Raw genomic sequence first — 56798 nt, 5'->3', positions numbered from 1 at the left:
CCAGCGCCTGCTGGTGGCGGCGCTTGCCGTTGATCAGGACCAGCAATTGGTCGGGGCCCAGGCCGCGCAGGGTGGCGGGACGGATGATGTCGGTGCCGTCGCTGATGAAAGTGGTGCTGAAGTTGAACGACGGGTCCAGGTCCTGCAGCACCTTGCCCAGTTCCTGCATCCCGGTCGACTGCATGTCCTTCAGGTTGACCAGGCCTACCGGCACGGCGGTGTCGAGCGCGGTCTTGGCCTGGGTGCGCGAGCCCAGCACGATCACCTGGGCCGTCGGTTCGGCTTCCTGGGCCAGCGCGGGCGCGAAGGCCGCCATGATCGAGGAAGCCAGCAGCGCGCGTCGTAAGCTTTGTTTCTTCATTCTTGTTCGTCCCCTGTCTTTGTTACGCCGTCAATTGTGTCTATGTGTCATTTGTAACGACAGCTCATCATAACTGGATGTTATGCATTGGCAAGCTTTAGTTATGCTGCATGGAAAGGCATGGACGGCGTGCTACACCTGCAATTGTTCGCTTGACAAATAGGGGCGGAGCGGCCTGCGTCGCGCCAGCGACTGCAGGCGTGCTAAAGGAAGAAGCCGGGAACGGCGAAGCTGCCGCCACGGCGGGCTGGACGGCCCGTGGCGACGGTCGGGGGGGGGCGGGCGCCAGGCGCCCGTGGGACATCAGCGGCGCAGCAGCAGCATGCGCGCGTAGACCAGGCGCACGCCGAGGTGGATGAGGGCGCCGACCAGGGCGAAGACGCAGGCGGCGATCGTCGGCAGCACGGCGCCGAAGGTCCAGGTCATGCCGAGCACGAAGCCGAGCACGTATTCGGCGCGGTAGATCGGGTAGAACAGGGCGACCACGAACACCGACAGGGCCATCAGGTCTGTGGCGTCGTGCTGCCCGGCGGTGAACAGGGTGGCGAGCAGGGCGCCGAACAGCAGGGCGCCGATGAAGGCGCCCTTGATCCGCGGCGCGCTGGCCGGGTCGCCCGCGCGGCGGCGCTCGATGCGCCCGAGCAGGTACCAGGCAAGCAGGGGCAGGGTAAGGAGCCCCCACCAGTTCGACAGGGCGGGCATGCCGGGGTCGGCCAGCAGGTGGTGCGCGGGCACGCCGCCGTCGAGGTGCTGCCAGCCCAGCAGCAGGGCCATGATGGCGGTGATGACGATCGTCGCTGTCGTACGCATGCGGCCTCCCTGTTTGTGTGGGATCCATTTTCCTGATTATTGGTTCAGTTTCAAGGAAAACCGGGTATGCATGTGCGAGCGGACCTGATAGGTCTGCTAGTTCATCACCTGTGTCCGCGATGTCATGATTGCTTTTCTTATATCGTTCATGCGCCCCACGGGCAATGCGCTGCCAGGCGAGATGGCGAAGCGGCGTCATGTAAAGCCGGGCGCGTCCCTCCGTTTCTTCACCAGGAGCTCGCATGGCCAATCGCACCTATCTGTTCGCATGCAACCAGAAACCGACCGGCAAACCAGCGCCCGGCCGCATCATCATCGGCCTGTCAGAGTGGAATTACGACATTCCGCTGGCCTATCGCATTCTCGTCTCCGCCAATCCGGAAACCTGTTTTTCGTCGATCTGGACCGAGCCCGCGGATCCTTCCGTCGTGCCGCAACACATGGCCGTGGTAGGGGAGTCCGCGCCTGGTCTTGCGCGCCTGAAGGAGGTATTCACGCGCATCACGCTGCCGCAGGCCCAGCGCGTGATCAACGCATCGCTGGAATTCCTCGACCGCCCCGACCGCAAGCTGGGCTACTACTTTCTTGAGCCGGCCGAGCTGTTTGCCATGGACGACAATGAAGAGATTCCCGAGCTGAACCGGAAGCTGTGCGCTTCGCTGGCCGCGCTCGACGAGGAAATCGACGCTGCCGTCGCCGCGATCAATGCCGGCAGCGAAGAGGGCCTCCAGGTGTTTCGCGATTTTGGCTTCGGCAACTGGTCGACGGTGCTCTATTACGACATCGACGAACCGCGTCCGGCGAGCGCATGAAAAAAGATGCCGCGCGGGTCATGCGCACCGGAGGCCGCAGGGTAGGCAGACCCTGCCGGCGGCCTGGCGCCCGTTACCTGGCCGTACTGTAAAGCTGGCGAGCTCATTAGAAGCGTATGATCGTTTCAGAGGCTGTCAGGCTGAAGCCGGTTCGATCTATGCTCAAGGAGAACAACCATGCGTGTTTTCATATTGGCGGCGGCAAGTGCAGTGTGCCTGCTCGGATGTGCGACCCCACAGGACCGGGCACTGGCCCAGCAGGCGCAAGTGGAACGCATGATGGCCGACTACGGGCCCGCATGCGCGCAGGTGGGTTTTACGCCGGACACCGACCCCTGGCGGGAGTGCATTCTCCGCTCGGCCGGGCAGGACGGCCGTGCCCGCGGCGGCGTATCGACCTCGATTTTCGGCGGCGTGGGCAGTGGCGGGCGCGGCGGTATTGGCATCGGTATCGGCATCGGACGCTAGCGAACGCCGCGGGGAATAAGAAAAGAAAAAGGCCGGAACCTCTGCGGGTTCCGGCCCTTTTTGTTACCCGTTCAGGCTCCCCTGCGGGGCGCCTGAACGAAGCTCCCTTTACTGCATTACGCAGCCAGCAGCTGGCGCAGCACGAACGGCAGGATGCCGCCATGCTTGTAGTAGTCGACTTCGATCGGGGTGTCGATACGCAGCAGCACTTGCACTTCCTGGGTCTCGCCGTTTTCGCGGTGGATCACCAGGGTGGCCAGTTGTTGCGGCTTGATCTCGCCTTCCAGGCCCTTCAGGTCGTAGGTTTCCTTGCCGGTGATGCCCAGGGTCTCGACGCTGTCGTTGCCGATGAACTGCAGCGGCAGCACGCCCATGCCGACCAGGTTCGAGCGGTGGATACGCTCGAAGGAACGCACGATGACGGCCTTCACGCCCAGCAGCTGGGTGCCCTTGGCTGCCCAGTCGCGCGACGAGCCGGTGCCGTACTCTTCGCCGCCGAACACCATGGTCGGGGTGCCTTCGGCCACGTACTTCATGGCCGCGTCGTAGATCGACATCTGTTCGCCGGTCGGCTGGTGGATCGTGATGCCGCCTTCGACCGCGGAACCGTCGGCCTTCGGCGGGATCATCTTGTTCTTGATGCGCACGTTGGCGAAGGTGCCGCGCATCATGATCTCGTGGTTACCGCGGCGCGAGCCGTAGGAGTTGAAGTCGGCCTTCAGTACGCCGTGATCCTTCAGCCACTTGCCTGCAGGACCGTCTTCCTTGATCGAACCGGCCGGCGAGATGTGGTCGGTGGTGATCGAGTCGCCGAACACGCCCAGCGCGCGGGCGCCGGTGATGCCGGTGGCGGCCGCTTTCGGGGTCATCTCGAAGTCGGCGAAGAACGGCGGTTCGGCGATGTAGGTCGATTCCGGCCAGTTGTACACCTGGCCTTCGGTCGACGACACGCGCTCCCACAGTGCGCCCGGGTTGCCCTTCACGTCGGCGTAGTTCTTCTTGAACACTTCCGAGTTCATCGCGAAGCGCATCAGTTCGCCCACTTCCTGCGACGACGGCCAGATGTCGCCCAGGTAGACGTCGACACCGTTGGTGTCCTTGCCGACCGGCTCGGTCATCAGGTCGCGGGTCATGTTGCCGGCGATCGCGTAAGCGACCACCAGCGGCGGCGAGGCCAGGAAGTTCGAACGGATGTTCGGGTGGATACGCGCTTCGAAGTTACGGTTGCCCGACAGGACAGCCGAGGCGACGATGTCGTTCTGCACGATGGCCGCGTTCAGTTCCGGGGTCAGGTCGCCGGCGTTGCCGATGCAGGTGGTGCAGCCGTAGGCGGTCACGCCGAAGCCCAGCTTTTCCAGGTAAGGCAGCAGGCCGGCGGCGGTCAGGTACTCGGTCACGACGCGCGATCCCGGCGCCAGCGAGGACTTGATGTGCGGAGCGACGGTCAGGCCGCGCTCGACGGCTTTCTTGGCCAGCAGGCCGGCAGCCAGCAGCACGCTCGGGTTCGAGGTGTTGGTGCACGAGGTGATGGCGGCGATCAGGACGTCGCCGTTCTTCACGCGCACGCCGTTGGTGGTCTCGTAGACCTTCGACAGGTCTTCGGCCGACTTGTTGAAGCCGTTCTCGGTGGTCGGCTTGCTGAACAGTTCGGTGAAGGTGTTCTTCACGTGACCCAGCTCGATACGGTCCTGCGGACGCTTCGGGCCTGCCAGCGACGGGGTGACGGTCGACAGGTCGAGGGTCACGACGCGGGTGTAGTCGATTTCGCCTTCCTGCGGGACGCCGAACATGCCCTGCGCCTTGTAGTAGTTCTCGAAGGCAGCCAGTTCTTCTTCGGTACGGCCGGTGCCGCGGAAGTAGTCGACGGTGGCTTCGTCGACCGGGAAGAAGCCCATGGTCGCGCCGTATTCCGGGGCCATGTTGCCGATGGTGGCGCGGTCGGTGGTCGACAGCGAGCGGGTGCCTTCGCCGAAGAATTCGACGAACTTGCCGACGACTTTCTCTTTACGCAGCAGTTCGGTGATGGTCAGCACCAGGTCGGTCGCGGTGCAGCCTTCGCGCAGCTTGCCCTTCAGGTTGACGCCGATGACGTCCGGGGTCAGGAAGTAGACCGGCTGGCCCAGCATGCCCGCTTCCGCTTCGATGCCGCCCACGCCCCAGCCGACGACGCCGACGCCGTTGATCATGGTGGTGTGCGAGTCGGTGCCGACCAGGGTGTCCGGGTAGTAGGTGTCGCCATTCTTCATGACGCCACGCGCCAGGTATTCCAGGTTGACCTGGTGGACGATGCCGAAGCCCGGCGGCACGACGCCGAAGGTGTCGAATGCCTGCATGCCCCACTTCATGAACTGGTAGCGCTCGTTGTTGCGCTGGAATTCCAGTTTCATGTTCAGGTCCAGCGCGCCCGGCTCGCGGAAGTGGTCGATCGTGACCGAGTGGTCGACGACCAGGTCGACCGGCACCAGCGGCTCGATCTTCTTCGGATCTGCGCCGGTCTTGGCGGCGACGTTGCGCATCGCGGCCAGGTCGGCCAGCAGCGGCACGCCGGTGAAGTCCTGCAGCACGACGCGGGCGACGACGAACGGGATCTCGTCGGTGCGCTCGGCGGTCGCGCCCCAGTTCGCCAGCTGGCGAACGTGTTCTTCGGTGACCTTCTTGCCGTCGCAGTTACGCAGAACGGACTCGAGGACGATACGGATCGACACCGGCAGGCGCGACAGGTTCACGCCCAGGCTTTCGCCCAGCGCCGGCAGCGAATAGAACTGGCCGGACTGGCCGCCCGCGAGCGGGAAGTCCTTCAGCGTGTTCAGGGTGTTGCGAGACATAAGCTCTCCTTCAGTAGGGGTCTCTTGTTATTGCTTCACTAATACGTAATCAGCAACGGTAGGGTGACGCGCAGTGGTGGCGCTTCTGTGCGTCAGCTTTTCTTTTCGTCCAGCCCGGCCGTGACGAGCGGCTTGGCCTGGTCGGCGTTCTTGCATTCGTTGGCCAGCTGGCGGTTCAGCTTCGAGTCGAGCAGGATGCCCTTCGACGGGATGCCGATCCAGACCAGGCCGTAGTTCTTGTTCTCGAAACGCAGCGCGCCGGTGGTGGTGCCCACCCGCGCCAGGCGGTGCAGGCGCTTCTTCCAGCGCAGCGCGATGTTCGAGTCGTCCTTCTCGTTCGTGTAGATCGTGATCTTGTTGCCCAGCTCGCAGGCGTAGTCGGTGACCCGGGTGTCGGTGATGTCCGGTTCCGGTTCATCGATAGGAGAAGTAGCCGCAGCAGCAGCGGCTGCCGCCCCTGCTGCTGCCCCCGCGGCGGCCTTCTTCGCCTTCGAGGACTTGGTCTTGGCCTTGGACTTGAGGACGTCGGCCGCTTTCGGGTGGTTCTTTTCGGTTGCGGCCGATGCCGGCGCGGCGCACAGGCCGAAGGCCGCGAGCACGAAGGTACCGGCGGCGAGGAGGTGTTTGACTGGGGTGGCCATCAGTTGGATTCCGTTTGGTTGACGATTGCCGCCGCGGATTCGGGCAGCGCCAGGCCGGCCAGCTTCGCGCGCTGCAAAACGGTCCAATAATATCGGTAGCTGGCGCGGTCGTGCAAGCGCCCATGCTGAGCGATCGGTCCCCAGTTCACGGCCATCGCTTCCTGCAGGATGTTGGTGGCTTCGTTCACCTCCGACAGCCTCGGCGTGAACGCCTTCAGGATCGGCTTGATCTGGTCCGGATGGATGCTCCACATGCGCGTGAAACCGAATTCGGCGCCAGCGCGTTGTGCGTCGTTGGCCACAACCGCGCTGTCCTTGATTTCGGTCGTCACATTATGCGAGGCGACCTTGCCGTGCGCATGACATGCCGCAACCATCTCCAGCTTGGCGCGGACAACTAATGGATGCGAAAACTGTCCAGGCGTGCGCATCGCGCTCGCCGGTACCGCGCCGTAGTGGGCGGAGACGAAATCCATGATGCCGAAGGACAGGCATTCGACCTGGGGCAGGGCGGCGATGTCGTAGGCTTCGCGCAACGCCCCGTGGGTCTCGATCAGCACGTGCACCGGCAGCGCGGCGCGTCCGGCCGGCACCGCGGCGCGGTTGATGGTCTCCAGGGCGCGCCGCACGTCGGCCACGCCGTTCGGCTTGGGCAGGACCACGTAGGCCAGGCGGTTCGCGGCGGCGCCGACGATGGTGGCGACGTCGGTGTCGAAGAAGGGGCTGTCGATGTCGTGCAGGCGCACGCCGATGCGGTTGTGGCGGTTGTCCTCGCTGTTGAGCAGATCCGCGACGAGCTGGGCGTGCGCGGCCTCGTTGCCGGCGGCGGCGCCGTCCTCGCAATCGAAGGTGATGTCGAACAGGGGACCAAGCTCTTGTTGCAGGGTCATCGACTTGCGCATCAGCTTCTCGGAGCCGCAATAGTGGTCGCAGGCGGGAAGCAGGAGCGGCTGGCGTTTGCCCTGGAATAAAACCTCGGAAGGATGCATGTGTGTTTCGGTAGAGACGCTGGCGGGAAAAGAAGAAGCCGTCGTGCCCTTTTCAGGGGCACGACGGCTGCGGCGCACGGTCGGCTTGGCCGGTTCCATGGGCGCCGCGTCGTGGTTTAGGCCAGCAGGTGTGCCACGCCTTCACGCTCTTCGGTCAGTTCCTTCAGCGTGAGGTTGATGCGCTCTTGCGAGAACTGGTCGATCTCCAGGCCCTGGACGATCTTGTACTCGCCGTTCTCGGTGGTGACCGGGAAGCCGAACATCACGCCTTCCGGAATGCCGTACGAACCGTCCGACGGTACGCCCATGGTGGTCCACTTGCCATTGGTGCCCAGCACCCAGTCGCGCACGTGGTCGATCGCCGCGTTGGCGGCCGAAGCCGCCGACGATGCGCCGCGCGCGTCGATGATGGCGGCGCCGCGCTTGCCGACGGTCGGCAGGAAGGTGTCGCGGTTCCAGGCGTCGTCGTTGATCATGTCCTTGACCGACTGGCCGTCGACGGTGGCGAAGCGGTAGTCGGCGTACATGGTCGGCGAGTGGTTGCCCCAGACGACCATCTTCTCGATCGCGCCGACCGGCTTGCCGGCCTTGGCGGCCACTTGCGACAGGGCGCGGTTGTGGTCCAGGCGCAGCATGGCGGTGAAGTTCTTGGCCGGCAGGTTCGGGGCCGACTTCATGGCGATGTAGGCGTTGGTGTTGGCCGGGTTGCCGACGACCAGCACCTTGACGTTGCGCGAAGCGACGGCGTCCAGCGCCTTGCCCTGCACGGTGAAGATCTGGGCGTTCGCTTCCAGCAGGTCCTTGCGCTCCATGCCGGGGCCGCGCGGACGGGCGCCAACCAGCAGGGCGACGTCGGCGTCCTTGAAGGCGGTCATCGGGTCGCTATGGGCGGTCATGCCGGCCAGCAGCGGGAATGCGCAGTCGTCGATTTCCATCATGACGCCCTTGAGCGCCTTCTGTGCCTTCTCGTTGTCGATCTCGAGCAGCTGCAGGATGACCGGCTGGTCCTTGCCCAGCATGTCGCCGTTGGCAATGCGGAACAGCAGGGAATAGCCGATCTGGCCGGCTGCGCCGGTGACGGCAACGCGCATTGGGGTTTTAGCCATGATGAATCTCCAAAAGTGGGAATGAAAACGGTCGAAGCCGAGGATACGCCTGTTCGGGAAAACTGCAATGATACCAAAACCGCACCGCGTCCAATTGGGCTGCGGTGGCCGCGCGGCGCTTTCCGCCGGAGCGCGGCCAGCGGGGCGTATGGCGTCCGATCGACCGCGAGTGTAGTCCTCGGTAGTTCGACCTGTCAATTGATATCATATGTCTTATATAAGACACATGTCATTGCCATGCATACACTGGACGGGGCAGTGCTTTTGTGGTGAAATCGCGGTCTATGAATCCTGTCTCGTCCAACCCGCCCAGCGACGGCACGAGCGGCAACGGCTCGCCTTCGTTCCGCCCGCTGTACCAGCAAATCAAGGCGCTGATCACCCAGAGCCTGCAATCGGGCGAATGGAAGCCAGGCGAACTGATGCCCAGCGAAGTCGAACTGGCCGCCCGCTTCAAGGTCAGCCAAGGCACGGTGCGCAAGGCGATCGACGAGCTCGCGGCCGAGAACCTGGTCGTGCGCCGGCAAGGGAAGGGCACCTTCGTTGCCACCCATCACGAAGAGCGCGCCCACTTCCGCTTCCTCAAACTGATGCCCGACGAGGGCGTTCCCCACCATCCCGACAACCGCATCGTCGAGGTCAAGCGCATCCGTGCGCCGGCCGAGGTCGCCCGTTTGCTCGAGCTGAAGTCGGGCGACGCCGTCGTCTATATCAAGCGCGTCCAGTCCTTCGACGGCGCGCCGACGATCCTGGAGGAGTTATGGCTGCCGGGCCAGCTGTTCAAGGGTCTGACCGCGGAACGCCTGGTCGAGTACAAGGGTCCCATGTATGGTTTGTTCGAATCCGAGTTCGGCACGCGCATGATCCGCGCGACCGAGAAGATTCGTGCGGTCGGCGCCGACAGCGCGGCCGCGGAGTATTTGCAGGTGCTTGAAGGCACGCCGCTGCTGTGCGCGGAGCGTGTCTCGTTCACCTATGGCGACAAGGCGGTGGAGTTGCGGCGCGGGTTGTACTTGACGGCGAAGCATCATTACCAGAACGAGTTGTCGTAAGGCGGGATGGGTTGGCGTGATATGTCGATGCGTTCGTGGTAGTCGAGTCGGACGAACAGACCCGTAGGGTGGACGGCTTTGCCGTCCACGCGTCCAGGCGGAGCATGCTCCGTCGCGGCAGATCGTCAGTGCGTTGAGCGCGTGGACGGCGCAGCCGTCCACCCTGCGTCGCGATGCAAGCGCATGCGACAGGAGCGATGCCGGCGGTGCGAACAAGTAGGAATTTGCCAGGATCAGGTCGGTCCCGGCAGCAATCGCTTCATGCGATTAAAATATGTTGGTTTGGAGAAAGCGCCGAACAAAACCCTGTTCCTCGCGCTGCATCCTGATAATCGGGCTTCGGTTATTGGTGCGGATCAAAAAATCGGCGAAAATTAAGGGTTATTTAAATTTTGTCAGTTAAGGAGGTGTTGTATGTCCGAAGCCATAACAAAGCAGCAAAAGAGGGGACAGCCGATTCGTAATGTCAACATTACCGACATCACGATGAACTATCGCCAGCCGCCCTCGGCGATTGTGTCGATCCTGCACCGCATCAGCGGGTTCGCCATGTTCCTGATGCTGCCTTTCCTGCTCTACCTGCTGCAGGAAAGCCTGCGCTCGGAGATTTCCTTCGCCCACTTCGCCGGCGTGGTCGACAACGTCTTCGTGAAGATCATCCTGCTCGGCCTGTCCTGGGCCTACCTGCACCACTTCACCGCCGGCATCCGCCACCTGTTCATGGACAACCACATGGCCCTGGACAAGGACGCGGCGCAGAAGACCGCACGCTGGGTCTTGGTGATCAGCCTGGCCCTGACCCTGATCGTCGGCCTGAAACTGTTTGGAGTATTCTAATCATGGCAACCAAGAACAATATCGGCCCGCGCCGCCTCGTCGTCGGCGCACACTACGGCGTCAAGGACTGGCTGGCGCAGCGCGTCACCGCGATCGTGATGGTGGTCTACACCGTCATCCTGCTGGGCACCTTCCTGACCGCACAGAATTTCACCTACGAAGGCTGGGCGTCGCTGTTCTCGCGCCAGTGGTTCAAGCTCTTCACGGCTGTCACCTTCTTCGGCCTGTTCTACCACGTGTGGGTCGGCGTGCGTGACATCTGGATGGACTACGTCAAACCGGTCGGCATCCGCCTGACCCTGCAGATCGCCACCGTGCTCGTGCTGATTGCCTACGCCGTGTGGACTGTGCAAATTCTCTGGAGCGTGTAATCGTGGCAGCAATCAATACTGCAATCCCCACCCGCCACTTCGATGTGGTCATCGTTGGCGCCGGTGGTTCCGGCCTGCGCGCCGCACTGCAACTGACCGAAGCCGGCCTGAACGTCGCCGTGCTGTCGAAGGTGTTCCCGACCCGTTCGCACACCGTGGCGGCGCAGGGCGGCATCGGCGCTTCGCTGGGCAACATGAGCGAAGACGACTGGTACTGGCACATGTTCGACACCGTCAAGGGTTCGGACTACCTGGGGGACCAGGACGCCATCGAATTCATGTGCCGCGAAGCACCGAAGGTCGTCTACGAGCTGGAACACTTCGGCATGCCGTTCGACCGCAACCCGGACGGCACCATCTACCAGCGTCCGTTCGGCGGCCACACCGCCAACTTCGGCGAGAAGCCGGTGCAGCGCGCCTGCGCGGCCGCCGACCGTACCGGCCACGCGCTGCTGCACACCCTGTACCAGCGTAACGTCCGTTCGCGCACCCACTTCTTCGTCGAGTGGCAGGCCCTGGACCTGGTGCGCAACGCCGACGGCGACGTGCTGGGCGTGGTCGCCCTCGAAATGGAAACCGGCGACGTCATGATGCTGCAGGCAAAGACCACCATCTTCGCCACCGGCGGCGCCGGCCGTATCTTCGCCGCGTCGACCAACGCCTTCATCAACACCGGCGACGGCCTGGGCATGGCGGCGCGCGCCGGCATCCCGCTGCAGGACATGGAGTTCTGGCAGTTCCACCCGACCGGCGTGGCCGGCGCGGGCGTGCTGATCACGGAAGGCGTGCGTGGCGAGGGCGGCATCCTGATCAACTCGAACGGCGAACGCTTCATGGAGCGCTACGCGCCGACCCTGAAGGACCTGGCGCCGCGCGACTTCGTCTCGCGTTCGATGGACCAGGAGATCAAGGAAGGGCGCGGCGTCGGCCCGAACAAGGACCACGTCCTGCTCGACCTGCGCCACATCGGCGCCGACACCATCAAGAAGCGCCTGCCGTCGATCCTGGAAATCGGCCACAAGTTCGCCAACGTCGACGCGACCAAGGAACCGATCCCGGTCGTCCCGACCATCCACTACCAGATGGGCGGCATCCCGACCAACATCCACGGCCAGGTCGTCACCCCTGACGGCACCGGCGGCCAGAAGATCGTCAACGGCCTGTACGCGATCGGCGAATGCTCGTGCGTCTCGGTGCACGGCGCGAACCGCCTGGGCACCAACTCGCTGCTCGACCTGGTCGTCTTCGGCCGCGCCGCCGGCAACCACATCGTCGCCCAGAACCTGAAGGCGCAGGGCAACCGCGCGCTGCCGAAGGACTTCGCCGACTACGCGCTGGACCGTCTCAACAGCCTCGAGAACTCGACCGGCGGCGAGAAGGTGCAGGACGTCGCGAACGCCATCCGCTCGACCATGCAGAAGCACTGCGGCGTGTTCCGCACCCAGGCGCTGATGGACGAAGGTGTCAAGGAAATCATGAAGCTGGACGAGCGCCGCAAGCACGTGTCGTTCAAGGACAAGTCGAAGGTGTTCAACACCGCCCGCATCGAGGCGATCGAACTGGACAACCTGATCGAAGTGGCCAAGGCGACCATCGTCTCGGCCGCGGCGCGCAAGGAATCGCGCGGCGCCCACGCCCACAGCGACTACGAGCAGCGCGACGACGAAAACTGGATGAAGCACACGCTGTTCTTCTCGGAAGGCAACCGTCTCGACTACAAGCCGGTCGTGACCAAGCCGCTGACGGTCGATACCTTCAAACCGAAGCCACGTACGTTCTGATCCACGACACAAATATTGATGAGGACAGGGCACAGCCCCTGTCCCGACTGAATAGGCAAAAACAATGGCACGCACAGTCCACCTGAAGATCTACCGCTACGATCCGGACAAGGATACGAAGCCTTACATGCAAGACGTCACCGTCGAACTGAAAGACACCGACAAGATGCTGCTCGACGCACTGCAGCGCATCAAGGCCGACGTCGACGACTCGCTGGCCCTGCGCCGCTCCTGCCGCGAAGGCGTCTGCGGTTCGGACGCGATGAACATCAACGGCAAGAACGGCCTGGCCTGCACCACCAACCTGAACGAGCTGACCCAGCCGATCGTGCTGCGTCCGCTGCCGGGCCTGCCGGTGGTGCGCGACCTGATCGTCGACATGACCAACTTCTTCAAGCAGTACCACTCGATCAAGCCGTTCCTGATCAACGACTCGATCAAGCCGGAGAAGGAACGCCTGCAGTCGCCGGAAGAGCGCGAAGAGCTCGACGGCCTGTACGAGTGCATCCTGTGCGCCTGCTGCTCGACCTCCTGCCCGTCGTTCTGGTGGAACCCGGACAAGTTCGTCGGTCCGGCCGGCCTGCTGCAGGCCTACCGCTTCATCGCCGACTCGCGCGACGAAGCCACCAACGAGCGCCTGGACAACCTGGAAGACCCGTACCGCCTGTTCCGCTGCCACTCGATCATGAACTGCACCGACGTCTGCCCGAAGGGCCTGAACCCGAACAAGGCGATCGGCAAGATCAAGGAATTGCTGGTTCGCCGGGCGATCTAAGCAGCCGGTCGTCGCGGCCGGCGCCGTCTGGCCGGCCGTGGAGCGGTGGGTTCGAGAACCCACCATATCGCACCGCATGCGCACCACTATGCATGCAAACGGACAATCACGTCCGGAAAGCAGCAAGCAGGGCGAACAGTCAAGCGTCCGTCCCGCGGCGCAAAAATCGGATATCCTCCGCCTGATTGCGTCCAATGTATTGTCATAAATACAGTAGAAATACGGTACTGCCGAATGACGGCAGCCGGAGTATAGTGTTGACCCAACAAGGGACTCTAGTGTGGAAGCACAGCAAAACCCGCAGCACATCACGCATCAATCCGACCCCGCCAACCGTGCCCGCCTGCGCTGGCGTGCACGCCGGGGACTGCTCGAGAACGATCTGATCCTCACGCGCTTCCTGGATGCGCACGAAGAGGAGCTGACCGACGAAGAGGTCGATGCGCTGACCCGCTTGCTGGACCTGGCGGACAATCCGCTGATGGACCTGCTGCTGGGCCGCGCCGAGCCCGAAGGGGACGTCGACCTGCCGCATGTGCGCGCCCTGGTGGCGCGCCTGCGCGAAGCGTAAGCGAAACCCGGTTTCGTTTTATATTTTGTAGATCCACTCCCAAGAAGGAAGTGCCATGAATATCTCTGATACCAAAGCCACACTGTCGTTCTCGGACGGCAGCCCATCGGTCGACATGCCGATTTACAAAGGCTCGATCGGCCCGGACGTCATCGACATCCGCAAGCTGTACGGCCAGACCGGCAAATTCACCTATGACCCTGGCTTCATGTCGACTGCCTCGTGCAATTCGAGCATCACCTACATCGACGGTGACAAGGGCGAGCTGCTGTACCGCGGCTACCCGATCGAACAGCTGGCAGTGAACTGCGACTTCCTGGAAACCTGCTACCTGCTGCTGAACGGCGAACTGCCGAACGCCGAGCAGAAGGCCAAGTTCGAGAACACCGTGACCCGTCACACGATGATTCACGAGCAGATGAACTTCTTCTTCCGCGGCTTCCGTCGCGACGCGCACCCGATGTCGGTGCTGGTCGGCACCGTCGGCGCCCTGGCCTCGTTCTACCACGACTCGCTCGACATCAACGATCCGGAACAGCGCGAAATCTCCGCGATCCGCCTGATCGCCAAGATGCCGACCCTGGTCGCGATGGCCTACAAGTACTCGATCGGCCAGCCGTTCGTGTACCCGCGCAACGACCTGTCGTACAGCGCCAACTTCATGTACATGATGTTCGCCAACCCGTGCGAAGAGTACAAGGTCAACGACGTGCTGGTGCGCGCCCTGGACCGCATCCTGATCCTGCACGCCGACCACGAGCAGAACGCATCGACCTCGACCGTCCGCCTGGCCGGTTCGTCGGGCGCCAACCCGTTCGCCTGTATCGCCGCCGGCATCGCCTGCCTGTGGGGCCCTGCCCACGGCGGCGCGAACGAAGCCGCACTGACCATGCTGAAGGAAATCGGCTCGGTCGAGAACATCCCGGCCTTCATCGAGAAGGTCAAGGACAAGAACTCGGGCGTGAAGCTGATGGGCTTCGGTCACCGCGTCTACAAGAACTTTGACCCGCGCGCCAAGCTGATGCGCGAAACCTGCCACGAAGTGCTGAACGAACTGGGCCTGCAGGACGACCCGCTGTTCAAGCTGGCCATGGAACTGGAACGCATCGCCCTGGAAGACGAATACTTCGTGTCGCGCAAGCTGTACCCGAACGTCGACTTCTACTCGGGCATCGTGCAGTCGGCACTGGGCATCCCGGTCTCGCTGTTCACCGGTATCTTCGCAATGGCCCGTACGATCGGCTGGATTGCGCAGTGGAACGAAATGATCGCCGATCCGGAACAGAAGATCGGCCGTCCGCGCCAGCTGTTCGTCGGTTCGCCGGTGCGTGACGTGCCGGCCATGGATAAGCGTTAATTTCTCACGCTGCGTCATCAGGAAGCGGGCTGCGGCCCGCTTTTTTATTGTCGGGATGGCACGGGTGGTGTTGACGGAATGGGCAGGGGGGATATACTGGGCTCTTGTGCGCTGATCGACTCGCACGCGTTGTGGGAGGTGGGTTCGAGAACCCACCCTACGGGGACCGCGGTTCTGCCCACCGATCGATCGTGCATGCGTTGTACCGCGTGGGCTCAGGAGCCCACCCTACGAAAGCCGATAAGACCATGAACCTACTGAGCAATTGCCAGCATTGCGGTTCGCCCCTGAACGAGGGAGGTCTTTGCGTGCCCGTTCGTTACGCTCGTTCTTCCCGCGCGCCGTCCGAGCGCGCGATCATGGCCGCGCGCGCGGTGCAGCGCTTCGCGCGAAATCTCGCCTGGCTCTTCGGGGCTCGGCGAGGATAAACCCGGTCGGCGCCACGCCACCCGTCCTCCCGAGCCTCTCCCTCGCATCGACCTTCGCCCGCGTCATCGGGTGAGTTTCCCTTATCCGGCCGCCATGGATGCGGCCACACACACTGGAGTTAGAACATGAGACCGAACATCATCGTATCGTCGCTGGACATGGAGCGCCTGGAGGCGCTGATCGATTCGCTGCCGGCGGCCCAGGCCGACAATTGCGCGACCCTGCTGGAGGAACTGTCGCGCGCCGACATGGTGGAGCCGCAGGAGATTCCGCCCGACGTCGTCACCATGAATTCGCGCGTGCGCTTCGTGCTCGACGGCCAGGCCGAGGAGTTCGACATGCAGCTGGCCTATCCGAAGGACGTGAACGGCGCGGCCGACAAACTGTCGGTGCTGACCCCGGTCGGCAATGCGCTGCTGGGCCTGAAGGTGGGCGACAGCATCGAGTGGAAGCGTCCCGACGGCGGCGCTTTCCAGGTGCGCGTGCTCGACATAGTCTACCAGCCGGAACGCGCGGGCGAACTTCACCGCTGATCGGATGTCAGCGGCACTTGCCGCGGATCTTGGCCACGGCCACGAAGGGCAGGGCCAGCAGGCCGCCCAGGAAGAAGGTCGGCTGCCGCTTCAGTCCGTCAGGATGCAGGCAGTCGGGCACCTTGGCTTCCGAAAATTCGCGCCCGAATTCCTCGTAGGGCGTGCCGCTGATGGTGTCGCCCTCGGCCTGGCGCGGGTTCTCCCGGCCTTCGTCGAGCGTCGCCCTGACGGCCTTGCGGATCGCGTCGTCGTCGATGCGCGCGCGTAGCGGCGCCGTCGCCGAGCGTTCCAGTTTCTTCGGCGCGCTCAGTTCCGATTCGACCGGCACGGACGTTGGGGCAGGCTGCGCGGCCTGGACGGGGAGGGCGGCGATGGCAAGGCAGAGCAGGCAAACGACGGGTTGGCGCATGGTCGGCTGGATCGAAGTCACGTTGCCAAATGTACACGAACATTGGCCGAATTTGTCGCTTTGTACATTCGGTTACATACTGCTTGTACAATCGACACTTTCAGTTAACGGAACGTGTCCATGAAACGCCTGCTGCTCGCCTGCTGTCTGCTGTTCTCCGTGATGACCGCCCATGCGGACGCGAACCTGAAGCGCCGGGTCGATGCCTTCGTCGACCGCTGGCACGACGACGCGGCCAATGCGCGCATGAGCTACTTCGACAAGATCGCGAAGGACGGCATCTACATCGGCACCGACAAGACCGAGCGCTGGCGCCGCGACGAATTCAAGGCCTGGGCGCGTCCCTATTTCAAGCGCAAGTCGGCCTGGGCCTTCAAGGCTATCAAGCGCCACGTCTACGCCTCCGAAGATGGCGCCATGGTCTGGATCGACGAGCTGCTCGACACCCAGATGGGCGTCTGCCAGGCCAGCGGCGTCATGCGGCGCAAGGGCGACAGCTTCGAGATCGTGCACTACCAGCTGTCGATGGCGGTGCCGAACGAGGTGGGCGGGCAGGTGACCCGCCTGATCAAGGATTTCGAGGCCAAGGATGGCTGGAAAGGCAATAGCAACTAAGGCGCCTGTGGTATCGTGATGCCCCGGTAAACGTATCCTGTTTCCCCAAGTGAGCAACACCTATATCGGCCGTTTCGCGCCATCGCCCACCGGGCCGCTGCATGCGGGCTCGCTGGTGGCGGCGCTGGCCAGTTATCTCGACGCGCGCGTCCACCACGGCCAGTGGCTGGTGCGCATCGAGGACATCGACGAAGGCCGCAGCGTGCCCGGCGCCGACATGGCGATCCTGGCGCTGCTCGATTCGCTCGGCATGCATGCCGACGGCGAAGTGCTCTGGCAGAGCCGCCGCAAGCAGCGCTACCAGGACGCCGCCGAACGGCTCGGCGGCCACGCCTACCCTTGCGGCTGCAACCGCCGCGAGATCAACGATTCGCGCCTGGGCGTCGCGCCCGACGGCGCCGCGATCTACCCCGGCACCTGCCGCGCCGGCCTGCCCGAGGGCCGCGGCATGCGCAGCCTGCGCCTGCGGGTGCCCGATGCTGGACAGGACGCCATCACCTTCACCGACCGCTTCATGGGAACGCTCACCCAGCACCTGGCCCTGGAGACCGGCGACTTCGTCCTGAAGCGCGCCGACGGCTACTGGGCCTACCAGCTGGCGGTGGTGGTCGACGACGCCGAGCAGGGCGTGACCGACGTCGTGCGCGGCGCCGATTTGATCGACTCGACCGCGCGCCAGATCTACCTGCAGCGCCTGCTCGGGGTGCCGACGCCGCGCTACCTGCACGTGCCGGTGGTGCGCAACGCCGACGGCGAGAAGCTGTCGAAGCAGACCGGCGCGCTCGCCGTCCTGCCCGGCGACGAGGCGGCGGGGGTAGCCGCCCTGCTCGACGCCGCGCGCTTCCTCGGGCTGCCGCTCGAACGCCCCGATTCGCTCGCCGGCTTCTGGCGTGCCGCGATTCCCGCCTGGTCAGCCTTGCTGGCCGAGCGGGAGGGGCGCGCCCGGCCACCAGGCGCCTAGGCGCGGCGGCGGCGCGCCATCATTCCCAGGCTCGCCAGGCCCATCCCCAGCATGCCCCAGGTCGCCGGCTCCGGTATCGGCGCGGCGACCATGAAGCCGCGGATCTCGCCGCCCGGATACCGGTCCGTATGAATGTTGAGGTAGGCCTCGCTGGCGTTGATGGCGTCGATCAGCGCGGCGCTGGCCGACTGCGGCGTGCCGTTGTACGCGGCCAGGAAGGCCGGGTCGTAGACGCTGGCGTCGGACAGGTCGAAGGCGTGCGTGTACAGGCCGCCGCCGACGCCGAGCGGGAAGTCGACGAAGGGCAGCGCGACCGGCGACACGCCCGTGAACGACGCCGTCGTACAGCAGTGGATGTGGGCCGCGACGGTGTCGCCGAGCAGGTCGCGGAACGGCACTTTGGCGCGCAGGATGTTGCCGTCGAGTTCGAACGTGGCCACGCTCGAGCCGGGCGAACCATTCGGCGGGCTTTCGCCCGGGCCGCTGGCGGTTGCCTTGATGATGGTCTGGGCCTGCGCCAGGACCGGCGCGCAGGCCGCGGCCGCGGCCAGGGCAAGTATGGTCAAGCTGCGTTTCATGGTAGACCTCCTGATCAGGAAAGAATCCAACGCGCCACGACGTGACGCTGCACAAAAAACTAGCACGCTGGATGGAGGGGGACCACACCATACGGATGGGCTCTGGCTGCTGAACAATTGGCGCGGCCGGGAATGTTGCCCCGGCATTAAAACGTTCCAGGAATGGCGGGTACACGATTCATTTTTCGCGGCATCTGATGGAAAAACGAATCATGTTCCCGGCGCCTGGCCAATTCATTTCTTCTTCTGGATCGTGATGTCGCCGTCGGCTTCGAGGAAGGCCGTTTGCATGTCCTGGCGCGCGCAGTCCGCCGCGCGCAGGGCCTGTTCGAGGTCGGCCTCGGTGATGTGGCAGCGCCGCACGATCTTGTCGAAGAACTGGCCGTCGCGCCCGATCAGGACCGCGCTGCCGTCCAACACTTTCGCCATGGCGCGGCTGTTTGCCGACAGCATGGCGACGGCGGTGTTCAGCGCCAGCAGCGTGGCCGCGATGATCAGGCCGCCGCCGAGCGAATTGTCGCCGCCGGTCATCGAGTTCGACACCGCTTCCGACAGCAGCAGCATGACGATCAGGTCGAACGGCGTGAACTGCCCGACCGTGCGCCGGCCCGAGAGGCGCACCATCACCAGCAGCGCCAGGTAGACGACCGCCCCGCGCACGATGAACTCCCACCACGGCAAATCCATGTCGAACATACGGCCTCCGGCAATGACGAACTGATGGGCTCATTCTAATCAAGCCGGCAACAGGATGCCGCCCGTTTCGGCTGAGCCGGGGTTGGCGCTGGAGGCCTGCGGCAGCGCTCAGCCGTGGCGGTAGCTGCGCAGCCGGAAGACGGCTTTCCCGCCCATCCGCTCGCACAGGCCGCTCATCGTCTCGTCCGGGCCCAGCTGGACCGTGACCGCGCTGCCGTTCGCCTTGCCGGCGCAGGCGGCGTGGGCTTTTGCGGGAATCTCGGGCAAGGGAGGCGGTGCCGGCGGCGCGGGCAGCGCGGGAGGCGCGGGCACTGGCGGCAGCGGTGCGATCGCCGCCGTCATGTTGCCGGGGACGGGGACTGCGGGCGCGGGCGGCGGCGCTGGCGGGGCCGGTGGCGCCGGCGGGGCGACACAGGGGCCGCTGCCTGCCGGCCGGCAGTCGACGCGCACCGCCGCTTCGCCGGCGCCGGCGGCGCACAGCAGGGCAAGGAACAGGCTTGGGCCAAGTAAACGGATATGCATGGTGTTTCCTCCTTCGGTCCGGCGCGACCGGGTGTCGCGCCACACAGCCATGGTGCGCGCGAAATGTGGAGGAAAAATGGAGACCGCCTGTCCAAAGGGCGCCTGACAAAACCTTCAGAGCAAGGGATACGGCCATCCAGCGCGGCGACGAAGACAGTACGCCTGTACGGCGAGGAGCTGCAATGCAGCTATGGCGGTTTTGTCAGGCGCTCTGAAGCTCGAAGCGGTAGCCGACGCCGTAGACCGAGGCGATCGGATCGAGCCCCGGCGCGAGGGCATCGATCTTGCGCCGCAGGTTCTTGATGTGGCTGTCGATCGCGCGGTCATGGATGTCGAGCTTGTCCTGGCAGGCCAGTTCCAGCAGCTGCGCGCGCGAGAACACCTGGCCGGGGCGCCGCGCCAGCGCCGCCAGCAGGTCGAATTCGCTCGGCGTCAGGTCGAGCGGCGCGTCGCGCACGAGCGCGCGGCGGCTGGCGGCGTCGATGGCAAGGATCTGCTCCGGCCGCGGCGCCGGCGCCTGCGCCCGTGCGCGGCGCAGGATGGCCTGGATGCGCGCCACCAGTTCGCGCGGGCTGAACGGCTTGCACAGGTAGTCGTCGGCGCCCAGCTCCAGGCCCAGCAGGCGGTCGATTTCCTCGACCCTGGCCGTCACCATGATGACCGGCACCTCGGATTGCTCGCGCACGGCGCGGCACAGGGACAGGCCGTCGAGCCCGGGCAGCATCAGGTCGAGCACGACCAGGGCCGGGGTGTCGGCACGGATCGCGGCCAGCGCCAGCGCGCCGTCGCCGAACACGGTCGGGACGAAGCCGGCCGCGCGGACGTAGTCGGCCATGAGGTCGGCCAGCGCCGGTTCGTCCTCGACGATGTAGATGGCGGCGCTCATGGCGCCTCCAGCGCGAACGAGAGCGTGGCGCGCAGGCCGCCGAGGGGCGAATGCGCGAGCCGGAGGTTGCCGCCTTGCGCCTCGACCAGGCGCAGGCACAGCGCCAGTCCCAGTCCGGCGCCGCCGCCGGCGCGGCTGCGCGAGGCGTCGACGCGGTAGAAGCGCTCGCCGAGGCGCGCCAGCGCATCTTCCGGGACGCCGGGTGCGCTGTCGTCGAGGCACAGGTGCAGCCGGTACCCTTCGATGCGCGCCGACAGCGCGGCCCGGCCGCCGGCCGCCGTGTAGCGCAGGCTGTTTTCCAGCAGGTTGCGCAGTACCTGGCGCATCCGGTCCGGGTCGGCGGCAATCGTTGCGCGCGCCGGCGCGGGTTCGAGGTCGAGCGCCAGGCCGGCCGTGGCGAAACGCTCGCGGTAGGCCTGCGCTTCCTGGACCGCGAGCCGCCACAGATCGACCGGTTCGCGCCGCAGATCGAGCGCGCCGACGTCGGCGCGCGCCAGCGTGTACAGCTCGTCGATCAGGCGGTTCAGGGCCAGCACCTGGCGCAGCATCGCCTCGACGTGAGGCGGGTCGGCGCTGCGCACGCCGTCCTGGACCGCCTCGAGCTGGGCGCGCAGCACCGCCAGCGGCGTGCGCAGTTCGTGCGAGGTGTCGGCCACCCACTGGCGGCGCGCCGCCTCGGCGCTGGCCAGGCGGCTCGCGAGCATGTTGAAGTGGCCCGCCAGTTCGCCCAGCTCGTCGCTGCGGTCCTGGGGCAGGCGGGTCTCGAAACGGCCTTCGGCGAGCGCGCGGGCGCCGTCGGCCAGGCGCCCGATCGGACGCCGGAAGTGGGCCGCCAGGAAGGTGGCGGCAAGCGCGCTGAGGACCACGCCGGCGGCGGCGATCGGCCACAGGCTGGCGCGCAGCTGGTCCAGGAAGGCCGAGGCCAGCGCGTCGGTGGGACCCTCCGCCGGCGCCACGGCGAGGTAGCCGACCGTCTGGTCCTCCACCAGGATCGCGCGGCGCGCGAGCGGCACGGCGCCCGGCTGCAGGCCGGCGAGCCAGTCGCCTTGCGCGTCGAGCAGGGCGACGCGCTGGTCGAGGCTGTACGGGCTGCCGACGCCTGTGACGACGATGGGAGGCGGGGGCAGCGGCGGCAGCGGCGGGGCCGGGGGCGCGGGCGGCGCCGGCGCGGCAGGGGTGGCCGGGCTTGCCCGGGGAGGCTGCGGCACGCTGGAGGGCGCAGAAGGGAGCTCAGAAGGGAGCGCAGCGGGGGCGGGCGCAGCGGGAGCCGGCAACGGCGCGTGCACGCCCGTCTCGCGTTCCGCCTGCAGCCTGCGCAGTTCGCCCGCGATCCATCCGCGCTTGTCGGCCGACGGTACGAAGTCCCAGCCGCCGTGGCTGACGTAGCGCCGGGCCAGGTCGCCGTTGAGTTCCGCGAGCCGGTCGAGTTCGATCTCGGTCGCATAGGCGCCGAAGGTGTGCAGCACGTTCTGGCGCAGCAGGACCACGGCGCTGGCCGCCACGGCCAGGATGGCCAGCAGGACCGAGACAAACAGGCGTAGGCCGATCGAGATCTTCAAGGAGGCGCCGGGGCGGGTTGAAAGCATTCCATTCTAGGCGAAGGCGCGGCCCGGGTCATCAGGGGCGGAGGACAAAATGAAAAACGCCCTGCGCCGGGTGGCGAGGGCGTTGGCGAGGGTGTTGGCGAACCCCGGGGGCGAATGCGCTTAGAAGCGGACGTTCGCCGTCAGGCTGGCCGAGCGCGGCGTGCCCGGGTTGTAGCGGTAGCCGCTCTTGTTGATGCTGGCGACGTAGCGCTCATCCGCCAGGTTGTAGACGTTCAGGCGCAGGTCGACGTTGCGGTTGATGGCGTACGAGGCCATGGCGTCGAACACCCAGTACGACTCGGTATAGGCCGGGGTGCCGACCGCGCCGTCGGTGCCGCGCAGCAGCTTGTCGCTGAAGCGCGCGCCGCCGCCGATCTTCAGGCCCATCGGCAGCTGGTAGGAGGTCCACAGCGTGAACGACTGCTTCGGCGTGTAGGTGAGCTGGTTCTCGCCGTTCGCGGTGAGCAGGCGCCCGGCCTCGACGTTCGTGTCCAGGTAGAGGTAGCCGGCGCTGACCATCCAGTTGCGCGCCAGTTCGCCGGTGGCGCCCAGTTCCACGCCCTGCACGCGCTTCCTGCCCGACTGCGACCAGGTGAGGTCGACCGGATCCTGCTCGACCTCGTTCTTCACCTCGCTGCGAAACAGCGCGGCCGTCAGGCCCAGCTTGCCCCAGAACAGGTCGAGCTTGCCGCCGACCTCGGTGGTGAGCGTCTCCTGCGGATCGTAGATCGGGTTCTGGGCGCTGTTCGCGTTGCCCGACACCGTGAAATTCGAGCCCGGCGGCTGCTTCGAGCTGGCCGCCATCGCATAGACGCTGCTGTTGGCGGTCGGCTTGTACAGCACCGACAGCTTGCCGTTGACGACCGTGTCGCCGACCGTGAAATGGGTCGGCACCAGCACGTTGTTAGTCAGCGCGACCACCGTGTAGTCGCCGCTGTAGTGGTCGGCGCGCAGGCCGGCGTTGACGATCCACTGTTCGCCGAACTTGATGGTGTCGAAGGCGTACAGGCTCTGGGTGTCGATTTCGCCCTGGTTGTAGGCGCCGGTGCGGCGCGGCGCCAGGCCGGTGACTGGCACGCCCGCGTCCGGACGGTACAGGTTGGCCGCCGGCAGGGTGCCCAGGCCGGTGAGGCCATGGGTGACCTGCTTCTCGCTGGTGAACTCGATGCCGGTCACCAGGGTGTGGCGCAGGCTGCCGGTATCGAACTGCGAAGTCAGCGCGGTCTGGTTGGTCAGGATGCGGTTTTCCTGGTCCTTCACGGTGCGGGTATTGCGCACCAGGGTCCAGGTCGACGGATCGGCCGGGTTGACCAGGGTGAGGTTGGCGCCGCTGGCGAGGAAGGCCGACAGCAGGTAGTCCTGGCTGGTGCGGCCGTAACGCGAAATATTGTGCAGGCGCAAGCGCGGCGAGAAGTCGTGCTCGACGCGCACGGTGGCCATGTCGGCCTTGACCTTGTCGTAGTCGCTGTTCGAACCGTAGAAGTTCTTCGGGTCGACCGGCGCGGCGCCTGATAATTCCGGCTTGTTCGTGCGGTCGGGGCTGGTGTAGCCGGGCAGGCCCACGGTCGGCACGCCGCCGTCGGGGATGTTGTCCTGCTTGACGTGCAGGTAGTCGAGGATCACGCGGGTCGGTCCGTTCAGGCCGAAGGCGATGCTCGGCGCCACGGCCCAGCGCTTGTCGTTGACGACGTCGCGCGCCGGCCGGCCCGCATCCTGGGCCATCGCGTTCAGGCGCAGGGCGATGCCGCGCTCCTCGTCCAGCACGCGGTTGACGTCGGCCGTGACGCGCTTCTGCGAGGCGCTGCCGACGGTGGCGGAGGCGCTCGATACGTCGTCCAGGCGCGCCTTCTTGCTCACCAGGTTCACCGAGCCGGTCGGCGCGCCGCGGCCGTTGTCGGTGCCGGCCGGGCCCTTCACCACGTCGATCTGCTCGAGGTTGAAGACGTCGCGCGAGATCGAGCCGACGTCGCGCACGCCGTCGACAAAAATGCTGCCCGAGGTGTCGAAGCCGCGCATGAAGATGGCGTCGCCGGTGGTCGTGTTGCCGTTCTCGCCCAGGAAGAAGGCGCCCACGCCCGGGGTATTGCGCAGCGCCTCGGTCAGGGTGAGGGCGCCTTGCTGCTCGATCAGCTCCTTCCTGATCACCTGCACGGATTGCGCGGTGTCGACCAGCTTCTCGGTGTACTTCGGCGAGGACGGGCGCTCGGCGAGGAAGCCGCCCTCGCTCTTGCCGGCGACTTCGACCTTCGCCATCGGCACGGCGCCGGCAGCATCGTCGAAGGCCGGCGCGGTCGTCTCGGCGGCGCCCGCTGCAAGCGGCAGCAGCATGGTGGCGAGTGCGGCGCTCATCTGGACCTGGAGGCGGCTATGGGAGTGGCTGTGGGAGTGCTTTCGGCTGTTGATGGCTTGCATGGATCGTCTGTTTTTCTCTCTTGATTGTCATGAGGCCCGTCGTGCACGGGACCGGCTTGTCGAACTGAACAATATGGTAATGAACATCGACCGGAATGTAAACGATAATCGTTATCATTCGCATTCGTGATTCCGGGCGAAACGCCTGCCGGGTGAGCGCCGGCAGGCCCTTGTCACGGGCCGGTCACATGCGGAAGTTACATTTTTCGCATGATTGTCAACAGGAGCCAACCGTGCAGAAACATGTATCTTCCCGTCCTTTTTCCCGCCGCGCGATCCTGGCGCTGTCGCTCTCCTGCCTGGGCCTGCTGGCCGGCTGTGGGGGCGACCGCGACCTGGTCAACCCGGGCGCTTCCTGGCCGCCGGCGCCCACCGTGACCGCCCACCGCGGCGCCTCGGCCGTGCGGCCCGAGCACACGCTCGAGGCCTACCGCAAGGCCATCGAGGACGGCGCCGACGTGGTCGAGCCGGACCTGGTGGTCACGAAAGACGGAGTACTCGTGGCGCGCCACGAGAACGAGATTTCCGGCACCACCAACGTGGCCGACCGGCCCGAGTTCGCCACGCGCCGGACGGTCAAGACCATCGACGGCATTCCCGTGAGCGGCTGGTTCACCGAAGACTTCACGCTGGCCGAACTGAAGACCCTGCGCGCACGCGAACGCATTCCGGCCAACCGCCCGGCGAACGTCGCCTACAACGACCGGTTCGAGATCCCGACGCTGCAGGAAGTGATCGACCTGGTGCAGGCGGAGAGCAGGTCGCGCAACAAGGTGATCGGCCTCTACCCGGAAACCAAGCACCCGAGCTATTTCAAGGCGATCGGCCTGCCCCTGGAAAAGCGCCTGGTCGACCAGTTGGCGGCCGCCGGCTACCGGGGCAGGGATGCGGCGGTGTTCATCCAGTCGTTCGAGGTGGCGAACCTGAAGGAGCTGCGCGGCATGACGGCTATCCGCCTGGTGCAGTTGATCGACAACCCGGCCAACCCGCCGGCCGCGAACGGCACGCCGCGCAATGCGCCCTACGACTTCGTGCTGGCGCAGAACGGCCGCACCTATGCCGACCTGGTAACCGCCAGCGGCCTGAAGGAAGTGGCGACCTATGCCGACGTGGTGTCGCCCTACAAGGGCGTGATCATCCCGCGCAGCGCGGCGAACAACCTGGGCGCGCCGACGGCTTTCGTGGCCAACGCGCGCGCCGCCGGCCTGGCCGTGCACACCTGGACGCTGCGGCCCGAGAACCCCTTCCTGCCGGCGAACCTGCGCGCGTCGCCAACAGACTCGCCCAGCCAGCGCGGCAATGCCGTGGCCGAGATCCGCGCCTTCCTGGACGCCGGGATCGATGGTTTCTTTACCGACGACCCGGCGGTGGGGCGGGCGGCGGTGGATGGGTATGCGAAGCGGTGAGGAGCCCCGCTCTTGCAGCGCCTGCCGGTGCCTGGCGCCTGCGCGGCAATGCCACGGCCGCGCAGGTGTAGCCCCGTGAGTCAGCGGCCGGCCGGCACGCCGCTTGCTGCGACGCGCGGGCCCGGTTGCGCTGGCGCCGCAGCCGGTGCCGCTGCCGGCTGATTGAAGAACCCGAGCGGCGCGTACTGGATGGTGCTCCTGCCGGTCGAATCGGTAACGCGGACGATGATGTCGTAGTCTCCTTCCCGCGTGAAGCTGTGCTGGGCGCGCACCTCTCCGCCTCCGCGGTACGCGCGCACCGGGACCCGCTGCGGTCCCCGGCCATCGCCCCAGTCGATTGTCGCCGTATGACGGTCGCCAGGGTTGCGGTCGCGGAAGGACAGCGTGAGCTGGACCGGCCGGTTCAGGACCGGCTGGTCCAGGCCGGGCGACAGAAGCCGGACCGGCCCCAGCACCGGGGCATCGGTGCCCCCGCCGCCCCAGCGCAGCAGGACCGGGCCGGCGTTCGAATCGGCGACGATGTCGCCATTGGCGGCAATGCCCAGCGCGGAGGTCAGCACGAGCCCGGCGGGCGGATTCAGGAGCCGCGTGTTCAGGTCGACCGCGCCGGTGCCCGACCAGCGGTAGGCGCTTCTCTGCGCCTCGTTGCGCCAGGCGACGCCGACCGCGACGCCGGCGTCGTTGACGCCGTTCGCTTCGGACAGGTAGAAGGACGCGGGGTGCAGGTCGACCAGGCCGCGCGAGCGCGAGTACCGGAAGGCGCGGTAGCCGCCGCCCGGGTCGACGATGCGCCCGACCATCTCGCCTGCCGCGTTCAAGCCGACGGGTACCGTGTTCGGTCCCGGAGTCGCCAATCCTCGCCCGGGGCTCCACAGGAATGCGCGGTAGTTCGCGGTGGCGGAATCGAGCATCCCGGCGATGTCGCCGCGGTCGTTGATGTAGGTGGCGATCGCGCTGGCTCCGCCCAGGGTTCCCAGGACGCTTGGGCGATTCGCGCCGTCCCAGCGCACGGCCTGCGCGACGCCGGCAGCATCGATCGCGTAGCCGACGCTGACGTTGCGGTTATTGATGTCGATCGCATAGCTTTCGCCGTAGCCGGCGGGAAGGCCCAGCCTTGCCAGGCGGTTGGCCGCGGTCCAGCGTACCGCGCGCGCACTGCTGGCCGCGTCGCTGGCGTACGAGGCGCCAGCAATCTCGCCGTTGTTGTTGATGGCCGGGATGTAGCTGTCGGTCGCTGTACTGAACGACGGCAAACGGACCAGGCCGCGCGCGGGCGACCAGCGAAACGGCTGGAACGCCGCGGACAAGGGGTGCGCAGGGTCCAGGTAGCGCGCCAGGAAGGCCAGCTCGCCCCGGTCGTTCAGGGCGCCGAGCCGGGCCACGGTGCTGCCGGGCGCGATGGGGTGGACCAGGCGCTGGCCATCGAAGAAACCGACATGCACCCGGTTGCCCAGCCCGATATATTCGACGGCAACCTGGCCGCCCGCGTTGATCTGGGCTGTAAGGGTCTGGAACGGCACCAGGTTGACGATGCCGTAGACGTCCGGACGGGCCTGGAGCGCACCAGCGTCCTGGGCGCTGCCTGCCGCCGCTGCCGCCGTTGCCGCCGTTGCCGCGGCGGCCGGTTGGGTGTCGCCGGCGAAGCCTGCCAGGTGTGCGGCAAGCACCAGTCCGCTTGCCGCGCGAAGCGTCTTGCTCATCAAGATATGCATGTCTACCCCCGATATGGTGTTCACGCATGCGCCGTGCATGACGTTCGACCAATGTAGGTAGTCGCGGGAGGCGGGGGGCGAGTTGAATCAAACTGTGACGCAGGTATCGACTTAATAGCGACAAATCCGCGTCGCCGGCTTGGAGCGCCTAACAAAACCTCCATGGCTGCGTTGCATCGTCTCGCCGTACAGGCGTGCTGTCTGCGACGCTGCGCCGGGTGGCCGTATCCCTTGCCCTGAAGGTTGTCAGGTGCTCTTAATACACGTCGCGCCGGTAACGCCCTTCAAGCGCGAGCGTGTCGAGCGCATCGCTCCCGAGCGCTTCGATCAGCGCCTCGTGCACGCCCGTCGCCATGCCCTGCAGACTGCCGCACACGTAGATCGCCGCGCCGCGCTCGACCCAGGCGCGCAGTGCGTCGGCGCGTTCGCGCAGCAGGTGCTGGACGTAGCGCGGCCCCGCGCCGTCGCGCGAGAAGGCGAGGTCGAGGCGCGCCAGCTTGCCCTCTGACTGCCAAGCCTGCAGCTCCTCGCGGCACAGGAAATCGTGGGCGGCGTTGCGCTCGCCGAAGACCAGCCAGTTCTCGACGACGCCACTGTCGATGCGCGCTTTCAGGTGCGCGCGCAGGCCGGCAAGACCGGTGCCGTTGCCGACCAGGATCATCGGCCGCGTGGCGTTCTCGCCCAGGCGGAAGCGCGCGTGGCCGCGCACGCGCAGGGCGATCTCGTCGTCAAGGCCGGCGTCGAGGCACAGCCAGCCGGATGCGGCGCCGGCGCTGCCGTCGGCATGGCGCTGCAGGCGCACCAGCAAGTCGATCCGGCCTTCGCCCGGGATCGAGGCGATCGAGTATTCGCGCGGCAGATCCGGGTCGGTGGGTGCGCTGACCTGGACCAGGTCGCCCGCTTCCCAGGCGGGCAGGGCGGCGTCGAGCGGCCCCAGGCAGATGCGGTACAGGGGCGCGCCGGCGCTGCCCGGATTGAGCAGGGTGCGCTCAAGGATGCGCCACTTGCCATAGGCCGGCGCCTCCCAGTCGGGGGCGTCGCTGGTGCCGGCCAGGTGGCTGAGCTGGTGCTGCCAGCCGGCGATCGCATCGGCGTTGCCGCGGTCGACCTCGATGCGCTCGAACAGCGGCGTGGCGCCGCGCCCGCGCAGCCAGGCGTCGAGCGCGCGGCCGAAGCCGCAGTAATTCGTGTAGCTGCTGTCGCCCAGTGCCAGCACGCCGTAGTGCAGGCGCGACAGGTCGGCGTCGCCGGCCATGGTCACGCCGGCGAAGCGCGCCGCCGCGTCGGGGGCGTCGCCTTCGCCATAGGTGCTGGCGACGAACAGGACGCGGCTGGCGCCGGCGAGCAGCTCCGGCGTCAGCGCGGAGATGCACAGCGCGCGCGCATCGAGGCCGCCCGCGGCCAGGGTGGCGGCGGTCTGCACGGCCAGGTATTCGGCGTTGCCGGTCTGGCTCGCGTGCACCACCAGCCAGTCGGCGCCGCCTTGCTGCAGCGGACGGCGGGAACTGGCGCGGGCGCGCCAGATGGCGGCGCACATCGCCAGGTAGCCGCCGGACAGGGCCAGCGCGCCGCCCAGGCGCATGGGGTCGATCGTCAACGTCATTGCAGCAGGTCGCGCCAGGCGGCGGAAGTGTGTTGGACCAGGCCGCCGTCGCGCCGGACCAGGTAGCGGGCGGCGATGCCGCGCGTGTCGGCGAAGGCGATGCCGTCCTCGGCGCCCATCACGGTCAGCGCGGTCGAGAGCGCGTCTGCCGCCATGCAGGTACTTGCCACCACCGTGCAGGAGGCGACGCGGTTGGCGATCGGATGGCCGCTGCGCGGGTCCAGCGTGTGCGACACGCGGCGCGCGCCCTGGTGGAAGTAGTTGCGGTAGTCGCCCGAGGTGGCGACCGCCAGGCCATGCAGGGCGGCGACGACCTGGCCCGGGGCGGCGCCGGCGTCGGCGCCGGCGTCCGGACCTGCATCAGGCAGGCCCTCGATCTCGACCCACCACGGCTCGCCGCCGGGCTTGACCCCGGCGCCGCGCAGTTCGCCGCCGACCTCGACCAGGTAGTGGCGCACGCCGGCCTGCTCGAGGCAGGCGCCGAGGCGGTCCACGGCGTAGCCCTTGGCGATCGCGGAAAAGTCGAGTTGCGCGCTGCCCGGCTGCAGCAGGCGGCGGCCCGCGCGGTCGAGCCGCGGCGTGGCCTCGGCGCGCCGCGCCAGCGCATCCGCCACGGCGCTTGCCGAAGGCGGCGCGAAGCCGGCGTGGCTGTGACGCCGTGTCGGGCCGAAGCCCCACAAGGAAACCAGGGCGCCCGCGGCCGGGTCGTAGGCGCCGGCCGTGTCTTCATGCACCCGCAGCCCGAAGTCGATCACCTCGAAGAACCCGGATGGCAGCGCATGCCAGCTGCCGGCGTCCGCCCGGTTATAGCGCGACAGCAGCGAGTCCTCGTCCCAGTGGCTCATCTGGGCCACGATGGCATCCAGCTCGCGCTGGAGCAGGGCGTCCAGGTCCGCCGTCACGGCGGGCGGCAGCGCCATCCGGGCCGACCAGCTGGTGCCCATGGTGAGGCCGCCGGCCTCGCGCAGCCGGCTGCCCGGGGCGGGCAGGGCCAGGTCGATCGCGTGGGGGACCAGGACGTCGCGCATGCTGCTTTACCGCTTGGCTGCTGGCCGCTGCTTAGTGCGGCAGCACTTCGAAGGTGGCCGCGTAGGTGTAGCGCTTGGCGCCCGCCTGCGGCTTGTCCTTGGCTTCGCCGTGCGGGTAGGCGGCGCTGAGCCAGTACATGTTCGGCGCCGTCACGGTGAACGAGGCTTCGCCCTTGGCGTCGGTGCTCAGGCGCTGCTCGCCGGCGGCGCTGCGGTACTTGGCGGTGCCGCCGATCACGCTGAACGGCAGGTTGGCGGCAGGCTTGCCGTCGAGCTGGAAGCGCACGCGGATCGGTTCGCCGACGCGCAGGTCGGACGGATGGGTGACCGGGATCATCTCGAGGCCGACGCCGCTCGGTTTCAGCGCGGTCTCGTTCATCTTGTTGGCCGAGACGAAGGTCTCGATGCGCGCCAGCGTGTTGGTGGTCTGGACCTCGGTGGCGCCGGCCGGAACCTGCGCGGCCGGGCTGCCCTGGGCGCCGCGGAAGCGCTTGGTCTCGCCGTTCAGCTTGTAGCTGCCCATCACGTTGTTGTTGACGATCGCCAGGCGGTAGGTGCCGTCCTTCGGCAGGCGCAGGTCGAGCGTGCTGCGGAACTTGCCCAGCACGGCGCCTTCGGCCTTGGTCGTGACGCCATCCGGATCGGTGACCGTCAGGTTGTCCAGGCGCAGCGGGGCATGGTTGAACTCGAACAGCTGGTTCGAGATGCCGGCGTCGAGCGAGACCCAGGCTTCCTTGGCGTCCACCATGGCGCTGTTCGGCAGCAGCCAGGGGCTGTGCGCCTGGGCCGACAGCGAGAGGCCGGCGAACAGCAGGCCGAGGGCGATGGTCTTGGTGAGGCGGGGTTGTTGCATGCTGTGCTCCTGTCTTGTTGTCTGGTTTGTCATTGCATCTGGAGCGACACGGCGCCCAGTTCGTCCTTGCCCGCCGCGCTGGCGTTCAGCTTGCCCTTGCCGGTCCAGTTGAATGGCAGCTTCACGACTTCGCGCCCGCCCGATTCGCGCGCCGCCTCGACCACCAGCGTGTAGTCGCCGGCCGGCAGCTTGTCCAGGCCGTAGCGCGCGGCGTCGAATTTCATCGTGTGCGCACCCGGCGGACGGGTCGCACCGCTGACGCCGTCGATCGGCATGGTGGCGTCGCGCCCGGCCTTGCGCCACCAGCTGCGCAGGTCCTTCAGCCACTTCTCGCCCTCGCGGTTCTTCAGCTTGAGGTCGTACAGCACGGCCAGGCTGGAGGCCACGCTCTGGTCGGCGCGCTCGATCCAGATCGCGACGTAGGGCTTGTGGTATTCGGCCACGTTCAACCGCGGCAGCTCGAACTTGACGGACAGGTCGGCCGCCAGCGCGCTGCTGGTGACCAGCGGCAGCGACAGGACGGCGAGCGATGGGGACAGTTTCATGAATGCCTTCTTCATATCAGTGAACGAATAACAGCGCGAGCACGGCCGGCAGCACGATGCCGAGGCCGATCACGGGCCAGGTCGACGGCCGGTTGGCCGCGTGGTATTTCAGGATCAGGAAGCCGGTGATGCAGAACACGACGCAGGCGAGCGCGAAGATGTCGATGAACCAGCTCCACACCGGTCCGGTGTTGCGTCCCTTGTGCATGTCGTTGAGCCAGGAGATCCAGCCGCGGTCGGTCTTCTCGTATTCGGCCTTGCCGTCGACGCCGATGCGCAGCCAGGCGTCGCCGCCCGGACGGGGCAGGGCGACGTAGGCGTCCTCCTCGGTCCATTCGGCGGCGCGGCCGCGCAGGTCGACCGGGAAGGCGGCGCCGGCCCAGCTGGCGATGCTGTCCGGCAGCGGCGCTTCGGCGTCGGCGTGTTCCTCGGCGAAGGCCCGCAGTTGCGGCAGCAGCGCCGGCGGGACGCTGGCGGCCAGTTTCGTGACCTCGGGCGTCGCGCCGATCTGGGCCGCGTGATTCAGGGTGAAGCCGGTGATACTGAAGAGCAGCATCGCCATCAGGCAAATTGCCGAGCTGATCCAGTGCCATTGGTGCAGCTGTTTCAGGTAGACGGCGCGGCGGGCGCCGGGGAGGGCGCCTGGCGTTGCTGGGGAAGATGGTCCGCTTGAGCTCATCCTCAAATGATAACGATTATCATTTACCTGGTCAACAGGGCGATGCGGCGCGAAATGTGGCTTTACAATTAGAAATAATTAATTTCTACCCTCAGAGCCCGCCTCGTCACTGCGCTTGCGTTACAATGTTGCGGGCCAGGTTTGCCTATGCCAGGCAGCCAGGACCCCTTTGCCTTGTAATACGTCCTTCCCCCACAACTTGATGTAGTAAGTGCGATCCGCTAACCGGTCAGGCCGTGTCGCGGAAGGTTAGATTAACCCGCCCCATACTCGCGAAGCGCGAAGAAAGGTGAGCAAGAATGATGCAGCAACAGAATGCGAACTCGTACCTGTTCGGCGGTAATGCGCCCTACGTGGAAGAGTTATACGAAGCGTACCTGAACAATCCGGGATCGGTTCCGGAAAACTGGCGCGCCTACTTTGACCAGATGCAGCACGTGCCCGCGGTCGACGGATCGAACCGCCCGGACGTGGTCCACTCGTCGGTGGTCGCTTCGTTCGCGGAACGCGCGAAACAGGGCCCGATCCGCACCGTGATCGCCTCCCCGGACGCAGAACTCGGCCGCAAGCGCGTCGCCGTCACCCAGCTGATCGCTGCCTACCGCTACCTCGGCTCCCGCTGGGCCAACCTCGACCCGCTGCAGCGCCAGGAGCGCCCACCCCTTCCGGAACTCGACCCGAGCTTCTACGGCTTCACCGAAGCGGACCTCGACACCGTCTTCACCATCAGCAATACCTACTTCGGCAAGGAAACCGCGCCCCTGCGCGACATCCTGAACTGGCTGCGCGACACCTACTGCCGTTCGATCGGCGCTGAGTTCATGTACATCAGCGATCCGGCGGAAAAGCGCTGGCTGCAGGAACGCCTGGAGTCGACCCGCTCGACCCCGGCCTTCACCGCCGACAAGAAAAAGCACATCCTCGAGCGCCTGACCGCGGCCGAAGGCCTGGAACGCTACCTCCACACCAAGTACGTCGGCGCCAAGCGCTTCTCGCTGGAAGGCGGCGAGTCGTTCATCGCCTCGATCGACGAAGTGATCCAGCGCGCCGGTGAAAAGGGCGTGCAGGAAATCGTCATCGGCATGGCCCACCGCGGTCGCCTGAACGTGCTGGTCAACACCCTGGGCAAGAGCCCGGCCGACCTGTTCGAGGAATTCGAAGGCAAGCACGCCGACGACCTGCCGGCGGGCGACGTGAAATACCACCAGGGCTTCTCGAGCGACATCTCGACCCCGGGCGGCCCGGTCCACCTGTCGCTGGCCTTCAACCCCTCGCACCTGGAAATCGTCAACCCGGTCGTCGAAGGCTCGGTCAAGGCGCGCATGGAACGCCGCGGCGACCGCAAGGGCAAGGAAGTGCTGCCGATCCTGGTGCACGGCGACGCCGCATTCGCCGGCCAGGGCGTGGTCATGGAAACCCTGAACCTGGCCCAGACCCGCGGCTACGGCACCGGCGGCACCGTCCACATCGTCATCAACAACCAGATCGGCTTCACCACCTCCGACCCGCGCGACGCCCGTTCGACCATCTACTGCTCGGACGTGGTCAAGATGATCGAGGCGCCGGTGCTGCACGTGAACGCCGACGATCCGGAAGCGGTCGTGCTGGCCTCGCAGATCGCGATGGACTACCGCACCGAGTTCGGCAAGGACGTGGTCGTGGACATCGTCTGCTACCGCAAGCTGGGCCACAACGAGCAGGACACCCCTGCGCTCACCCAGCCGCTGATGTACAAGAAGATCGCCAAGCACCCGGGCACCCGCAAGCTGTACGCGGAGAAGCTGGCTGCCCAGGGCACCATCCCGGCCGACGGCGGTGACCAGCTGGTCGCCGAGTACCGCAATGCGATGGACGCCGGCAAGCACACCGTCGATCCGGTCCTGACCAACTTCAAGGGCAAGTACGCCGTCGACTGGGCGCCGTTCCTGAACAAGAAGTGGACCGACGCCGCCGATACCGCCGTGCCGCTGACCGAGCTGAAGCGCCTGGCCGAACGCATCACCAAGGTGCCGGAAGGCTTCAAGGCGCACTCGCTGGTCGAGAAGGTCCTGAACGACCGCGCCACCATGGGCAAGGGCGAGATGAACCTCGACTGGGGCATGGGCGAGCACCTGGCCTTCGCCTCGCTGCTGTCCTCGGGCTACGCGATCCGCCTGTCGGGCCAGGATGCCGGCCGCGGCACCTTCGTGCACCGCCACGCCGTGCTGCACGACCAGAACCGCGAGCGCTGGGACCAGGGCATCTACCTGCCGCTGGCCAACGTGTCGGACAACCAGGCCAACTTCACCGTGATCGACTCGGTGCTGTCGGAAGAAGCGGTGCTCGGCTTCGAGTACGGCTACTCGACCGCCGAACCGAATACGCTCACCATCTGGGAAGCCCAGTTCGGCGACTTCGTCAACGGCGCCCAGGTCGTCATCGACCAGTTCATCGCCTCGGGCGAAGTGAAGTGGGGCCGCGCTTCGGGCCTGACCATGATGCTGCCGCACGGCTACGAAGGCCAGGGTCCGGAGCACTCGTCGGCACGTATCGAGCGCTTCCTGCAGCTGTGCGCAGACAACAACATGCAAGTCGTGCAGCCGACCACGGCCGCCCAGATCTTCCACCTGCTGCGCCGCCAGATGGTGCGCCAGTTCCGCAAGCCGCTGGTGATCTTCACGCCGAAGTCGCTGCTGCGTAACAAGGACGCCGGCTCGCCGCTGACCGACCTGGCCAAGGGCGGTTTCCAGACCGTGATCGGCGAAGTGGACGAGAAGATCGAAGCGTCGAAGGTCAAGCGTGTGCTGGTCTGCTCGGGCAAGGTCTACTATGACCTGGTCAACACCCGCAAGGCGCGCAATGCCAACGACGTGGCGATCATCCGTATCGAACAGATGTATCCGTTCCCGCACAAGTCGTTCGCGGCCGAGCTGAAGAAGTTCAGCAACGCGACCGAAGTGGTGTGGACGCAGGACGAGCCGCAGAACCAGGGTCCGTGGTTCCAGATCCAGCACAACATCTTCGAAAGCATGGAAGAAGGCCAGCGCCTGGCGTACGCCGGCCGTCCGGCTTCCTCGTCGCCTGCGGTCGGCTATGCCGACAAGCACGTGGCGCAGCAGAAGGAGTTGCTGGAAACCGCGTTCTCGAAACTCAAGGGTTTCATCCTGACCAAGTAAGAAGACACACCACGCCCCCGTGCGCGCTCGCGCCGGGGGTTTTGCACAGAATACATAACGGAGTTAGATAAAAATGGCACAAATCGAAGTCAAGGTCCCCCAACTGTCGGAATCGGTTGCTGAAGCGACCCTCCTGTCCTGGCACAAGAAAGTCGGCGAGTCGGTTGACCGCGACGAGAACATGATCGACATCGAGACCGACAAGGTGGTCCTGGAACTGCCGGCCCCGAGCGCCGGCGTGATCGTGCAACTGATCAAGGGCGACGGCGCCACCGTCACCTCGGGCGAAGTCATCGCCATCATCGACACCGAAGCCTCGGCCCAGACCAGCCCGGTCGCCGTGCGTTCGGCCCCGGTGCAGGCCGCGCCCGAAGCGCCTGCTGCCGCTCCGGCTGCCGCTGCTACCGGCTCGAAAGGCGACGTCGCCATGCCGGCCGCCGCCAAGATCCTGGCCGACAACAACATGAGCGCAGCCGATGCCACCGGCACCGGCCGCGACGGCCGCGTGACCAAGGGCGACGCCCTGGCCGCCGTTGCCAACAAGCCTGCCGCTGCTGCTGCACCTGCTCCTGCCGCCAAGCCGGCTCTCCAGCAAGTCGCTGCCCCGGTCGCGAACCTGGGCGACCGTCCGGAAGAGCGCGTGCCGATGAGCCGCCTGCGCGCCCGTATCGCCGAGCGCCTGCTGCAGTCGCAACAGACCAACGCGATCCTGACCACGTTCAACGAAGTGAACATGGCCCCGGTCATGGAACTGCGCAACAAGTACAAGGACAAGTTCGAGAAAGAGCACGGCGTCAAGCTGGGCTTCATGTCCTTCTTCGTCAAGGCCGCCGTTGCCGCACTGAAGAAGTACCCGATCCTGAACGCCTCGGTCGACGGTAACGACATCGTCTACCACGGCTACTTCGACATCGGTATCGCCGTCGGTTCGCCGCGCGGCCTGGTGGTGCCGATCCTGCGCAACGCCGACCAGATGTCGATCGCCGAGATCGAGAAGAAGATCGGCGAATTCGGCCAGAAGGCCAAGGACGGCAAGCTGACCCTGGAAGACCTGTCGGGCGGTACCTTCTCGATCTCGAACGGCGGCGTGTTCGGCTCGATGCTGTCGACCCCGATCATCAACCCGCCGCAGTCGGCGATCCTGGGCGTGCACGCGACCAAGGACCGCGCTGTCGTGGAAAACGGCCAGATCGTCATCCGTCCGATGAACTACCTGGCCATGTCGTACGACCACCGTATCATCGACGGCCGCGAAGCCGTGCTGGGCCTGGTCGCCATGAAGGAAGCGCTGGAAGATCCGGCGCGCCTGCTGCTCGACCTGTAATTCCGCGGTAACGTAGCAGGTAGGTAATTCAAGTAGTACCCGGACATGCGCGCCGCGCGCGCATGTCCACCGACTAGTGAGGACTGCCATGATCTCCGATGAAATCCGGCGTTTGCACGAACTGCACCAGGCCGGCGCCTTGAGCGACGCCGAATTCGAGCAGGCCAAGGCGAAGGTGTTGTCGGGGTCCTATTCCGGCAACGCCGCCGGCGGCGCCGGACCCCGCGTCAACCTGAACAAGGGCGCCAGCGAGTTCAAGGCCGGCTGCACCGTGGTCGAGACCCAGTTGCGCGCGCTGCGCCGTTCGCGTACCGACCGCTGGATCGGCGGCGTCTGCGGCGGCCTGAACGGCGTGCTGGGCATCGAGGCCTGGGTCTGGCGCCTGGTCTTCGTGCTGTTCACCCTGCTGACCTCCGGGTTCGGCGCACTGGTCTACCTGCTGATGTGGATTTTTGTCCCAGAAGAATAAACAAGGAAGCTATTCATGAGTAACGAGAAACAATTCGACGTCGTCGTCATCGGCGGCGGCCCTGGCGGCTACATCGCCGCCATCCGCGCGGCCCAGCTGGGCTTCAAGACCGCCTGCATCGACGAGTGGAGCAATGCGGCAGGCAAGCCGGCCCCGGGCGGCACCTGCACCAACGTCGGCTGCATCCCGTCGAAAGCGCTGCTGCAATCGTCGGAACACTTCGAGCACGCCGGCCACGCCTTCGCCGAGCACGGCATCAACGTGTCGGGCCTGGAACTGAACCTGCCGCAGATGCTCAAGCGTAAGGATTCGGTCGTCAAGGCGAACAACGACGGCATCCTCTACCTGTTCAAGAAGAACAAGGTGTCCTTCTTCCACGGCCGCGGTTCGTTCGCCGGCAAGGCGGAAGGCGGCTACACCATCAACGTCACCGGCCCGACGACCGAGACGCTGACCGCCACGAACGTCGTCGTCGCCACCGGCTCGAACGCACGCGAACTGCCGGGCGCACCTTTCGACGAGAAGATCATCCTGTCGAACACCGGCGCGCTGGCGATCGACGCGGTTCCTTCGAAGCTGGGCGTGATCGGCGCCGGCGTCATCGGCCTGGAAATGGGTTCGGTCTGGCGCCGCGTGGGCGCGGACGTCACCGTGCTGGAAGGCCTGCCGACCTTCCTGGGCGCGGTCGACGAGCAGATCGCCAAGGAAGCGCACAAGCTGTTCACCAAGCAGGGCCTGAAGATCAACCTGGGCTGCAAGATCGGCGCGATCACCAAGGGCGAGAACAACGTCACCGTCGCCTACGCCGACAGCACCGGCGCCGAGCAGACCGCGACGTTCGACCGCCTGATCATCTCGATCGGCCGCGTGCCGAACACCACCGGCCTGAACGGCGAAGCGGTCGGCCTGCAGCTCGACGAGCGCGGCTTCGTGGTCGTCGACGACGAGTGCCGCACCAGCCTGCCGGGCGTGTGGGCGGTGGGCGACGTCGTGCGCGGCCCGATGCTGGCGCACAAGGCGGAAGAAGAGGGCGTCGCGGTCGCCGAGCGCATCGCCGGCCAGCACGGCCACGTCAACTTCAACACCATCCCCTGGGTCATCTACACCTCGCCGGAAATCGCCTGGGTCGGCAAGACCGAGCAGCAGCTGAAGGCCGAAGGCGTGGCCTACAAGGCCGGCACCTTCCCGTTCATGGCCAACGGCCGTGCGCGTGCGCTGGGCGACACCTCGGGCATGGTCAAGTTCCTGGCCGATGCCACGACCGACGAAATCCTGGGCGTGCACATCGTCGGCCCGGTCGCTTCGGAACTGATCTCGGAAGCCGTGGTCGCGATGGAATTCAAGGCATCGTCGGAAGACATCGCCCGCATCTGCCACGCGCACCCGTCGCTGTCGGAAGCCGTCAAGGAAGCCGCGCTGGCGGTCGACAAGCGTTCGCTGAACTTCTAAGGAAGTGAGGCCGGCCGCCATCCGCCGTCGAACGACCGCGGATGGCGGCCCCTGAACCGTAGGGTGGACGGGTCCTCCGTCCACGCGTTCAAACCACGTTTCCCGGCCCGCTCCGTGGCTTGCAAACGTGCGCCGAACGCGTGGACGGCAGAGCCGTCCACCCTACGTCCTTATTTGCAGGCGATGCGATTTATTCGCCAGCCTGCGGCGAGACAACAAACGTATGAACGTCCAAGAGTATTACCAGCACGCGCTGACCGAGCGCGGCTTCAAGTCCGACCCGGCGCAGGCGCGCGCGGTCGAGCGGCTGCAGCAGGCGTACGACGACTGGGTCCAGTACAAGGCCCAGCGGTCGTCCGCTTTCAGGCGTCTCATCAACCGCCCCGAGGTGCCGCGGGGCGTCTACATGTGGGGCGGGGTAGGGCGCGGCAAGTCCTTCCTGATGGACAGCTTCTATTCGGTGGTGCCGGTGGTGCGCAAGACGCGCCTGCACTTCCACGAGTTCATGCGCGCCGTGCACCATCAATTGGACGAACTGAAGGGCGTCGCCAATCCGCTCGACGAAGTCGCCAGGCGCATCGCGAAGAAATACCGCCTGATCTGCTTCGACGAATTCCACGTTTCGGACATCGCCGACGCGATGATCCTGTATAACCTGCTCAAAGCCCTGTTCGACAACGGCGTGTCCTTCGTGATGACCTCGAACTACGAGCCGTCCACGCTGTATCCGGACGGGCTGCACCGCGACCGCATGCTGCCCACCATCGCGCTGCTGCAGGAAAAGCTCGACGTCATGAACGTCGACGCCGGCAACGACTACCGCAAGCGCGCGCTCGAGCAGGTGCAGGCTTACTACACGCCGCTGAACGCCGCCTCGGACCACGCACTGCGCGAGGCCTATGCCAAGGTGGCCGACACCGCCGACGAGAGCCCGATCGTCCACATCGAGAACCGCGAGATCCGCGCCCTGCGCCGCGCCGGCGGCGTGATCTGGTTCGATTTCGCGACCCTGTGCGGCGGCCCGCGCTCGCAGAACGACTACCTGGAACTGGCCACGCGCTTCCACACGGTGATCCTGTCCGGCATTCCCGTGATGTCGGCCGGCCAGTCCTCGGAAGCGCGCCGCTTCACCTGGCTGATCGACGTGTTCTACGACCACAAGGTCAAGCTCATCATGTCGGCGGCCAGCGAACCCGAGGAGCTCTATACCCAGGGCATGCTGGCAAACGAATTCCACCGTACCGTCTCGCGTATCATTGAGATGCAGTCGCGCGAGTACATGCTCGCCGAGCGGCGCGGCGCGGCCGACGCCATCGCCTGACCGATCAGTCAAAACAAGGCAACAAGGAACAAGATGAGAAAAGCACAGTCCGTATTGCGCAGCGCAGCCTGCACCCTGGTCCTGGGCCTGCTGGCCGCCTGCGCCAGCGAGCGCCAGGCGCCGCCGCCGGCTCCCTCTTCGCCGACCACCTCGGTGGCCCAGGCCGACGAGCGCCTGGCCGCCGTCGCCGCCGAGCGCGCCGCGATCGAGGCGCGCTATGCCGAGCGCGAAGCCGTTTGCTACGACAAGTTCTTCGTGAATAACTGCCTGGACCAGGCCAAGGAAACCCGCCGTAACGCGCTGGCGGTGCAGCGCGCGATCGAGATCGACGCCGAGCGTTTCAAACGCAAGCACAAGGTCGAGGAGCGCGACCGCGCCATGGCCGAGGCCGAAGCCGCCTACCAGGCGGAAGAGGCGCGCATGGCCGCCGAGCCGCCAGCCCCGCCCAAGGCCCCGACCCTGACCCCGCCGCCGCGCCCGGCGCCGGTGGCCAACCGCATCGCGCGCCACAAGCAACGCACGCAGGAGGCTGCGGCCAAGGAAGCGGCCGAGGCTCCGAAGCGCGCCGCCAATGCCGCCGCCTACGAGGAACGCCGCCGCAAGTCCGAGGAGCGCCAGCGCGAAGTGGCCGAGCGCAAGGCCGAGCGCGAAGCGAAGCAGGCGGCGAAGGCCGAGCAGGAGAAGGCAGACGCCGGGAAACCGGCGCAGTAGGGTGGGCACTCCGTGCCCACGCGTGACGCCGGCATTGTGTTGGCACAATCTGGCGCTCCGTGCCCACGCGTGACCCCGGCATCATGTTGGCGTTTGGAAGGCGCCGCGTCTGCTCGACGTTCACGCGTGGGCACGGAGCGCCCACCCTACAATGCGCAGAGCTTACCGATCATTCAGGCAAGGGCCGGTGTCGACCTAGCCGTTCGACCCCGTCCCATCCAGGGCCGGCTTGACCAGCTTCACGATCGCCATCGAGCAGTTCCCGCCCTTGCCCTCGGAGCGCTCCGCCGCCTTGTTGATGAGCATCTCGGACGCCTGGCGCGGCGTCGAGCGGGACAATGCCGCACCGAGCTCGGCGTCGGTAAAGAAGTGCCACAGGCCGTCCGAGCACAGCAGGAACTGGTCGCCCGCCGCGACGCCGGTGTGCATGCCCACGGTCACGAACGGCTCCTTGCGGCTATTGCCCAGCACATTGAGCAGCAGCTTCGAGCGCCGGTGGTTGCGCGCCGCCTCGAGCGGCAGGCGGTCGGCCACCAGGTGCTCGATGTAGGCGGCGTCGCCCGTGCGGTGGCTGCACTGGCCATGTTCGAACCGGTAGAGGCGCGAGTCGCCGACGTGGGCCCAGACCGCCTCGCCATGGGGCGACAGCAGCAGGCCGACGAAGCTGGCCTGGACCTCTTCGCCGGTGGTGACGGCGTTCATCTGGATGACGAGGTGGGTTTCGTGCACGATCTCGCGCAGCAGCTGGGCCAGGCGCTCCGGGTGCGGACCGTCGCCCGGCTTGAAACCGTCGAACACCTGCTTGGCCGTATGTAATACCTGTTCGGCCGCCGCCGCGCCGCCGATGCCGTCGGACAGCACGGCGAGCACGTAGCCGGGCGCGCGCGCGCCGGTGAGGATGGCGACCCGGTCGTTTTGCCGCGGGCGGTTACCGAGGTGTTGCGCGGTCCCCGCTTTGATCTTGAAGAGATTCATAAACTTTGATGCTTTCCGTGGCTTGACAGCCAATCTTTGTTGGCGGCAACGTCGCTGTAGATTAAACTATGCACCGAGAAGCCACCGTGTTGCAAGCCGTAAGGTGCACGCGGCACGGCGCCAGCCCGCTGTCCCGCCATCCCCCGCCTTGTTGAAAAACCTGTTTGGAACCGCCATCATGACCGATGTCCAAGACATCCAGCGCCGCATTATCGAACTCGACGTGGAACACCGTGACCTGGATGCGGTCATCGCCATGCTGACGGCCGATGGCCATGCCGACCAGCTCCAGCTGCGCCGCCTCAAGAAGCGTAAACTGCAGTTGAAAGACCATATCACCCTGCTGAAGATGCAACTGGTGCCGGACGTGCCGGCGTAGTTCTCTTCGCATCACGAAACGCCCATTTTGACCGATCACCTCCCTGTTCCCGGCGGCACCGAGCCCGGCGCCGTTTCCGACGACGCTCCCGCAACGCCTGTCGGCAAGTACGACGAAGAAATCGACCGCCTGTTCGGCGTCGGCGGCCCGCTCGCGCCCGCCGTCGGCACCTTCAAGCCGCGCCAGTCGCAGACGGAAATGGCGAAAGCCATTGCGTCCGCGATTTCCGATCAACAGGTGCTCATGGCCGAGGCCGGCACTGGCACCGGCAAGACCTTCGCCTACCTGGTGCCTGCCTTGCTGTGGGGCGGCAAGACCATCGTCTCGACCGGAACCAAGAACCTGCAGGACCAGCTGTTCCTGCGCGACATCCCGACCATCCGCAAGGCCTTGAAGGCGCCGGTGTCGGTGGCCCTGCTCAAGGGACGCTCGAACTACGTCTGCCACTTCCACCTCGAGCGCACGCTGCAGAACGGGCGCCTGACCTCGCGCGACGACGTCGGCTACCTGCGCGAGATCTCGCGCTTCATCAAGATGACGAATTCGGGCGACAAGGCGGAGCTGGCCAAGGTGCCGGAGAACGCCAGCGTCTGGAACCTGGTCACCTCGACCCGCGACACCTGCATGGGCGCCGAGTGCCAGTACTACCAGGACTGCTTCGTGATGAAGGCGCGCCGCGAAGCGCAGCAGGCGGACGTGGTCGTGGTCAACCACCACCTGTTCTTCGCCGACGTGGCGCTGAAGGACACCGGCGTGGCCGAGCTGCTGCCGTCGGCCAACACCATCATCTTCGACGAGGCGCACCAGCTGCCCGACACCGCGACCCTGTTCTTCGGCCAGTCGGTCTCGACGTCCCAGGTGCTGGAACTGTGCCGCGACGTGCTGGCCGAAGGCCTGGCGCACGCGCGCGGCGGCCCCGACTGGGCCAAGGTCGTGACCGTGGTCGAGAAGGCCGCGCGCGACCTGCGCCTGACCTTCCCGGAAGGCGGCACGCGCCTCTCGCTGCCGCAGGTATTGCCGACCTCCGCCTTCTTCCCGGCGCTGGCCAAGCTCAAGGAAGAGCTCGATGGCCTGATCGAGGTGCTGGAAGAAAACGCCGAGCGTGCCGAAACGCTGGAAGCCTGCCGCGTGCGCGCTGTTGAACTAAAGGCATCGTTCGACGCCTGGAAGGCCGATCCCGCGCCCAAGGGCAAGGTGGTCGAGGGCGACCAGGCCGTGCTCTGGGTCGAGGCCTTCAACTCCTCGCTGCAGTTGCACAAGACCCCGCTGTCGATCGCGCCGATCTTCCAGAACCAGCGCGAAGGCACGCCGCGCAGCTGGATCTTCACCTCGGCGACGCTGGCGGTGAAGAACGACTTCAAGCATTTCTCCGACCAGATGGGCCTGACCGGCGAACCGGCGCGTACCTGGCCGAGCCCGTTCAACTACGGCGAGCAGGGCATCCTGTACGTGCCGACCGGCCTGCCGGAGCCGAACTCCTTCCAGTACACCGATGCGGTGGTCGACACCGCGCTGCCGGTGATCGAGGCGGCGGGCGGGCGCACCTTCTTCCTGTGCACCACCATCCGCGCCGTGAACAAGGTGGCCGAGCGCCTGCGTCTCGAGTTCGCCGAGCGCGGCCTGGACTTTCCGCTGTTCGTGCAGGGCGAGCGCGGCCGCACCGAGCTGCTCGACTCCTTCCGCAACGCCGGCAACGCGGTGCTGGTGGGCAGCCAGAGCTTCTGGGAAGGCGTGGACGTGCGCGGCGACGCGCTCTCGCTGGTCATCATCGACAAGCTGCCGTTCGCGCCGCCCGACGATCCGGTGCTGGCCGCGCGCATCGAGGTGATGGAAAAGCAGGGCCTGAACGGCTTCATGCACCACCAGCTGCCGGAAGCGATCATCACGCTCAAGCAGGGCGCCGGGCGCCTGATCCGCGACGTCGAGGACCGCGGCGTCCTGATGATCTGCGACCCGCGCCTGATCAGCAAGCCCTACGGCCGCCGTATCTGGCAGAGCCTGCCGCCGTTCAAGCGGACGCGGGTGCAGGAGGATGTGATCAAGTTCTTCAAGCCGGATGCGGAATAATCACGGCGTTCGCTTGATCCGTATGGTGTTCGCGTCGTCGTGACGGTTGCGCTTGACCCGTAGGGTGGACGGGTTCCCCGTCCACGCGTTCAATCTGCCGGTGACAAACCGCGAAACAACATTCGAACCTGCGTTGAACGCGTGGACGGCAGAGCCGTCCACCCTACGTCCCTCCGGCAAGCTTTACGGCACGATCACCACCTTGCCCGTCACCTTGCGCGCGGCCATGTCGTTCAGCGCCTGCGCCGTCTCGCCCAGCGCGTAGCGCTTCGACACCAGCGGCTTGAGCTTGCCCTCGGCCATCCAGCCCAGCATCTCGCGCATCGCGGCCAGGTTCGCCTTCGGCTCGCGCTTGGCGAACTCGCCCCAGAACACGCCGACCACCGAGGCGCCCTTGAGCAGCATCAGGTTCCAGGGCAGCTTCGGGATCTCGCCGGCCGCAAAACCCACCACCAGGTGCCGGCCGCGCCAGGCGATCGAGCGCAGCGCCGGCTCGCTCCAGGGGCCGCCGACCGGATCGTAGATCACGTCCGGGCCTTTGCCGCCGGTGGCCGCCTTCAGGGCCTCGCGCAGGTCTTCCTTCGTGTAGTCGATGAGGACGTCGGCGCCATGGGCGCGGCAGACTTCGAGCTTCTCCGCGCTGGAGGCGGCCGCGATCACGCGCGCGCCGAGCGCCTTGCCGATCTCGATCGCCGCCAGGCCCACGCCGCCGGCCGCGCCCAGCACCAGCATGGTTTCGCCGGCCTTCAGCTGCGCGCGGTCGACCACCGCATGGTGCGAGGTGCCGTAGGTGAGGGTGATGGCGGCGGCGGTGTCGAAGTCCATGCCTGGGGGCATCGGCATCATGACCTCGGCCGGCGCGCGCACCTGCTCGGCGAAGGCGCCGACGCGGGTGAAGCCGATCACCCGGTCGCCCGGCTTGAGGCCGTTCACGCCGGCGCCGATGGCGCGCACGGTGCCGGCGAATTCATTGCCGGGAGTGAAAGGCAGCTCGGGCCGGTGCTGGTACTTGCCCTGCACGGTCAGCACGTCGGGGAAGTTGACCCCGGCCGCGCGCACGTCGACCACGACCTCGCCGGCCTCGGGAACGAGGTCGGGCAGGTCCTGCAGTTCCAGGTTGTCGGGCGGTCCCCAGTCCTTGCATACGATGGCTTTCATTTGCGTCTCCTCTGGTGGTGGTTGTTCTTCGGATCCCAGCGATTATGCCTCAGGGAATGCATCGGCGCGCCGGCAGCGCGACGCCCGGCCCGTTTGTGCGCCCGCAAAATGGGGAGGGTCTGCGACGCTACAGTGATGGATGCGCATGCGCGCCAGCCGGCATATTGAACAGGGGAAAGGCAATGACAATTCGGTACGGCTGCTTCTTCAGCTACGCCCATGGGCGTCATGCGTTGATGCAGCGGTTCAAGACAGCGCTGGCCGATGCGCTGCGCTGCTACCTCGAACCGTATTTCGACAACGAGGACGAGCTGTTCGTCGACACCGAGCAGCTCGGCGGCGGCGACGATCTCGATCGCAAGATCGCCCGCGCGATGTGCGAGAGCGTCTGCATGATCCTCATCTACACGCCGAAGTACGAGGCGCATGCCTACACGCGCCGCGAGTACGCGGCAATGCGCCTGCTCGAGGCCGAGCGCAGCAAGTGGTACACGCTGCCCAGCCACCTGATCATTCCGGTGATCATGACCCAACATCCCGACAGGCTGCCGCCGCAGATCGCGTCGTCCAGCTTCTATGTCGACTTCTCGCATTTCACGATGGCCACCGCGGACCTGAAATCGAATCCCGATTTCCTGCCCGACATCGACAAGATGGTGAAACGGATCGCGACGCACTACCAGTACCAGAAGCTCTACATGCCGCCTGGTCATGATTGCAACCAATTCGTGCTTCCCGATGTCCCACCTGAATGGCGCGCCATCCCGGATCTGACTTTTCCCAAAAAATGAGGAGCTACATGGAAATCAACCGCATAACGCTTCCGCCGATCCCCAGGCCCGGCGAAGTGACGACCTTCTATTCGTTCGAGAGCGGCACCGCGCGCAGCGTCGCGCTGGCCCATGCGGCCGTGCTGCTGGCGGGAGGCCAGAATGCGACGGTGCCGGTACTGATGATCGACTGGGACACCGAGGCGCCCGGCCTGCACCATTATTTTCCGGCCCAGGACGAGCGCTTCGAGCACATGCATCCGGCGGCCGGCGCCGCGCGCCCAGGCCTGCTCGAATACTTCGAGGCCTGCCGCGAGCAGCTGCAGTCGCTGGGCCGCGCCGGCGCCGACCTCGACCACGAGGAGCGCGCCCGCCTGGTGCTCGAGGCCATCGACTGGGAGGCCTACGTCGAACGGGTCGACCAGAGCCGCTCGCTCTACCTGATGCGCGCCGGCCGCTTCGACGACAGCTATGGCGAACGCGCCGACCGCATGGACTGGGACGGGCTGTTCGCCGCCTGCCCGGCCCTGTACCGCGCCTTCGCCGCCCACCTGGCGCGCCATTTCCGCCACGTGCTGATCGACGCCCGCGGCGGCCGCTCGGCGGCGGTGAGCGTGTGCACCACGCTGCTGCCCGACCGCCTGGTGGGCCTGTTCACACCGGGCGGTCGCAGCCTCGACGGGCTGGCCGGCGTCGTCACCCGCGCCGTCGAGTACCGCTGCAGCCACGAGGACGAGCAGCGGCCGCTGCTGGTCTACCCGGTGCCCTGCCTCGACGGCGCCGACGCCGAGCGGCGCGCGCTGTGGCGGCGCGGCGACCCGCAGCGCGGCGTCCAGGGCTACCAGAGCGTGCTCGAACAATTGCTGCGCAACTGCTACGGCCTGTCCCAGCTGTCCCTCGATAGCTACCTCGACGAGGTGCAGCTGCAGGCGTTCGGCGTCCCATCCGAACCCTTCGCCGGCACGGTCCAGCGCGACACCGACCGCCATTCGGGCGCGCGCAGCGTCGCGGCCCTGCTGGGCTGGGTGGCGCAGGGGCGCTTTCCCTGGCAGTCGCGCGCCGAGCTCGACCTGCTCGACGCCGTCGCCGCCGGCCGCGCCGCGTTGGCTGCGAGCGAGCGCGGCGCGGGCGGCAGCCTGCTGGGCGGCAATGCGCCCGATCCGAACGCGGCGCCGCTGGCGCGCGACCTGCTGCGCCTGGGCGAACTGCACCGCCAGCAGGGACGCACGGCCCTGGCCCAGGAGTGTTTCGAGGAGAGCACCGCATTGCGCCAGCGCCTGCTCGGCGACGCCCATCCCGACACCCGCGCCAGCCGCTCGGCGTTGGCGGCGCTGCTGCGCGAGAGCGGCCGCCTGCGCGAGGCGCGCGCCCAGTACGAACTGCTGGTCGAGCATTGCGTCCAGGACGCCGGCGCCGAACACGCCGAGACCCTGAGCGCCCGGTCTGGACTGGCGGCCACGCTGGCGGCGCTCGACGAGTTCCCGCGCGCGCTGGCGCTGCACGAGCAGGTGGTCGAAGCTTGCGAGCGTCTGTTCGGCCCGGGCCATATCGTCACGCTCGACGCCCTTGCCGGACAGGCGCGCACCCTGGCGCGCCAGGGCGAGTATTCGCGCGCGCGCATGGTCTACGAGCGCGTGCTCGAAGGGCGCCAGCGTGTCCTCGGCACCGAGCACGAGGACACGCTGCGCTGCACCCAGCTGCTGGCGGCGCTGCTGCGCGACATGGGCGACCTCGGCAACGCGCGCAAGCTCCAGGAGCTGGTGGTGCGGGTGCGCGAACGCCAGGCCGGCCCGGATGCGTCCGCTACCCTGCAGGCGCGCGAGGCGCTGGCCGAGATCTTCGCCGCCCAGGGCGACATGGCCGCGGTGCGCGACATGCAGCAGTCGCTCGCCACCGCGCGCGAACGGCGCCTCGGTTCCGAGCATCCTGACACCCTGAGCATCCTGCTGCGGCTGGCTTCGACGCTCTCCGAGCAGGGCGAGCTCGAGGAAGCGCGCCGGCTCCAGCAGCACGTCGTCAGCCTGCACGAACGCCTGCGCGGCATGGACGACCATGAAACCCTGCGCAGCAAGCAGATGCTGGCCCGGACCCTGTCGAGCCAGGGGCACAGCCAGGCCGCGCGCCGGCTCGAGGAAAGCGTGGAGGAGGGCAGCAGCCGCCTGTTGAACATCCGCGCGATGTCGGCCGGATTACGGGATTCGCCCGATCTTCCCACGTCCGCCCTCGCCACGCCGGACCTTGCCACGCCGGGCACGGCAGCGCGCGGCACTGCCCATGGCACGGCGGCGTCGCGCGTGTCCACGTCGGGCGTTGCCACGTCGGGCGCCGCCTTGCGGCGCTTCGCGGCGCAGCATGCCGCCATGCCGGGCGGCGCCACCGCAGGCGGCCCCGCGCCGCGCCTGGTGACGCCAAGCGACGGTGCGTCGGGGTTTTCCGGTCCCAGCGCGCCGGCCTCGCATGCCCTGCCCAGCTCCGCGCACGCGGCCCTGGGCCAGGCCGGCCTTCCCAGGCCGGGCGCGGGCGGCATGGGGGGCGCCGGCGAGCAACGCGGCGAGACGGCGCGCGGCGCGCGCGAAGGCGCCCACCAGCCATCCCCGGATATGCTGGACCACAAGTTGACGCAATTGCAAAAGCTGATCGACAGCGGGCGCGCGAGCGAAGCACGGGCGCTTGCCGACAGCTTGCGCGAAACCATCCTGCGTCCAACCGTGGCCCAGCCTTTGCGCCGGCGCGGGATTACGATGATCAAGCAGGTCTACCTCGACGACGGCGACAAGGATGCCTTGCTGGCCTTCACCGAAGACGAGGTCGCCTCGCTCGAAGGTGCGCTGATCGAGGCGGCGGGAGGGCGGTCGCTGGCGCTGCGCTAGAAAATGTTTCGGCAGGGCGGAGCAAACCGACGATGACATGCGCGTAGGCGACATGCGCGTCTGCGACATGCGCGTAGGCGACATGCGCGTCTGCGACATGCGCCGGCGACGTATGGCAAGCGCGGGGCAAGACGCGGGAAGACCGCATCCTGACCCGGTCGTTTTGCCAACCGCGCAAGGCGCGGCGCAACATCCGCTTGCCGGGCGCGTTGGGAAGCATGCATGCCCGGCTGGAACACGTTCTCGGCGCCCTTGCCGGGCTTGGCGGGTTGCCCGGCAGCGTTGCATGCGGGCAACGGCGCTCTCCCCCGCAGGGCAGAAATTATGTACCACCGGCGCGTGACGCGGCCGTTGCTTCAGGTAAAATCGCGTGATGCGAATTCTTATCAGTAACGACGACGGCTACCTCGCCCCTGGTATTAACGCCCTGGCCGACGCCCTTGCGGCGGTGGCCGAGATCATCGTTGTCGCGCCGGACAGCAACCGTTCCGGCGCGTCCAACTCGCTTTCGCTCGACCGTCCGCTGTCGGTCACCAAGGCCGCCAACGGTTTCTATTTTGTCAATGGAACGCCGACCGATTGCGTCCATATTGCCCTGACCGGCATGCAGGAAGCGCCGCCCGACCTGGTCGTCTCGGGCATCAACAACGGCCAGAACATGGGCGACGACACCTTGTATTCGGGCACCGTCGCCGCCGCCACGGAAGCTTTCCTGTTCGGCATTCCGGCCATCGCGTTTTCCCAGGTGCACTCTGGTTGGGCCCACATCGACGCCGCGGCCAGGGCGGCGCGCGACATCGTCCTGCGCCGGTTCGAGATGTTGCCTGCGCCCTTCCTGTTGAACGTCAACATCCCGAATCTGCCGTATGAGGAACTCGGGCCGCTCACGCCGACCCGGCTCGGGCGGCGCCACCAGGCCGAGCCGGTGATCCGCTCGCAGGACCCGCGCGGGCGCGAAATCTTCTGGATCGGCGCTCCCGGCGCCTGCCGCGACGCCGGGGAAGGGACCGACTTCCACGCGACCGAGCAGGGGCGGATCTCGATCACGCCGCTGCAGATCGACCTGACGCACAGGCCGCAGCTCGAGCTGCTGGCCCAGGGGCTGACATGACGGACCGCGGCGGCAACCCCGAGGGGAAACGCTTTCCCTTGCCGCTGTCCTCGGTGACCGGGGGCGCGCGCAAGCCGGGCGCGCCGGCGCCGGTGGCGACGCCGCAGACCGCCACCCAGAACGCGGCGCGCGCGGTCGGCGCCCATGCCCAGCCACCCAAGCCGCCGCAGCCGGGGCCGAAGCCGCCGGGCTACGCGCCGCCCACGCAGACGGCGCCGACCGCCCAGCGCTCGGACCTGATGGCGACCGAGGCGATCCGGCGCGCGATGGTGGCGCGGGTGGCAGGGCAGGGCGTCAAGGATGCGGCCGTGCTGGCGGCGCTCGAAGCCGTGCCGCGCCACCTGTTCATCGAACCTGCACTGTCGAGCCAGGCATATATCGACGCCTCGCTGCCAATCGGGCACAATCAAACTATTTCCCAGCCTTACATTGTTGCGCGTATGATTGAGGCAATGCGCGACGGCAAGTTTTCCAGCGGCGCCATGCCCGGCCGCGTGCTGGAGATCGGCACCGGTTGCGGCTACCAGGCGGCCGTGCTGGCGCGCGTCGCGAACGAGGTCTACTCCATCGAACGCATCAAGCCGCTGCACGAGCTGGCCAAGGCCAACCTGCGGCCCTTGCGTATTTCCAATCTGCGCTTGCACTACGGAGATGGTATGCTCGGGCTCGCGCAGGTCGCGCCCTTCGACGGGATCATCCTGGCGGCGGCCGGCCTGGAAGTGCCCCGCGCACTGCTCGAGCAGCTTGCCATCGGCGCGCGCCTGGTGGCCCCGGTAGGGGGCCAGGTGCAGCATTTGCAGCGGATTACCCGCATCGGCAAGTCCGAATGGACCAGCGAGACGCTGGAAGCCTGCCATTTCGTCCCCTTGCGCCCCGGCACCGTCTAAGCGCTGCCCGCATGTAATAGGTATTAAAAGAGAGAATGAAACAACCACCCCGTCTAGTCCTGCTCACCCTTCTGCTTGGCCTGCTCGCGGGCTGCAACACCGCCACCCGCAAGGCGCCTGTCGTCGAGCGCCCGATTTCGTCGTCCACCGCGACCCGTCCGGCGCCGGCGCGCGTCGAAGCGCCGCGCCCGGACGCCCGCGGCACCTATACCGTGCGCCGCGGCGACACTCTGCTGCGCATCGCGCTCGACCATGGCCAGAGCTACCGCGACCTGGTGGCCTGGAACAACCTGTCCGATCCGGACGACATCAAGGTCGGCCAGGTGCTGCGCGTCGATCCGCCGGGCGAGAAGGTCGCCGCCGGCAACAACGTCGTCACCCAGCCGGTGCCGGCGCCGCCGCAAGCGCCGCGCAAGACCGCGCCGCGCGCCGACAAGAAGCCGTACAGCGAGGAAAACGTCGCGGAAAGCCAGCGCGGCGAGAAGGCCGAGACCGTTGTCGCCAACACGGCGGCGGTGCCCGCCGGTACCCGCGTGGGCGCCACCGTGACCGCCACCGACGACGAGAAGCTGAGCTGGATGTGGCCGTCGGACGGGCGTATCATCGCCACCTTCGACGAAGGCAAGAACAAGGGGATCGACATCGCCGGCCGTCCGGGCCAGCAGGTGATGGCCGCCGGCGCCGGCAAGGTAATGTATGCTGGCAGTGGCATCCGGGGTTATGGTAACCTCGTCATCGTCAAACACAGCAACAGCTTGCTGTCGGCCTATGCCCATAACCGCGCCATTGTCGTGAAGGAAGGCGACAACGTGACCAAGGGCCAGGTGATCGCCGAGATGGGCGATTCCGACGCCGATACGGTGAAGCTGCACTTCGAGATTCGCCAGCAGGGCAAGCCAGTCGATCCGGCGAGGTTCCTGCCCAGCCGCTAGAGAGGGCCAATGACGCTGCCGCCGCACTCCCAGGACCACGACGCTTCGGACGATCTGCCTGACGAGCTGGAGAGCGACGGCGCGTCTTGCGACGCTGCGCCCGGCGAGGGCGCCTCCGGCGACGAGGCGGCCGACAGCGCGGAGGTGCTTCCCGGCGCCGGCGTCGACAGCGTCGACGAACTCAAGACCGTGCTGGCCGCCGAGCTGTCCACCGACACCACCCAGCACTACCTGAACCAGATCGGCACCCGGCCCTTGCTCTCGGCCCAGCAGGAGACGCATTACGCGACCTTGGCCAAGGCCGGCGACTTCGATGCGCGCCAGAAGATGATCGAGCATAACCTGCGCCTCGTGGTCTCGATCGCCAAGCACTACATCAACCGCGGCGTGGTGCTGCTCGACCTGATCGAAGAGGGCAACATCGGCCTGATGCGCGCCATCGACAAGTTCGAGCCCGAGCGAGGTTTCCGCTTTTCCACCTACGCCACATGGTGGATCCGCCAGAGCATCGAGCGCGCCATCATGAACCAGGCGCGCACCGTGCGCCTGCCGGTGCACATGGTGCGCGAACTGAACGCCGTGCTGCGCGCCAAGTACCACCTCGAGGCCCAGCACCACGACGGCAAGGATGCCAGCGCCGAGGACATCGCCAGCCTGGTCGGGCGTCCGGTCGAGGAAGTGCAGGACATCCTGGCGCTGTCCGAGCACGCCGCCTCGCTCGACGCGCCGCTCGACAACGATCCCGGCTCGAGCCTGATGGACATGTTGCCCGGCGAGGCCGACGACAGCCCCGACGCGCGCGCCGAGCAGCACGAGATGACCCTGCTGGTGCGCGACTGGCTGACCCGCCTGCCCGAGAAGCAGCGGGTGGTCGTGATGCGCCGCTTCGGCCTCGACAACGACGACCCGGCCACGCTCGAGACCCTGGCCGAGGAGATGGGCGTGACGCGCGAGCGTGTGCGCCAGATCCAGCAAGAGGCCCTCGTCAAGCTCAAGCGGGCGATGGCCGCCCGTGGCGTCGTGCGCGATTCCTTGTTATGATGCCGCGATTTCCGACTTGCTTTCGCGCCACGTAAGTGGTGCGCCACCGGCCGGCTCGGTTTTGCCGTTTTGCAGAACCGGTCCGCCAGCGCAGGTTGAACGCGTGGACGGCGTAGCCGTCCACCCTACGTCCCCCATTCATACGTCCGCGTGGGCCCGGTCCACGTCATATCCAATGCAAGAAACTTTTATCGAAATTAAGTCGCTGGACGCGGATGCGCGCGGCGTCGGCCACCTCGAGAACGAGGACGGCACCCCGGGCAAGGTGATCTTCGTCGAGGACGCACTGCCGGGCGAGCGCGTCAGCTACGAGGTCAAGCGCAAGAAGAAGAACTGGGAGTCGGGCCGCATGGTCACCCTGCAGCGCGCCTCCTCGATGCGGGTCGAGGCCCGCTGCGAGCATTTCGGCTATTGCGGCGGCTGCTCGATGCAGCACCTGGAGCCGACCGCGCAGGTGGCGATCAAGCAGCGCACGCTGGAAGACAACCTCTGGCACCTGTCGAAGGTCAAGGCCGACAACATCATGCGGCCGCTGCAGGGCCCGACCTGGGGCTACCGCTTCCGCGCGCGCCTGTCGGTGCGTCACGTCGAGAAGAAGGGCACGGTGCTGGTCGGCTTCCACGAGCGCGCCTCGTCCTACGTGGCCGACATCCGCTATTGCCACATCCTGCCGCCCCACCTGGGCGGCATGCTGATGCCGCTGCGCGAACTGGTCGGCGCGCTGTCGATCTACAACCAGATGCCGCAGATCGAAGTGGCGGTCGGCGAGGAAACCACGGCGCTCGTGCTGCGCATCATGGCGCCGCTGACCGCCAAGGACGAGGAACTGGTCAAGGCCTTCGCCGACGCATGGGGCATCCAGTGGTGGCTGCAGCCGAAGGGGCCGGACACCGTCTACCCGTTCTATCCGCTGGACAAGGAGCTGTACTACACGCTGCCCGAGTTCGGCGTGCGCATGCCGTTCAAGCCGACCGACTTCACCCAGGTGAACCACCAGATCAACCGGGTGCTGGTGCACAAGGCCCTGCGCTTGCTGGACGTGCAAAAGGACGAGCGCGTGGCCGACCTGTTCTGCGGCCTGGGCAACTTCACGCTGCCGCTGGCGACCCAGGCGCGCGAAGTCGTGGGCATCGAGGGCAGCACCACGCTGACCACGCGCGCGCTGGAAAACGCGAAGGCCAACGGCCTGGCGGAAAAGACCACTTTCTACACGCGCAACCTGTTCGAGGTGACGGCGGCCGACCTGGTGGCGCTGGGCCGCTTCGACCGCATGCTGGTCGATCCGCCGCGCGACGGCGCGATCGCCCTGGCGCTGGCGCTGGCCGAGCTGCGCGAAAGCGGGCAGGCGGCCTTGCTGCCGAAGCGCATCGTCTACGTCTCGTGCAGCCCCTCGACCCTGGCGCGCGACGCCGGCATCCTGGTGCACCGCGCCGGCTACGCGATGAAGAAGGCGGGCGTGGTCAACATGTTCCCGCACACCTCGCACGTCGAATCGATCGGCGTGTTCGAGCTGCCGGACGCCGACGCCGACGCCGCTTAAGCGCCGGCCCGGTCCGGACCGGCGCCCTGCGCCAGCAGCGCAAACAGCCGGGCCGGGTCGGCCGGCTTGACCATGAAGTGGTCGAAGGCCGGGTTGGCATGCGGCGCCGTCTCGCGCTGCCCGTAGCCGGTCAGCGCCAGCATCAGGGCGTTCGCGGTTCCCGGCAAGGCGCGCAGGCGGCGCGCCAGTTCATGTCCATCCATGCCCGGCAGGCCGATGTCGAGCACGCAGGCGTCGAAGCGGCCCGACTGCGCGGCCAGCAGCGCGCGCTTCGGGTCGTGCAGCACGGTGACGCGGTAGCCGCTCGACTCGAGCAGCATCGCGATCGTCGCCGCCGCATCGACGTTGTCGTCCACTACCAGCACATCGAGGCCGGCCGCCGGCGCGGGCGCAAGCACGGCCGGGGTGTCGCCGCTCGCCGCCACGGGCGCGGCCCGGCGCGGCAGGCGCACCGTGAAGCGGCTGCCGGTCTCGTCCCCGCCGCTGTCGGCGGCCACGCTGCCGCCGTGCAGTTCGACCAGGCTCTTGACCAGCGCCAGCCCCAGGCCGAGCCCGCCCTGGGCGCGGTCCGGCGTGCGCTCGGCCTGCGCGAACAGCTCGAACACCGTCGACAGCAGCCCGGGATCGATGCCGATGCCGTTGTCGCCGACGACGATCGCGACCTGCTCGGGCGTGACCGTCATCGCCAGGTTGAGGCGGCCGCCTTCCGGCGTGTACTTGGCGGCGTTGTTCAGCAGGTTGGCCAGCACCTGCACCAGGCGCTTGTGGTCGCCCTCGACGAATGCCGGCTCGGCCGCCAGGTGCAGCGCGAGCGCGTGGCGGCGCGCCTCGACCAGCGGGCGCACCTGTTCGGCGGCATCGGCCACCACGCGCTTGAGGTCGACCGGCGCGTTCTGCAGCACGGCCAGGCCGCGCGTGACGCGTGAGACGTCGAGCAGGTCGTCGATCAGGCCCGTCATGTGCGCCACCTGGCGCGCGATGATGCCGCTGGTGCGGGCGATGCGCGCGGCGTCGACCTGGCCCATGTTGAGCAGCTGGGCGGCGGCGGCGATCGGCGCCAGCGGATTGCGCAGCTCGTGCGCGAGCATCGCCAGGAACTCGTCCTTGCGGCGGTCGGCCGCGCGCAACGCCTCCTCGGCGCGCACCCGCTCGATCGCGCTCCAGGCGCGCTCGGCGGCGTCGGCGATCACGCGCACCTCGTCCACGCTCCAGTGCCGGGGCTGGTCGTGGTGCACGAACAGGGAAGAGGTCAGGGCGCCGCGCCGGTTCAGCGGCGCCGCCACGCCGGAGCGGATGCCCAGCGCCTCGAACAGCGGCCAGGTGTCGGCGCCGCCGGTGCGCGGATCGAGGGCCAGGTCGTCCGCCACCCAGGTCGCGCCCGTCCCCAGGCTGAGCAGGTTCTCGCGTCCGAAAGCGTCGGTCGGGAAGCTTCCCTCCAGCGGCGCCAGGCCGTCGACGTAGTTCGAGTGGAAGGTGATGCTGCGCTGCTCGGCGTCGTAGTCGCCGTACACGACCCGGCGCGCGCCGAGGAAGCGGCCGAGCAGGGCGCTGGTGCGCCCCATGATTTGCCCGGCCTGGTCGAGCCGGCGCAGCTGGTCCGCCAGGTCGAGCTGGAATTCGAGGATCGCCAGCAGCGCGGCCTGGCGCCCGGCCCCCTCGCGCAGGGCTGTTTCGGCCTGCGCGCGGTCGAGCGCGGCCCAGGCCCGTTCGGCGATGTCGGCGGCCAGCTTGCGCTGCTCGCCGCTCCAGCGGCGCGGCTTGTCGTCGTGGACGTTGACGCTGGCCAGCAGGCGGCCCTCGCGCGCCAGCGGCTGCGCCATCAGCGCGCGGATGCCCAGGTCGAGGTAGGCCTGCGCATGCGGCGCCGTGCGCGGGTCGACGACGACGTCCTCGACCACCAGCGGCAGCCCGGCGCGCAGGTCGCGCACCACCTCCGGACCGAAATCGTCCAGGCAGCCTTCGGTGCCGGCCAGTTCGCCCCCGCCCTCGCGGGACCAGCCGGCACGGATGCGGAAATGGCCGCTGGCGTCGTCGATCACCCCGTGGAAAACATGCGAAACGTCCAGGAACTGGCCCAGCATGTCGTTCGCCGTGGCCAGGATCTGCTCCGGGTCGGCCAGGCCGCTGAGGCGGTCGACCAGCTGCAGTTGCAGCGCCTGGCGCTTTTCGAGGGCGACCCGATCGGTGGTTTCGTTGATCACGCATAGCGCGCCCGCCACCGCGCCGCTTTCGTCGCGCAGGGGAGAGTAGGCCAGGGTGAAGCGTCCTTCGAAGGGTTGGCCGTTGCGGACGATCATGCGCGGCACGTCTTCGCCATAGGTCGGCTGGCCGGCCAGGGCCTGCTCGACCAGCGGCTGCACGCCGTCCCACAGCTGGGGCCACACGGCGCGCAGCGGACTGCCCAGTGCCGCCGGGTGCTTCGCTTCGAGC

Annotated in this window: 50 protein-coding genes (2 of these 50 only partly in view); 28 read left to right on the top strand and 22 right to left on the bottom strand. The window is 67.0% G+C overall.

Annotation, left to right across the window (positions count from 1 at the left end):
• Together RT688_RS02625 and RT688_RS02620 are read right to left on the bottom strand one after the other, a co-directional pair.
• Positions 1 to 361 carry the start of a TonB-dependent receptor gene (locus RT688_RS02625; RefSeq protein ID WP_313703288.1) on the bottom strand. Its footprint begins 2069 nt before the window's first position, so the window shows 361 of its 2430 coding nt (coding positions 1-361); its start codon is at positions 359 to 361; the stop codon falls past the left edge of the window.
• 303 nt (positions 362 to 664) lie between these two features.
• Complete coding sequence (locus RT688_RS02620; RefSeq protein WP_313703287.1) at positions 665 to 1171, bottom strand: hypothetical protein; 507 nt, start codon at positions 1169 to 1171, stop codon at positions 665 to 667.
• A gap of 242 nt (positions 1172 to 1413) precedes the next feature.
• On the opposite strand from RT688_RS02620, the gene RT688_RS02615 reads away from it, so the two are divergent.
• Together RT688_RS02615 and RT688_RS02610 are read left to right on the top strand one after the other, a co-directional pair.
• Complete coding sequence (locus RT688_RS02615) at positions 1414 to 1983, top strand: hypothetical protein (protein ID WP_313703286.1); 570 nt, start codon at positions 1414 to 1416, stop codon at positions 1981 to 1983.
• A 177-nt stretch (positions 1984 to 2160) separates the two neighbouring features.
• Entirely contained in the window at positions 2161 to 2451 is a 291-nt protein-coding gene (locus tag RT688_RS02610; RefSeq protein ID WP_313703285.1) for a hypothetical protein, read from the top strand.
• A 116-nt stretch (positions 2452 to 2567) separates the two neighbouring features.
• On the opposite strand, the gene acnA is transcribed toward RT688_RS02610, so the two are convergent.
• The 4 genes from acnA to RT688_RS02590 form a co-directional block, all read right to left on the bottom strand.
• Positions 2568 to 5276 (bottom strand): aconitate hydratase AcnA, encoded by a 2709-nt coding sequence (gene acnA / locus RT688_RS02605; RefSeq protein ID WP_313703284.1) that lies wholly within the window; start codon positions 5274 to 5276, stop codon positions 2568 to 2570.
• Between the two features lie 92 nt (positions 5277 to 5368).
• Positions 5369 to 5917, bottom strand: coding sequence for a hypothetical protein (locus RT688_RS02600; protein WP_313703283.1), 549 nt, complete (start codon positions 5915 to 5917; stop codon positions 5369 to 5371).
• Positions 5917 to 6906 (bottom strand): HpcH/HpaI aldolase/citrate lyase family protein, encoded by a 990-nt coding sequence (locus RT688_RS02595; RefSeq protein WP_313703282.1) that lies wholly within the window; start codon positions 6904 to 6906, stop codon positions 5917 to 5919. The genes RT688_RS02600 and RT688_RS02595 overlap by 1 nt, the downstream gene beginning before the upstream one ends.
• 116 nt (positions 6907 to 7022) lie before the next feature.
• Positions 7023 to 8012, bottom strand: coding sequence for a malate dehydrogenase (locus RT688_RS02590; RefSeq protein WP_313703281.1), 990 nt, complete (start codon positions 8010 to 8012; stop codon positions 7023 to 7025).
• Positions 8013 to 8296: 284 nt separating this feature from the next.
• Here RT688_RS02590 and RT688_RS02585 point away from each other — a divergent pair, with 284 nt between their 5' ends.
• The 8 genes from RT688_RS02585 (at position 8297) to rnk (ending at position 15718) form a co-directional block, all read left to right on the top strand.
• Entirely contained in the window at positions 8297 to 9064 is a 768-nt protein-coding gene (locus tag RT688_RS02585) for a GntR family transcriptional regulator (RefSeq protein ID WP_313703280.1), read from the top strand.
• Between the two features lie 414 nt (positions 9065 to 9478).
• The gene (gene sdhC / locus RT688_RS02580) at positions 9479 to 9901 is read left to right on the top strand and encodes a succinate dehydrogenase, cytochrome b556 subunit (RefSeq protein ID WP_312548894.1); all 423 of its coding nucleotides are present in this window, start codon (positions 9479 to 9481) and stop codon (positions 9899 to 9901) included.
• 2 nt (positions 9902 to 9903) lie between these two features.
• The gene (gene sdhD / locus RT688_RS02575) at positions 9904 to 10272 is read left to right on the top strand and encodes a succinate dehydrogenase, hydrophobic membrane anchor protein (RefSeq protein ID WP_313703279.1); all 369 of its coding nucleotides are present in this window, start codon (positions 9904 to 9906) and stop codon (positions 10270 to 10272) included.
• Between the two features lie 2 nt (positions 10273 to 10274).
• Entirely contained in the window at positions 10275 to 12053 is a 1779-nt protein-coding gene (sdhA, locus tag RT688_RS02570) for a succinate dehydrogenase flavoprotein subunit (RefSeq protein WP_313703278.1), read from the top strand.
• Between the two features lie 64 nt (positions 12054 to 12117).
• Positions 12118 to 12828, top strand: a complete 711-nt coding sequence (locus RT688_RS02565; protein ID WP_313703277.1) for a succinate dehydrogenase iron-sulfur subunit — start codon at positions 12118 to 12120, stop codon at positions 12826 to 12828.
• Between the two features lie 280 nt (positions 12829 to 13108).
• Complete coding sequence (locus RT688_RS02560; RefSeq protein ID WP_312548889.1) at positions 13109 to 13399, top strand: succinate dehydrogenase assembly factor 2; 291 nt, start codon at positions 13109 to 13111, stop codon at positions 13397 to 13399.
• A 55-nt stretch (positions 13400 to 13454) separates the two neighbouring features.
• Positions 13455 to 14756, top strand: coding sequence for a citrate synthase (gene gltA / locus RT688_RS02555; RefSeq protein ID WP_313703276.1), 1302 nt, complete (start codon positions 13455 to 13457; stop codon positions 14754 to 14756).
• Positions 14757 to 15310: 554 nt separating this feature from the next.
• Entirely contained in the window at positions 15311 to 15718 is a 408-nt protein-coding gene (gene rnk, locus RT688_RS02550) for a nucleoside diphosphate kinase regulator (protein ID WP_313703275.1), read from the top strand.
• Positions 15719 to 15725: 7 nt separating this feature from the next.
• Here the strand turns inward: rnk and RT688_RS02545 are convergent, their stop codons facing one another.
• Positions 15726 to 16127 (bottom strand): hypothetical protein, encoded by a 402-nt coding sequence (locus RT688_RS02545; RefSeq protein WP_313703274.1) that lies wholly within the window; start codon positions 16125 to 16127, stop codon positions 15726 to 15728.
• 120 nt (positions 16128 to 16247) lie between these two features.
• Here RT688_RS02545 and RT688_RS02540 point away from each other — a divergent pair, with 120 nt between their 5' ends.
• Together RT688_RS02540 and gluQRS are read left to right on the top strand one after the other, a co-directional pair.
• Positions 16248 to 16742 carry a nuclear transport factor 2 family protein gene (locus tag RT688_RS02540; RefSeq protein WP_313703273.1) on the top strand — a complete coding sequence of 165 codons (495 nt, stop codon included), beginning with the start codon at positions 16248 to 16250 and terminating at the stop codon, positions 16740 to 16742.
• A gap of 49 nt (positions 16743 to 16791) precedes the next feature.
• Positions 16792 to 17703: a tRNA glutamyl-Q(34) synthetase GluQRS gene (gluQRS, locus tag RT688_RS02535; protein WP_313703272.1), complete on the top strand. Its 912-nt coding sequence runs from the start codon at positions 16792 to 16794 to the stop codon at positions 17701 to 17703.
• Here the strand turns inward: gluQRS and RT688_RS02530 are convergent.
• The 6 genes from RT688_RS02530 to RT688_RS02505 form a co-directional block, all read right to left on the bottom strand.
• Positions 17700 to 18281, bottom strand: a complete 582-nt coding sequence (locus tag RT688_RS02530) for a CHRD domain-containing protein (RefSeq protein WP_313703271.1) — start codon at positions 18279 to 18281, stop codon at positions 17700 to 17702. The two genes, gluQRS and RT688_RS02530, sit on opposite strands and share 4 nt — an antisense overlap.
• 234 nt (positions 18282 to 18515) lie before the next feature.
• On the bottom strand, positions 18516 to 18977 hold the full coding sequence (locus tag RT688_RS02525) for a YetF domain-containing protein (RefSeq protein ID WP_313703270.1): 462 nt from the start codon (positions 18975 to 18977) through the stop codon (positions 18516 to 18518).
• Between the two features lie 108 nt (positions 18978 to 19085).
• Positions 19086 to 19499, bottom strand: coding sequence for a hypothetical protein (locus RT688_RS02520; protein WP_313703269.1), 414 nt, complete (start codon positions 19497 to 19499; stop codon positions 19086 to 19088).
• Between the two features lie 202 nt (positions 19500 to 19701).
• Positions 19702 to 20385: a response regulator gene (locus RT688_RS02515; RefSeq protein WP_313703268.1), complete on the bottom strand. Its 684-nt coding sequence runs from the start codon at positions 20383 to 20385 to the stop codon at positions 19702 to 19704.
• Positions 20382 to 21971, bottom strand: a complete 1590-nt coding sequence (locus RT688_RS02510) for an ATP-binding protein (RefSeq protein ID WP_313703267.1) — start codon at positions 21969 to 21971, stop codon at positions 20382 to 20384. Before RT688_RS02510 ends, RT688_RS02515 begins: the two co-directional genes overlap by 4 nt.
• Before the next feature lie 120 nt (positions 21972 to 22091).
• A complete protein-coding gene (locus tag RT688_RS02505) occupies positions 22092 to 24383 on the bottom strand; it encodes a catecholate siderophore receptor Fiu (protein WP_313703266.1) in 2292 nt (763 codons plus the stop codon).
• A 233-nt stretch (positions 24384 to 24616) separates the two neighbouring features.
• Between RT688_RS02505 and RT688_RS02500 the strand changes: the two genes are divergently transcribed.
• Entirely contained in the window at positions 24617 to 25789 is a 1173-nt protein-coding gene (locus tag RT688_RS02500; protein ID WP_313703265.1) for a glycerophosphodiester phosphodiesterase, read from the top strand.
• An 80-nt stretch (positions 25790 to 25869) separates the two neighbouring features.
• Here RT688_RS02500 and RT688_RS02495 read toward each other — a convergent pair whose 3' ends face one another.
• The 6 genes from RT688_RS02495 to RT688_RS02470 all read right to left on the bottom strand — a co-directional run bounded on the left by RT688_RS02495 (position 25870) and on the right by RT688_RS02470 (position 32209).
• Positions 25870 to 27489, bottom strand: coding sequence for a hypothetical protein (locus tag RT688_RS02495; protein ID WP_313703264.1), 1620 nt, complete (start codon positions 27487 to 27489; stop codon positions 25870 to 25872).
• Between the two features lie 268 nt (positions 27490 to 27757).
• A complete protein-coding gene (locus tag RT688_RS02490; RefSeq protein WP_313703263.1) occupies positions 27758 to 29104 on the bottom strand; it encodes a sulfite reductase subunit alpha in 1347 nt (448 codons plus the stop codon).
• On the bottom strand, positions 29101 to 30132 hold the full coding sequence (locus RT688_RS02485; RefSeq protein ID WP_313703262.1) for an FAD:protein FMN transferase: 1032 nt from the start codon (positions 30130 to 30132) through the stop codon (positions 29101 to 29103). The genes RT688_RS02490 and RT688_RS02485 overlap by 4 nt, the downstream gene beginning before the upstream one ends.
• Before the next feature lie 31 nt (positions 30133 to 30163).
• Positions 30164 to 30985 carry a DUF4198 domain-containing protein gene (locus tag RT688_RS02480; RefSeq protein ID WP_313703261.1) on the bottom strand — a complete coding sequence of 274 codons (822 nt, stop codon included), beginning with the start codon at positions 30983 to 30985 and terminating at the stop codon, positions 30164 to 30166.
• A gap of 29 nt (positions 30986 to 31014) precedes the next feature.
• Positions 31015 to 31530: a DUF2271 domain-containing protein gene (locus RT688_RS02475; RefSeq protein ID WP_313703260.1), complete on the bottom strand. Its 516-nt coding sequence runs from the start codon at positions 31528 to 31530 to the stop codon at positions 31015 to 31017.
• Between the two features lie 16 nt (positions 31531 to 31546).
• A complete protein-coding gene (locus tag RT688_RS02470; RefSeq protein ID WP_313703259.1) occupies positions 31547 to 32209 on the bottom strand; it encodes a PepSY-associated TM helix domain-containing protein in 663 nt (220 codons plus the stop codon).
• A gap of 299 nt (positions 32210 to 32508) precedes the next feature.
• Between RT688_RS02470 and RT688_RS02465 the strand changes: the two genes are divergently transcribed.
• From RT688_RS02465 to RT688_RS02440, 6 genes are all read left to right on the top strand, one after another.
• Positions 32509 to 35364, top strand: a complete 2856-nt coding sequence (locus RT688_RS02465; protein ID WP_313703258.1) for a 2-oxoglutarate dehydrogenase E1 component — start codon at positions 32509 to 32511, stop codon at positions 35362 to 35364.
• Between the two features lie 73 nt (positions 35365 to 35437).
• Entirely contained in the window at positions 35438 to 36688 is a 1251-nt protein-coding gene (odhB, locus tag RT688_RS02460; RefSeq protein WP_313703257.1) for a 2-oxoglutarate dehydrogenase complex dihydrolipoyllysine-residue succinyltransferase, read from the top strand.
• Between the two features lie 88 nt (positions 36689 to 36776).
• Entirely contained in the window at positions 36777 to 37157 is a 381-nt protein-coding gene (locus tag RT688_RS02455) for a PspC domain-containing protein (RefSeq protein WP_312552169.1), read from the top strand.
• A 15-nt stretch (positions 37158 to 37172) separates the two neighbouring features.
• Positions 37173 to 38606, top strand: coding sequence for a dihydrolipoyl dehydrogenase (gene lpdA, locus RT688_RS02450; RefSeq protein ID WP_313703256.1), 1434 nt, complete (start codon positions 37173 to 37175; stop codon positions 38604 to 38606).
• 223 nt (positions 38607 to 38829) lie between these two features.
• A complete protein-coding gene (gene zapE / locus RT688_RS02445) occupies positions 38830 to 39927 on the top strand; it encodes a cell division protein ZapE (RefSeq protein ID WP_313703255.1) in 1098 nt (365 codons plus the stop codon).
• 33 nt (positions 39928 to 39960) lie between these two features.
• Positions 39961 to 40638: a hypothetical protein gene (locus RT688_RS02440; RefSeq protein WP_313703254.1), complete on the top strand. Its 678-nt coding sequence runs from the start codon at positions 39961 to 39963 to the stop codon at positions 40636 to 40638.
• Between the two features lie 195 nt (positions 40639 to 40833).
• Here RT688_RS02440 and RT688_RS02435 read toward each other — a convergent pair whose 3' ends face one another.
• Entirely contained in the window at positions 40834 to 41613 is a 780-nt protein-coding gene (locus RT688_RS02435; protein WP_313703253.1) for a serine/threonine-protein phosphatase, read from the bottom strand.
• A gap of 178 nt (positions 41614 to 41791) precedes the next feature.
• Here RT688_RS02435 and RT688_RS02430 point away from each other — a divergent pair, with 178 nt between their 5' ends.
• Together RT688_RS02430 and RT688_RS02425 are read left to right on the top strand one after the other, a co-directional pair.
• On the top strand, positions 41792 to 41992 hold the full coding sequence (locus RT688_RS02430) for a YdcH family protein (RefSeq protein ID WP_056333185.1): 201 nt from the start codon (positions 41792 to 41794) through the stop codon (positions 41990 to 41992).
• Between the two features lie 27 nt (positions 41993 to 42019).
• Positions 42020 to 44059 carry an ATP-dependent DNA helicase gene (locus RT688_RS02425; protein ID WP_313703252.1) on the top strand — a complete coding sequence of 680 codons (2040 nt, stop codon included), beginning with the start codon at positions 42020 to 42022 and terminating at the stop codon, positions 44057 to 44059.
• A gap of 183 nt (positions 44060 to 44242) precedes the next feature.
• Here RT688_RS02425 and RT688_RS02420 read toward each other — a convergent pair whose 3' ends face one another.
• Positions 44243 to 45217, bottom strand: a complete 975-nt coding sequence (locus tag RT688_RS02420; RefSeq protein ID WP_313703251.1) for an NADPH:quinone oxidoreductase family protein — start codon at positions 45215 to 45217, stop codon at positions 44243 to 44245.
• Positions 45218 to 45399: 182 nt separating this feature from the next.
• On the opposite strand from RT688_RS02420, the gene RT688_RS02415 reads away from it, so the two are divergent.
• The 7 genes from RT688_RS02415 to rlmD all read left to right on the top strand — a co-directional run bounded on the left by RT688_RS02415 (position 45400) and on the right by rlmD (position 54368).
• Positions 45400 to 46008 carry a toll/interleukin-1 receptor domain-containing protein gene (locus RT688_RS02415; protein ID WP_313703250.1) on the top strand — a complete coding sequence of 203 codons (609 nt, stop codon included), beginning with the start codon at positions 45400 to 45402 and terminating at the stop codon, positions 46006 to 46008.
• Between the two features lie 8 nt (positions 46009 to 46016).
• Entirely contained in the window at positions 46017 to 48857 is a 2841-nt protein-coding gene (locus RT688_RS02410) for a tetratricopeptide repeat protein (protein ID WP_313703249.1), read from the top strand.
• A 373-nt stretch (positions 48858 to 49230) separates the two neighbouring features.
• Positions 49231 to 49968: a 5'/3'-nucleotidase SurE gene (gene surE / locus RT688_RS02405; protein WP_313703356.1), complete on the top strand. Its 738-nt coding sequence runs from the start codon at positions 49231 to 49233 to the stop codon at positions 49966 to 49968.
• A complete protein-coding gene (locus RT688_RS02400) occupies positions 49965 to 50855 on the top strand; it encodes a protein-L-isoaspartate(D-aspartate) O-methyltransferase (RefSeq protein WP_313703248.1) in 891 nt (296 codons plus the stop codon). The genes surE and RT688_RS02400 overlap by 4 nt, the downstream gene beginning before the upstream one ends.
• A gap of 35 nt (positions 50856 to 50890) precedes the next feature.
• Positions 50891 to 51787, top strand: a complete 897-nt coding sequence (locus RT688_RS02395; protein ID WP_313703247.1) for a peptidoglycan DD-metalloendopeptidase family protein — start codon at positions 50891 to 50893, stop codon at positions 51785 to 51787.
• A 9-nt stretch (positions 51788 to 51796) separates the two neighbouring features.
• The gene (gene rpoS, locus RT688_RS02390) at positions 51797 to 52828 is read left to right on the top strand and encodes an RNA polymerase sigma factor RpoS (RefSeq protein WP_313703246.1); all 1032 of its coding nucleotides are present in this window, start codon (positions 51797 to 51799) and stop codon (positions 52826 to 52828) included.
• Between the two features lie 175 nt (positions 52829 to 53003).
• Positions 53004 to 54368 carry a 23S rRNA (uracil(1939)-C(5))-methyltransferase RlmD gene (gene rlmD / locus RT688_RS02385; protein ID WP_313703245.1) on the top strand — a complete coding sequence of 455 codons (1365 nt, stop codon included), beginning with the start codon at positions 53004 to 53006 and terminating at the stop codon, positions 54366 to 54368.
• On the opposite strand, the gene RT688_RS02380 is transcribed toward rlmD, so the two are convergent.
• On the bottom strand, positions 54365 to 56798 hold the 3' portion of the coding sequence (locus tag RT688_RS02380; protein ID WP_313703244.1) for an ATP-binding protein. It continues 221 nt past the right edge of the window; 2434 of the gene's 2655 nt are visible here — the last part of the coding sequence; its start codon lies beyond the right edge, outside the window; its stop codon occupies positions 54365 to 54367. The genes rlmD and RT688_RS02380 overlap by 4 nt on opposite strands.

The organism is Massilia sp., assembly GCF_032106685.1.
Taxonomy (GTDB): domain Bacteria; phylum Pseudomonadota; class Gammaproteobacteria; order Burkholderiales; family Burkholderiaceae_D; genus Telluria.
The sequence above is the reverse complement of the archived record's forward strand: the minus strand, read 5'-3'. Positions and strand labels throughout refer to the sequence as shown.

What these genes read in the sequence shown, in the direction of transcription:
- RT688_RS02620 (WP_313703287.1), bottom strand. Translation starts at nt 1,171, where the DNA reads ATGCGTACGACAGCGACGATCGTCATCACCGCCATCATGGCCCTGCTG.
- RT688_RS02615 (WP_313703286.1), top strand. Translation starts at nt 1,414, where the DNA reads ATGGCCAATCGCACCTATCTGTTCGCATGCAACCAGAAACCGACCGGC.
- RT688_RS02610 (WP_313703285.1), top strand. Translation starts at nt 2,161, where the DNA reads ATGCGTGTTTTCATATTGGCGGCGGCAAGTGCAGTGTGCCTGCTCGGA.
- acnA (WP_313703284.1), bottom strand. Translation starts at nt 5,276, where the DNA reads ATGTCTCGCAACACCCTGAACACGCTGAAGGACTTCCCGCTCGCGGGC.
- RT688_RS02600 (WP_313703283.1), bottom strand. Translation starts at nt 5,917, where the DNA reads ATGGCCACCCCAGTCAAACACCTCCTCGCCGCCGGTACCTTCGTGCTC.
- RT688_RS02595 (WP_313703282.1), bottom strand. Translation starts at nt 6,906, where the DNA reads ATGCATCCTTCCGAGGTTTTATTCCAGGGCAAACGCCAGCCGCTCCTG.
- RT688_RS02590 (WP_313703281.1), bottom strand. Translation starts at nt 8,012, where the DNA reads ATGGCTAAAACCCCAATGCGCGTTGCCGTCACCGGCGCAGCCGGCCAG.
- RT688_RS02585 (WP_313703280.1), top strand. Translation starts at nt 8,297, where the DNA reads ATGAATCCTGTCTCGTCCAACCCGCCCAGCGACGGCACGAGCGGCAAC.
- sdhC (WP_312548894.1), top strand. Translation starts at nt 9,479, where the DNA reads ATGTCCGAAGCCATAACAAAGCAGCAAAAGAGGGGACAGCCGATTCGT.
- sdhD (WP_313703279.1), top strand. Translation starts at nt 9,904, where the DNA reads ATGGCAACCAAGAACAATATCGGCCCGCGCCGCCTCGTCGTCGGCGCA.
- RT688_RS02565 (WP_313703277.1), top strand. Translation starts at nt 12,118, where the DNA reads ATGGCACGCACAGTCCACCTGAAGATCTACCGCTACGATCCGGACAAG.
- gltA (WP_313703276.1), top strand. Translation starts at nt 13,455, where the DNA reads ATGAATATCTCTGATACCAAAGCCACACTGTCGTTCTCGGACGGCAGC.
- rnk (WP_313703275.1), top strand. Translation starts at nt 15,311, where the DNA reads ATGAGACCGAACATCATCGTATCGTCGCTGGACATGGAGCGCCTGGAG.
- RT688_RS02545 (WP_313703274.1), bottom strand. Translation starts at nt 16,127, where the DNA reads ATGCGCCAACCCGTCGTTTGCCTGCTCTGCCTTGCCATCGCCGCCCTC.
- RT688_RS02540 (WP_313703273.1), top strand. Translation starts at nt 16,248, where the DNA reads ATGAAACGCCTGCTGCTCGCCTGCTGTCTGCTGTTCTCCGTGATGACC.
- RT688_RS02530 (WP_313703271.1), bottom strand. Translation starts at nt 18,281, where the DNA reads ATGAAACGCAGCTTGACCATACTTGCCCTGGCCGCGGCCGCGGCCTGC.
- RT688_RS02525 (WP_313703270.1), bottom strand. Translation starts at nt 18,977, where the DNA reads ATGTTCGACATGGATTTGCCGTGGTGGGAGTTCATCGTGCGCGGGGCG.
- RT688_RS02520 (WP_313703269.1), bottom strand. Translation starts at nt 19,499, where the DNA reads ATGCATATCCGTTTACTTGGCCCAAGCCTGTTCCTTGCCCTGCTGTGC.
- RT688_RS02515 (WP_313703268.1), bottom strand. Translation starts at nt 20,385, where the DNA reads ATGAGCGCCGCCATCTACATCGTCGAGGACGAACCGGCGCTGGCCGAC.
- RT688_RS02510 (WP_313703267.1), bottom strand. Translation starts at nt 21,971, where the DNA reads ATGCTTTCAACCCGCCCCGGCGCCTCCTTGAAGATCTCGATCGGCCTA.
- RT688_RS02505 (WP_313703266.1), bottom strand. Translation starts at nt 24,383, where the DNA reads ATGCAAGCCATCAACAGCCGAAAGCACTCCCACAGCCACTCCCATAGC.
- RT688_RS02495 (WP_313703264.1), bottom strand. Translation starts at nt 27,489, where the DNA reads ATGAGCAAGACGCTTCGCGCGGCAAGCGGACTGGTGCTTGCCGCACAC.
- RT688_RS02490 (WP_313703263.1), bottom strand. Translation starts at nt 29,104, where the DNA reads ATGACGTTGACGATCGACCCCATGCGCCTGGGCGGCGCGCTGGCCCTG.
- RT688_RS02485 (WP_313703262.1), bottom strand. Translation starts at nt 30,132, where the DNA reads ATGCGCGACGTCCTGGTCCCCCACGCGATCGACCTGGCCCTGCCCGCC.
- RT688_RS02480 (WP_313703261.1), bottom strand. Translation starts at nt 30,985, where the DNA reads ATGCAACAACCCCGCCTCACCAAGACCATCGCCCTCGGCCTGCTGTTC.
- RT688_RS02475 (WP_313703260.1), bottom strand. Translation starts at nt 31,530, where the DNA reads ATGAAACTGTCCCCATCGCTCGCCGTCCTGTCGCTGCCGCTGGTCACC.
- RT688_RS02470 (WP_313703259.1), bottom strand. Translation starts at nt 32,209, where the DNA reads ATGAGCTCAAGCGGACCATCTTCCCCAGCAACGCCAGGCGCCCTCCCC.
- RT688_RS02465 (WP_313703258.1), top strand. Translation starts at nt 32,509, where the DNA reads ATGATGCAGCAACAGAATGCGAACTCGTACCTGTTCGGCGGTAATGCG.
- odhB (WP_313703257.1), top strand. Translation starts at nt 35,438, where the DNA reads ATGGCACAAATCGAAGTCAAGGTCCCCCAACTGTCGGAATCGGTTGCT.
- RT688_RS02455 (WP_312552169.1), top strand. Translation starts at nt 36,777, where the DNA reads ATGATCTCCGATGAAATCCGGCGTTTGCACGAACTGCACCAGGCCGGC.
- lpdA (WP_313703256.1), top strand. Translation starts at nt 37,173, where the DNA reads ATGAGTAACGAGAAACAATTCGACGTCGTCGTCATCGGCGGCGGCCCT.
- zapE (WP_313703255.1), top strand. Translation starts at nt 38,830, where the DNA reads ATGAACGTCCAAGAGTATTACCAGCACGCGCTGACCGAGCGCGGCTTC.
- RT688_RS02440 (WP_313703254.1), top strand. Translation starts at nt 39,961, where the DNA reads ATGAGAAAAGCACAGTCCGTATTGCGCAGCGCAGCCTGCACCCTGGTC.
- RT688_RS02435 (WP_313703253.1), bottom strand. Translation starts at nt 41,613, where the DNA reads ATGAATCTCTTCAAGATCAAAGCGGGGACCGCGCAACACCTCGGTAAC.
- RT688_RS02430 (WP_056333185.1), top strand. Translation starts at nt 41,792, where the DNA reads ATGACCGATGTCCAAGACATCCAGCGCCGCATTATCGAACTCGACGTG.
- RT688_RS02420 (WP_313703251.1), bottom strand. Translation starts at nt 45,217, where the DNA reads ATGAAAGCCATCGTATGCAAGGACTGGGGACCGCCCGACAACCTGGAA.
- RT688_RS02415 (WP_313703250.1), top strand. Translation starts at nt 45,400, where the DNA reads ATGACAATTCGGTACGGCTGCTTCTTCAGCTACGCCCATGGGCGTCAT.
- RT688_RS02410 (WP_313703249.1), top strand. Translation starts at nt 46,017, where the DNA reads ATGGAAATCAACCGCATAACGCTTCCGCCGATCCCCAGGCCCGGCGAA.
- surE (WP_313703356.1), top strand. Translation starts at nt 49,231, where the DNA reads ATGCGAATTCTTATCAGTAACGACGACGGCTACCTCGCCCCTGGTATT.
- RT688_RS02400 (WP_313703248.1), top strand. Translation starts at nt 49,965, where the DNA reads ATGACGGACCGCGGCGGCAACCCCGAGGGGAAACGCTTTCCCTTGCCG.
- RT688_RS02395 (WP_313703247.1), top strand. Translation starts at nt 50,891, where the DNA reads ATGAAACAACCACCCCGTCTAGTCCTGCTCACCCTTCTGCTTGGCCTG.
- rpoS (WP_313703246.1), top strand. Translation starts at nt 51,797, where the DNA reads ATGACGCTGCCGCCGCACTCCCAGGACCACGACGCTTCGGACGATCTG.
- rlmD (WP_313703245.1), top strand. Translation starts at nt 53,004, where the DNA reads ATGCAAGAAACTTTTATCGAAATTAAGTCGCTGGACGCGGATGCGCGC.